Origin of the sequence: Rhizorhabdus wittichii (assembly GCF_017607425.1) — a bacterium.
In the GTDB taxonomy this organism is placed as follows: domain Bacteria; phylum Pseudomonadota; class Alphaproteobacteria; order Sphingomonadales; family Sphingomonadaceae; genus Rhizorhabdus; species Rhizorhabdus wittichii.
The window spans coordinates 837,000-892,852 of sequence record NZ_CP059319.1 but is presented as its reverse complement, the minus strand read 5'-3'; the positions used below and the strand labels follow the sequence as shown (position 1 = coordinate 892,852).

Here is a 55,853-nt window from a genome sequence, read left to right as displayed (position 1 = left end):
ATCGGCACCGGCAGCACCTGCGCCGAGACGCCGCCGACATAGCGGTAGAGCGGCAGCGCGCGGGCCTCGGCCGCCGCGCGGGCGACCGACAGGCTGGCGCCGAGGATGGCGTTGGCGCCGAGCCGGCCCTTGTTCGGGGTGCCGTCGAGCTCGATCAGGCGGGCGTCGATCTCGCTCTGGTCCTCGGCCTCCATGCCGATGATCGCGTCGGCGATCTCGTCGTTGACGGCGTCGACCGCGTCCTGGACGCCCTTGCCGAGCCAGCGGCTCTTGTCGCCGTCGCGCTTCTCGACCGCCTCATAGGCGCCGGTCGACGCGCCCGAGGGCACCGCCGCGCGGCCGAAGCTGCCGTCCTCCAGCGTGATGTCGACCTCGACCGTGGGATTGCCGCGGCTGTCGATGATCTGGCGGGCATGGACGTCGACGATGGCGGTCATGGGCGCGTACCTTTGCTGATGGACGTTGGGATGCGCGCGCTCTATCCGCGAGATTGGCGTTAGGCAAATATTGAAGTCGTTTCGGGTCTGGTAAAGGAACGCTATCCGCCCCATTTGGTTGATGAGCTGGCCTCTTTTGATGGAGACGATCGACATGGCGACCGAAAATCAGGACAGCGGTCCGCGCGCCGGCAAGGCGTTCGACAGCGCCCGCAAGGCGTTCAACGACACCGCCGCCGGCTTCACCGGACAGGCGGAAGCGCGCGCCCGCGACTATGCCTCGCAAGGCAAGGATCGCGCCGTGGAGGCGCTCGACAACGTCGCCGGGCTGGTCGGCGACGCCGCATCGCAGGTGAGCGAGAAGCTCGGCGACCAATATGGCGGCTATGTCCAGCAGGCCGCCAACGCGGTCAGCGGGTTCGCCGCGACGCTGCGCGACAAGGACGCCGACGAGCTGATCGACGACGCCCGCAACGTCGTCCGCTCCTCGCCGGCCGTGGCGATCGCGGCCGCCGCCGCCGTGGGCTTCCTGCTCGCGCGGGTCGTCAAGTCGGGGCTGACGCCCAAGGGCGAGACGGCGGACGATGGCGTGGCATCCCCCGCGCCCAAGCCCGCCGCCCGCAAGAGCGCCCCTCGCACGGCACCGAAGGCGGCCGCCAAGCCCAAGCCCAAGGCAGCGCCGAAACCGAAGGCCGCCAAGGCTCCGTCCGCCGCGACCCCGGCGACGTCCGACGACACGCCGCCCGCAGCCTGATCCTTGACGGCGGGGCGCCCAGAGGAACAGGAGCCGCTCGGCGCGCTGATGGCGCGGCTGATCGAGGACGGCCGCGCGCTCGCCAAGGCCGAGCTCGCCCTGTTCCGGACCGACTTCTACCGCCGCATCGGCCGGGCGCGGACCGGCGCCCTGCTCTGCCTGATCGGCGCGATCATGGGCCAGGCGGCGGCGGTGACCTTCCTCGTCACCCTGTCCTTCGTCCTGACGCCGTGGATCGGCCGGCTCGGCGGGGCGGCGGTCTCGGTGCTGCTCGGCGTCGGCGCGGCGGTGCTGCTGATCCGGATCGGCGTCCGCAAGCTGATGCTGGTGGTCGAGGATGCCGACGACGACGATGAGGCGGACGGCATCGCCCCCGTGCATCCCAGCCCGATCGACGAGCTGTTCGAACGGGTCCGGCGGCGGTCGCAGGACGCCCGCAACCAGCTCGTCGAGACGGTGGGCGAGGCGCAGGCGCGGCTCCATCCCCAGGCGCTGGTCGCCGACCTGGCCGAGATCGTCGTCGATCAGGCGCAGGAAATGAGCCATAAGGCGATCGACGCGATCCGGCGTCGCCCCGGCCGCGCCGCGCTGGCGGTCGCCGCGCTGGTGATGCTGGTGCTGCGTCCGCCGCTCTATCGGATCGCCCGCGGCATCGCCCGTGCAACCCGAAGCGGGCCGACGAGTTTCAGCAGCGACCGGCGGCAGCCGCCGTCGGCCCGCGACGATGAGGAGACGAGCGCATGACCATCAAGAGCAAGGCCGAAGCGGCCGGAGCCGGCATCAAGCAGCGCGCGGCCCGCGCGGGCGACTATGCCGGCGAGAAGATCCGGACCGGCGGCGAGGCCGCGCGCACCGCGGGGCGCAAGGCGGCCGAGGGCGTCGAGAGCTTCCCGGTGGCGGCGCTGCTCGGCGGCCTCGCGGTCGGCGCGGCGATCGGCGCGCTCCTGCCCCGCACCCGACAGGAGGAGGAACTGCTCGGCTCGATCGGCGGCGCGATCAACGACCGCGCCAAGGACGCGGTCAGCGCCGCGCGCGACGCCGGACAGGCGAAGCTGGGCGAGCTCGGCATCAGCAGCGACGCGGCGGGCAAGCAGGTCGGCAAATTGATCGACTCGCTCGCCAAGGCCGCCGAGAGCGCCGGCACCGCGGCGGTGGGCGCGGTCCGCTCCTGAGCGTTTCCGGGGCGTCACGGTTCAATCGGGGTTCATCGCCCGGCCGCTAATCGACTGGCAAGGGCGCGTTGTCGTGCGCGCCGATGGAGAAGAACAGGATAATGAACGGATTCACCAAGATCACCGCCGCGCTGATGCTGGCCGGCACGGCCCTCGCCGCCCCGGTCGCCTCCGCGCAGGCCGCGGTCGTCGCCAACCAGGATGCCGCGGCCTTCATCTCGTCGCTGGGCACAGAGGCCTTCGCCGTGCTCAAGACCGGCAACAAGACCACCGTCCGCGCCAAGTTCCGCGAGCTGCTGTCACAGCATTTCGCGATCGACGCGATCGGCGAGCGGCTGATCCGCCGCTGGAACAACCAGATCACCCCGCAGCAGAAGGCCGCCTACAAGGCCGCCATCCCGAACTTCATCATCGGCACCTATTCGGACAATCTCTACGATTATGCCAATGCGTCGATGAAGGTGATCCGCACCGCGCCCGCAGGCAGCGGCTTCAACGTCGTGACCCAGGTGCAGAAGCCCGGCGCGCAGCCGATCAGCGCGGTCTGGTCGGTCGCCAAGGTCGGCGGCGCGTTCAAGGTGACCAACCTGACCGTCGCCAACATCAACCTGGCGGTGACCCAGGGGCAGGACTTCGACGCCATCATCCAGCGAAAAGGCATTGACGGCCTGATCGCAATGATGAAAGCGCGCGGCTGATCTTTCCGGCGGCCCGGCGGCCGTCACGAAAAATAGTGAAGGAACGGAAGGCGGTTCGGGATTATCCTGAACCGCCCTTCTTCGTCAGGAGATGGTGCCAGGTTTCGTCCCGCGGGACGATCAACGGAGTATTCGCATGAGCAAGATCCACCTGGTGTTCGGCGGTCGCGTCAAGGACCCCCAGGGCCTCGATTTCGAGGACCTCTCCCAGATCGACGTCGTCGGTTTCTATCAGGACTATAAGAGCGCCGAGAAGGCGTGGCGCGGCGCGGCGCAGCGGACGGTCGACGATGCCGAGATGAGATATGTCGTCGTCCATCTCCACAAGCTGCTCGAACCCGAACTGGGCTGATCGTCCAACCCGTCATCCCGGCGGAGGCCGGGATCTCGGGCGTCTCCTGCCTCAGCCTCGCCTCCTCACCGCCTGAGATGCCGGCCTCCGCCGGCATGACGGGGTTGCCTAAGGGAGCGATCGCCGCCGCCACGCCAGCAGCGGGCGGATCAGCAGCAACCCGGCGAGGAAGCCGCCGACATGCGCGCCGGTGGCGATCGCCATGCCATAGTCGGCGAAGGCGAAGCCCATCAGGAACTGGACGCCGATCCAGGCCGCCGCCAGCCACAGGGTGTTGATCGCGACGCCCAGCGTCGGATGGCTGGCGAAGCCGCGCGGCCGACCGAACAGCAGCGCATAGCCAGCGAACAGCGCGGAGATCGCGCCGCTCGCGCCGATCATCGGGGCCCCATCGGCCGGATTGACGAGGAACTGCATGCCCGCCGCTGCGTAGGCGCCGACGACGTAGAGGATCGCCAGCCCCAGCGGCCCGATCACCGCCTCGACCATGCGTCCGCAGAAGACCAGCATCAGCATATTGAAGCCGAGGTGCAGCATGCCGCCATGGAGCAGCGTCGCGGTCAGCGGCGTGATCCAGGCGGGCAGCGCCCCCGGTATCTCCATGCCGGTCAGCCGCGCGGGAACGAAGCCGCCGGCGATGTCGGCCGCGTCGCTCCACCCGAGCAGGACGAGCAGCAGGTAGATCGCCGTCGTGCCGATGGCGATCGCGTTGGTGCAGCGGCTGGGCGGCAACCGCACCGGCGCACCGGAAGCGCTCAGATGAACTCGATCTTGGAGACGAGGTAGAAGCGGTCGCCCGACGGCACCGTGACCTCGACCTCGTCGTCGACCTTCTTGCCGATCAGCGCGCGGCCGAGCGGCGAGTTGTAGGAGATCTTGCCGGTCTTGGCGTCCGCCTCGGTCTGGCCGACGATCTGGTACCTGACCGGCTTCTCGTCGTCGTCGAGCAGCGTGACGGTCGCGCCGAACACGATCTTGTCGCCCGACAACATGCTCGGATCGATCACCTGGGCGCGGCTCAGCCGGTCCTCGATGTCGGCGATCGACGCCTCGATCTGGCCCTGACGCTCCTTGGCGGCGTGATATTCGGCATTTTCCGAAAGATCGCCATGCGCACGAGCTTCCTCGATCGCATCGATGATCAGCGGCCGTTCGGCTTTGAGACGGGCAAGCTCCTCGGTGAGCATCTTCTGCCCTTCCGCCAGCATCGGCAGCTTCTCAATGCTCGCCATCGTCCAACAACCCCTTCGTCAAAACCAACGTCCCCGGACGACCCCGGCCGGGTCGCCCGCCCTGAACTCCTGCCATGTGGGGATCAGGCGTGCGAATGAGAATAATAGGATTGAAGCGCGCGCACTTCAAGCTTCCGCTCCCGCAACGCCCCGATCGCCTGCGCCGCGGCGACGCTGGCCGCCGCCGTGGTGAAGTAGGGAACGCGGCCGTAGAGCGCCGACGTCCGGATCGCCTTCGAATCCAGCAGCGACTGCCAGCCTTCGGTCGTGTTGAAGATCAGGTCGACGTCGCCGTCGACGATCCGGTCGACGATGTTCGGCCGCCCCTCGCGCTTCTTGAGCACGGTCTCCACCTCCAGCCCCTGCTCGCGCAGGAAGGTCGCGGTGCCGCTGGTCGCGAGAATGGTGAAGTCCATCGCGATGAGCTGCCGCACGGCCGGCAGGATATGCCCCTTGTCGCTGTCCTTGACCGAGACGAAGGCGGTGCCGCCGAGCGGCAGCCTGGTTCCCGCGCCGAGCTGCGCCTTGGCGAAAGCCGTGGCAAAATCACTATCGATTCCCATGACTTCGCCGGTGGATTTCATTTCCGGACTCAGCACCGGATCGACTCCGGGGAAGCGCGCGAACGGGAAGACGGCTTCCTTGACGGCGATATAGTCGACGTCGAGCCGGATGCGCGGCAGCGCCTTGAGGCGCTCGCCCGCCATCACCCGCGCCGCGATCTTGGCGATCGGCTGGCCGATCGCCTTGGCGACGAACGGCACGGTGCGGCTGGCGCGCGGGTTGACCTCGATCAGGTAGACCTCGCCGTCCTTGACCGCATATTGGACGTTCATCAGGCCGCGCACCTTGAGCGCGCGGGCCAGCGCGTCGGTCTGCCGCTCGATCTCGGCGATGATCTCCTTCGGCAGGCTGTAGGGCGGCAGGGTGCAGGCGCTGTCGCCCGAATGGACCCCCGCTTCCTCGATATGCTGGAGCACGCCCGCGACCACGACATCGTCGCCGTCGCAGATCGCGTCGACGTCGACCTCGATCGCGTCGCGCAGATACTGATCGATCAAAACTGGTGAATCGCCAGATACTTGTACTGCAGTGCTGATATACTGATCGAGCTGCGACGGGTCCTCGACGATCTCCATCGCGCGGCCGCCGAGCACATAGGACGGCCGCATCAGCACCGGATAGCCGACCCGCTCGGCGACGGCCAGCGCCTCCTCGCGGCTGCGGGCGATGCCGTTGCGCGGCTGGCTGAGGCCGAGTTCGCCGACCAGCGCGGCGAAGCGCTCGCGGTCCTCGGCCAGGTCGATCGCATCGGGGCTGGTGCCGAGGATCGGGATGCCGGCATCCTCCAGCTCCTGCGCCAGCTTGAGCGGGGTCTGCCCGCCGAACTGGACGATCACGCCCTTGAGCGTGCCCTTCGACTGCTCGACATGCAGGATCTCCAGCACGTCCTCGGCGGTCAACGGCTCGAAATAGAGGCGATCCGACGTGTCATAGTCGGTCGACACCGTCTCCGGGTTGCAGTTGACCATGATCGTCTCATAGCCGGCATCGGCCAGCGCGAAGCAGGCGTGGCAGCAGCAATAATCGAACTCGATCCCCTGCCCGATCCGGTTCGGGCCGCCGCCGAGGATGACGATCTTCTCGCGATCGCTCGGGTTGCTCTCGCACTCGGGCTCGCCGAAGCTCGGCGCCTCGTAGGTCGAGTACATGTAGGGCGTCTTCGCCTCGAACTCGGCCGCGCAGGTGTCGATCCGCTTGAACACCGGGCGGACGCCCAGCTTGTGGCGGTGCGCACGCACCTCCTTCTCGGTGATGCCACCGGTCATCGCCTTGGCCGCGTCATGGACGATGCCCGAGCCGCGCGCCTGTTCGCGCGCCATGCCCGCCAGGTTGGCCGATTGCAGCGCCAGCCAGGCGAGCCGCTTGTCGGAGAAACCCATCGCCTTGAGCCGGCGCATGCCCGCCGCGTCCTGCGGCAGCCCTTCGCGGCACACTTCCTCCTCGGCCGCGACGATCTCGGCGAGGCGATCGAGGAACCAGGGTTCGTACTTGGCGATGCGGTGGATGTCGTCGACCGAGAAGCCTTCGCGCAGCGCCTGCGCCGCGACGAGCAGCCGGTCCGGCGTCGGTCGCGCCAGTTCCTCCTCGATCACCGAGCGGGCCGCGCCCTTCAGGTTCTCGACGACGTTGAAGCCGGCGAGGCCGGTCTCCAGGCCGCGCAGCGCCTTCTGCATCGATTCATGGATGTTGCGGCCGATCGCCATCGTCTCGCCGACCGACTTCATAGCGGTCGACAGCAGCGGCTCGGCCCCCTTGAACTTCTCGAAGGCGAAGCGCGGTATCTTGGTGACGACATAGTCGATCGTCGGCTCGAACGAGGCCGGCGTCGCGCCGGTGATGTCGTTCATGATCTCGTCGAGCGTGTAGCCGACCGCCAGCTTGGCGGCGACCTTGGCGATCGGGAAGCCGGTCGCCTTCGACGCCAGCGCCGAGGAGCGCGACACACGGGGGTTCATCTCGATCACGACCAGGCGGCCGTCGGCCGGGTTGACCGCGAATTGGACGTTCGACCCGCCGGTCTCGACGCCGATCTCGCGCAGCACCGCGATCGAGGCGTTGCGCATGATCTGATATTCCTTGTCGGTCAGCGTCAGCGCCGGCGCGACGGTGATGGAATCGCCCGTGTGGACGCCCATCGGATCGACATTCTCGATCGAGCAGATGATGATGCAGTTGTCGGCGCGATCGCGCACGACCTCCATCTCATATTCCTTCCAGCCGAGCACCGATTCCTCGATCAGCACCTCGGTGGTCGGCGACGCGTCGAGACCGCCGGTGACGATCTTGACGAACTCGTCCTTGTTGTAGGCGATGCCGCCGCCGGTGCCGCCCATGGTGAAGCTGGGGCGGATGATCGCCGGCAGGCCGACATAGTCGAGCACGCGCAGCGCCTCGTCGAGCGTGTGGGCGACGTCCGAGCGCGGGCTTTCCAGGCCGATCTTGTCCATCGCCTGGCGGAACTTCAGCCGGTCCTCGGCCTTGTCGATCGCCTCGGCGTCGGCGCCGATCATCTGGCAGCCATATTTCTCCAGCGTGCCGTCGTTGAACAGCGCCAGCGCGGTGTTGAGCGCGGTCTGCCCGCCCATCGTCGGCAGGACGGCGTCGGGCCGCTCCTTCTCGATGATCCTGGCGACGATCTCGGGCGTGATCGGCTCGACATAGGTCGCGTCCGCCATCTCCGGATCGGTCATGATCGTGGCGGGGTTCGAGTTGACGAGGACGATGCGATAGCCTTCCTCGCGCAGCGCCTTGCAGGCCTGCGTTCCCGAATAGTCGAACTCGCAGGCCTGACCGATGACGATCGGACCCGCGCCGATAATGAGGATGGAGGAGATATCAGTGCGCTTGGGCATTATTCGGTTTTTCCATCCTGCAACTCGCAACCCCACCCGTCATATTCGACCCCGAAGATCTGCTCGATCTGCAGGCAGGTGATGGTTAGCTCTTTTATCGAAGCGGCATCGGCCGCCTGGTCCTTGGCGAGGAACAGGCAGGGTTCGCCATCCTCGCCTTCCTCGATCTCGATATACTCGAAGCCGAACTCCTCGGCCCGGTCGGTCAGCCGCACCAGTGCCTCGGGGCTGCCGCGGAAGCTCACGTCGACGGGGCGGACCAGTTCGGGCTGGTCGCCATTTTCGCGGAGATTGGCGAGCACCTCGGCGTCGGCCTCACACTCCTCCTCCAGGCGCTGCGGATCAATCGCGGGAAGGGTCATGCGCGGGCCTCCGGTTGACCGAGACGGCCGGGGCCGCCGACGATGAGCATCGAAATGTCGGTTCGACTGGTCATCAGCGCTCCGGAATTCTAGCGAACTCCGCGTCGGTCATGCGACCGCCGACGAAAGACATCACGCCGTTGAAGCGGCCGCCGCCCGATAGTCCAACAGAGCAAATCGATTCGGCGAATGCCGCACTCTGGCTTGTACCCCAGTTCTGCGGACGAAATTGTATGGTCAGCACGAAGCTGTCCGCGCCGATCGGAAACAAGGTCGGCTCGATCGGTCGACCGGCTTCCGCCTGCGAACTGCTTGCCTCATCCAGCGGCAGCAGAGAACGCTGCGTTCCCGTGAACGTCGCCACGATCCGCGTAGCTGGCGCTGCGGCTGTAGCCAATTTCGCTATGGATCGCTCGCATTCCGACGGCGTCGCTACCGTCGAAGTCAAGGCCATGGCGTGCAGCAGGATGATCGAAACGGCCGTCACGCCTTCGCCTTCAGCTGGGCGACGAACTGCTCGAACAGATAATGGCTGTCCTGCGGGCCGGGGCTGGCTTCGGGGTGGTACTGGACGCTGAACGCGGGCTTGTCGGTCAGGCGCAAGCCCGCCAGCGATCCGTCGAACAGCGAGACATGGGTGGCCTCGGCATTGGCCGGCAGGCTGTCGGTGTCGACCGCGAAGCCGTGGTTCATGCTGGTGATCTCGACCTGGCCGTCGTCGGTGCGCTTGACCGGATGGTTGGCGCCGCGATGGCCCTGGTGCATCTTGTAGGTCTTCGCACCGACCGCGAGGCCGAGCATCTGGTGGCCGAGGCAGATGCCGAACAGCGGCGTGCCGACGTCGAGCAGCTTGCGGATCACCGGCACCGCATAGGCGCCGGTCGCGGCCGGGTCGCCCGGGCCGTTCGACAGGAAGACGCCGTCGGGCCTGTGCGCCATCACCTCGTCGAAGCTGGCGGTGGCGGGGACGACCGTCACCCGCGCCCCGGCGGCGACCAGATTGCGCAGGATGTTGCGCTTCAGGCCATAGTCGATCGCGACGACGTGCGGCGCGTCGGCGGGCGCGGCGTCGAGATCATAGCCCTCGCCGAGCGCCCAGAGGCCGTCGCTCCACTTGTAGGTCTGGGTGGCGCTGACCTCCTTGGCGAGGTCCATGCCCTCCAGCCCCGGCCATTCGTGGGCCTTGCGGCGCAGCGCCTCGATGTCGAAGCGGCCCTGCGCGTTGTGGGCGATGACGCCGTTCGGCGCGCCGTCGATGCGGATCGCGCGGGTGAGCGCGCGGGTGTCGACGCCCGAGACGCCGATCCGGCCGTTCGCCTTCAGCCAGGCGTCGAGATGCTGGCTGCTGCGGAAATTGGCGGGATCGGTGACGTCCTCGCGCACCACCATGCCGAGCGCGTGGGGGTTGGTCGCCTCGACATCCTCGGCATTGGTGCCGACATTGCCGATGTGCGGGAAGGTGAAGGTGATGATCTGCCCGGCATAGGAGGGATCGGTCATCACCTCCTGATAGCCGGTCATCGCGGTGTTGAAGCAGACCTCGCCGACGGCGTCGCCCTCTGCCCCGAATCCCCTGCCCCAGATCAATGTCCCGTCGCCGAGAACCAAAACGCCCGTTGCGCCCTCGGGGGGTGTCAGACGCGCGTGATCGGTTTCGGCCACTAGGGCTCTCCTCGGCTATGGGTCGGTGGGCAAACGGCGGCGTACCTAGGGGGCCCTCCTCGGCGGGTCAATTCTATTAAATCAGGAATCTCTGTGCTACGCATCCTCCTTTCCCGAACAGACCGGTGGTTCCCATGATTCGAGACGAGATCAAGACGGCGCTCGTCGCCGCGATGAAGGCGCGCGACGCCACCACCACGGCGGCGATCCGCCTGATCCAGTCGGCGATCAAGAACCGCGACATCGAGCTGCGTACCGCGACCCAGCAGCCCGACGACGACCTGCTCGTCACAGAGGTGCTGCAGAAGATGATCAAGCAGCGCCGCGAATCGATCGAGATGTACGAGAAGGGCAACCGCCCCGAGCTCGCCGCCGCCGAGGCCGCCGAGGTCACGGTGATCGAACGCTTCCTGCCGCAGCAGATGAGCGAGGACGAGGCCCGCGCCGCGATCGACGCCCTCGCGACCGAACTGGGCGCGGCCTCGATCAAGGACATGGGCCGGGTGATGGCGGCACTCAAGGAACGCTTCGCCGGCCAGATGGACATGGCCAAGGCCAGCGGCCTGGTGAAGGCGCGGCTGGGCTGAGTGAACGAAGGGGCGGAGAACGACAATCCTCCCCTCCCGCCTGCGGGAGGGGATCGAGGGGTGGGCTCCCCGGCCTTCAAACCACGGCCGACCCGTCTCGCGAGGCGGCTCCGCAACAATGCCACCAATACCGAACGCAAGCTCTGGCATCATCTGCGCGGCAGTCGCCTGAACGGCTTCAAGTTCAGCCGGCAGATGCCGGTCGCCGGCTTCATCTGCGATTTCCTTTGCCGATCGGCGCATCTTGTCATCGAGCTCGATGGGGGCCAGCATGGCTGGCAGGCCGCGGAGGACGAGGCGCGAACCCGGCGGATCGAGGCGGAAGGCTATCGGGTGCTCCGTTTCTGGAACAATGACGTGAACGAGCGGCTGGAAGGCGTATTGGCCCGCATCGCGGAAGCGCTGGCGGAGGGCGCGGAGGCCCAACCCCTCCCGCACGCGGGAGGGGAGTAGAGGCCTAGGCATGTCCCTCTCCCCCCAATTCCTCGACGAGCTCCGCGCCCGGGTCACGCTGTCCACGCTGATCGGGCGGTCGGTGAAGCTCGTGAAGGCGGGACGCGAGTTCAAGGCGTGCTGCCCGTTCCACAACGAGAAGTCGCCGAGCTTCTACGTCAACGACGACAAGGGCTTCTACCATTGCTTCGGCTGCGGCGCGCATGGCGACGCGATCCGCTTCCTGACCGAGGCGAAGGGCCTGACCTTCATCGATGCGGTCAAGGAACTGGCGCAGGGCGCCGGGATGGAGGTCCCCGCCCCCGATCCGCGCGCGGCGCAGCGCAACGAGATGCAGGCCGGGCTCCATGACGTCATGGCGGCGGCGGCGAGCTGGTTCCAGGAACAGCTGGGCGGGATAGCCGGTGCCGAGGCCCGCGCCTATCTCCAGCGGCGCGGGATCGACGAACGGCTGGTGAAGAAATTCGGCATCGGCTTCGCCCCCGATTCGCGCGGCAAGCTCCGAACCGCGCTGAAGAGCTTCGGCGACGCCAAGCTGATCGAGACCGGGTTGCTGATCCTGGTCGAGGACAAGGAACCCTATGACCGGTTCCGGGGACGCGTGATGATCCCGATCCAGGACCAACGCGGGCGCGTCATCGCCTTTGGCGGGCGCATCCTCGACAAGGGCGAGCCCAAATATCTGAACTCGCCCGACACGCCGCTGTTCGACAAGGGCCGGACACTGTTCAACATCGAGCGCGCCAGCGCCGCGTCGCGCAAGGCCAACCGCGTGATCGCGGTCGAAGGCTATATGGACGTGATCGCGCTGGCCAAGGCGGGGATCGACGAAGCCGTCGCCGCCAACGGCACCGCGCTGACCGAAGCGCAGCTCGAACGGATGTGGCGGATGACCGAGATACCGCTGCTCTGCTTCGACGGCGACAAGGCCGGACAGAAGGCCGCCGTCCGCGCCGCGCAGCGCGCGCTGCCGATGATCGCGCCGGGGCGGACGCTGCGCTTCGCCCTGCTGCCCGGCGGGCAGGACCCCGACGACCTCGTCAAGTCCGGCGGCGTCCGCGCGGTCGAGCAGGTGCTGGACGAGGCGATCAGCCTCGACGAACTGCTGTGGCGCGCCGAATATGAGGCGCAGCCGCTGTCGACGCCCGAGGCGCGGGCCGGCCTGCGCAAGCGGCTCGGCGACCTCGCGGGATCGATCCAGGACCGCGACGTGCGCGAACTCTACCAGGCGGAGTTCCGCCGCCGCTTCGACGAGCTGTTCGGCAGCGCCCAGCGCCGTCCGTTCGAACGGAACTTCCAGCCTTTCCAGCCCCGCCAGCAGCGCCGCCCCGGCCAGCCCTGGAAACCCGAGCCGCTGCCGCCCTCGCGCGCCGCCCATGCGGTGAACAAGAGCGGGGTCAATCCGATGGTGACCCGCGCGGTGATGGCGGGTCTGCTCCGCTTCCCGGCGCTTTTCTCGTCGCACATGGAGGCGATCGGACAGCTCCAGCTCGGCGACGAGCGGCTCGATCGGCTGCGCGCGGAGGCCTTCGAAGCCGGATTTTCCGGGGGACCGCTTGAAAAGGAAGGCCTCGAAACCATATTGGCCGAGGCGGGTCTTGGGGCTGTGGTCGAGGAGCTCAAGGCTACGAACGCTCTTGCCTTTTCCTTCTTGCGCGGCAATGCCGATCCTGACCGTGCTATGCGCGATCTCTCGGCGGCGATCGAGGCCATGGCGGCGCGTCCCCTATTGGATGCGGCGCTGCGGGAGGCCACCGAGCGGTTGGGCATGGCGGCCGACGATGCCGGGCTAGAGGAGCAGCGCAGGCTGCTCGCGGCCCGCGAGGCGGCGGATCGCGCGCTCACCGACCTCGCCCTGGGCGAGGACGGCGGGGGCGCTTAAACTGTTTGAGGCCGGCGGTTTCCGGCCGAATATATTGAGGGCTGGTCTTAGATGGCGAAGACGAACGGGAGCGAGGGTGGCGATCGAATCGACGGCGACGCCCCGCTCATCGATCTCAACGAAGGATCGCTCAAGAAGCTGATCGCCCGCGCGAAGCGCAAGGGCTACATCACCTACGAGCAGCTCAACGAGGCGCTGCCGCAGGACCAGATGACCTCCGACCAGCTCGAAGACGTGATGTCCGCGCTCAACGAGATGGGCGTGAACATCGTCGAGAACGAGGATGCCGGCGAGGACGAGCAGCCCGAGGAGGACGGCATCGACGAGGTCGCCGGCTCCGAGGAAGGCGATACCGGCCCTGCCCTCACCACCACGGCGAAGAAGGAAACGGTCGACCGCACCGACGATCCGGTGCGCATGTACCTGCGCGAGATGGGCGCCGTCGAGCTGCTCAGCCGCGAGGGCGAGATCGCGATCGCCAAGCGCATCGAGGCCGGCCGCGACACGATGATCCTGGGCCTCTGCGAGAGCCCGATCACCTTCAACGCGATCATCGAATGGTCGAACGCGCTCAACGAGGGCACGATGCAGCTGCGCGAGATCCTCGATCTCGACGCGATGCTGTCGAAGGGGCCGACCGCCGAGCAGGTCGAGAACGAGGACGCCGACGCCGAGATATCGGCCGAGACGGCCGGCCCGACCTTCAAGGAGGAGGAGGAGCCCGAGGAGGAGGCCTCCGCCGACGAGGACGAGGATTCGATGACCGAGCGGCGCGCCCCACGCCCGCAGGAAGACGACGACGAGGACAACACCCTCAGCCTCGCCCAGATGGAAGAGCAGCTCAAGCCGATGGCGCTCGAGCGGTTCGCGGCGATCACCGACCTCTACAAGACCTTCTCGCAGGTCCAGTCCGCGCGCGTCGCCGCGCTCGGCGTCGGCGACGACTTCCCGGCCGCCGAGGAGGAGCGCTACCAGGGCCTGCGCGAGCAGCTCACCGCCGAGGTCGAGAGCGTCCAGTTCCACGGCGCGAAGATCGAATATCTCGTCGACCAGCTCTATTCGTTCAACCGCCGGCTGACCACGCTGGGCGGGCAGATGCTGCGCCTGGCCGAGCGCCACAAGGTGCCGCGCCGCGACTTCCTCGAAGCCTATGTCAACCACGAGATGGAGGACGGCTGGCTCGACCGGGTCGGCCGGATCGACAAGAAGTGGGCGAATTTCGCGGCCAACGAGGCCGACGCGGTCGACCGCATCCGCAACGAGATCGGCGAGATCGCCCAGGCGACCGGCATGGCGCTCAGCGAGTTCCGCCGCATCGTCAACATGGTGCAGAAGGGCGAGCGCGAGGCGCGTATCGCGAAGAAGGAGATGGTCGAGGCCAATCTCCGCCTCGTCATCTCGATCGCCAAGAAATACACCAATCGCGGCCTGCAGTTCCTGGACCTGATCCAGGAGGGCAATATCGGGCTGATGAAGGCCGTCGACAAATTCGAATATCGCCGCGGCTACAAGTTCAGCACCTATGCGACCTGGTGGATCCGGCAGGCGATCACCCGCTCGATCGCCGACCAGGCGCGGACGATCCGCATCCCGGTCCACATGATCGAGACGATCAACAAGCTGGTCCGCACGAGCCGCCAGATCCTGCACGAGATCGGCCGCGAGCCGACCCCGGAGGAACTGGCCGAGCGGCTGTCGATGCCGCTCGAGAAGGTCCGCAAGGTGATGAAGATCGCCAAGGAGCCGATCAGCCTCGAGACGCCGATCGGCGATGAGGAGGACAGCCATCTCGGCGACTTCATCGAGGACAAGAACGCGATCATCCCGGTCGATGCCGCGATCCAGTCCAACCTGAAGGAAACCGTCACCCGCGTCCTCGCCAGCCTCACCCCGCGCGAGGAGCGCGTGCTGCGCATGCGCTTCGGCATCGGCATGAACACCGATCACACGCTGGAGGAGGTCGGCCAGCAATTCTCGGTGACGCGCGAACGCATCCGCCAGATCGAGGCGAAGGCGCTTCGCAAGCTCAAGCATCCGAGCCGCAGCCGCAAGATGCGGAGCTTCCTCGACCAATAGTGTCCGGTTCCCGGTCCCTATCGTCATCCCGGCGAAAGCCGGGATCTCCCTGCCTTTCCACGGTTCGGCGAAGAGAAGTGAGATCCCGGCTTTCGCCGGGATGACCATGAAGGGACCCAGTCGTCGTCCGCTCACAAATATTTCACCGCTGAATTATTGCGAACAGTTCGCATTAGCTATTGCGAGGGTGAATCGTTCGCGCTACGCGGCAGGACGTGAACCCGACGCCTGTCCCCCCTTCTTCCGCCGTGAAGCGCAAGCCGCAGCACAAGCCCTGGTACCGCTCGCGCGGCTGGTGGCTGAAGCAGCTCCACAATTGGCACTGGATGAGCGCCGCCATCTCGCTGATCGGCATGATGCTGTTCGCGGCGACCGGCATCACGCTCAACCATGCCGCGACGATCGCCGCCTCGCCCCATGTCCAGAATCTGTCGGCGAAGCTGCCGGCGCCGCTGCTCGCGCAGCTCGCCAAGCCTGCGTCGGACAACGCGCCGCTGCCGCCCGCCATCGTCGCCGAGCTCGATACCAGGCTCGAGCTCAACGCCGGCGGCAAGCCCGGCGAATGGTCCGACGACGAGGTCTATGTCGCCCTGCCCCGCCCCGGCGGCGATGCCTGGATCAGCATCGACCGCGCCAGCGGAGCGGTGACCGCCGAGATCACCGACCGCGGCTGGATCAGCTACCTCAACGATCTCCACAAGGGGCGCAACGCCGGCGGCGCCTGGGGCTGGTTCATCGACGTCTTCGCCGGGGCCTGCATCCTGTTCACGCTGACCGGCCTGTTCCTGCTCTACATGCATTCTAAGCCGCGCCCCCTGACCTGGCCGCTCGTGGGCCTGGGCCTGGTGGTGCCGATGCTGATCGTCGTCCTCTTCGTCCATTGAGAGAGATTGCCATGCGCACTACGCCCTTCCTGCTCATCGGTGGAATGATCGCCGCCCCCGCCTCGGCGGCCGGCACGATCAACGTCACCATCCCGCAGCTCAAGGTCGCCGAATATCACCGCCCCTATGTCGCGGTGTGGCTGGAGCCGGCCGGCGGCGGCGCTGCGCGCACCCTGGCGGTGTGGTACGACGTCAAGAAGGGCGGCAACGAGCCCGGCACCAAATGGCTGTCCGACCTGCGCGCCTGGTGGCGCAAGGGCGGCAAGAGCGCGAAGATGCCCGCCGACGGCATCAGCGGCGCGACCCGCGCGCCCGGCACCCACGCCATCCCGCTGCCCGCCGACCTGAAGCCCGGCAATTATGTGCTGGCCGTCGAGGCCGCGCGCGAAACCGGCGGCCGCGAACATGTCACCCTGCCGATCAGCGTCCCGGCCAAGCCCGCCAAGGCGGCCGGCAAGACCGAACTCGGCGCCGTCACCCTCTCCGCCCGTTGAAAGGACCGCCGATGAAGCGCTTTTCCACCCGCCTGCTCGCCGCAGCCGCGATCCTCGCCCTTCCCGCCGCCGCCTCGGCGCACCGCCAGTGGATGGTGCCGAACGCAACGGTGTTCTCGGGCACCAACAGCTGGGTGACGGTCGACGCCGCCGCCTCGAACGACCTGTTCTTCGCCGATCATCAGCCGATGCGGCTCGACGGCGTGAAGGTCTGGGCGCCCGACGGCAGCGAGGGCGCGATCGCCAATGGATCGACCGGCCGCTACCGCTCGACCTTCGACGTCAAGCTCGACAAGCCGGGCACCTGGAAGATCGGCACCTTCACCTCGGCGGTGATGGGCAGCTTCAAGGCCAATGGCGAGGAGCGCCGGATCGGTGGGCGTCCGGGCGGCGGAACGCCGCCGCTGTCGGTCGCCGACATCCCGGCCGACGCCACCGACGTCAAGCTGACCGAGGTGATCGGCCGCAACGAGCTCTACATCACCGCCGACGCGCCGAGCAGCACCGTGTTCACGCCGACCGGCAAGGGCATCGAATTCCAGCCGGTGACGCACCCCGACGAGCTGGTCGTAGGCGAGTCCGCCAGCTTCCGCTTCCTCGTCGACGGCAAGCCCGCCGGCGGGCTGAAGGTGACGGTGGTCCCCGGCGGCAAGCGCTACCGCAACGACGATGGCGCGCGCGATTTCACGACCGGGGCCGACGGTGTCGCGAAGATCGATTGGCCGACGCCGGGCATGTACTGGATCAACGCCTCGCTGACCGACGACAAGCCGTCGGCGCCGCGCGCGACCCAGCGCCGGATGAACTATGTGACGACCGTCGAGGTGCTGCTCCCCTGAGCGAAACCCGCATCGCCCTGCCCAAGGACATCGCGATCGCGGCCTTCGCCGATCGCGATCCGGCGCGGCCGCTGGCCGACCTGGGCGGCGAGACGATGGGAACCAGTTGGTCGGTGCGCTTCGCCGCGCCGGCCGGCTGCGATCCCGCAGCGGTCGAGGCGGCGATCCTCGCCCGGCTCGACACGATCATCGCCGAAATGAGCCACTGGCGAGCGGATTCGCTGATCTCCGCCTATAACCGCGCCGAAGCCGGAAGCTGGCACAGTCTTCCCGATGATTTCGCGGCGGTGATCGCCACCGCGCTCGATGTCGCGGCGCGCAGCGGCGGCGCCTTCGACCCGGCGATCGGCCGTCTCGTCGACCTTGCCGGCTTCGGCCCCGATCCCGCCCTGCGCAGCGACGCCGCCACGGCCCTCGCGCTCGCCCGCCAGAACGCCGGATGGCGGCGGCTGCGCTTCCGCGACGGCCGGCTCCTCCAGCCCGGTGGGCTTACCCTCGACCTGTCGGGCATCGCCAAGGGCCATGCCGTCGACGCGGTCGCCGACGCGCTCGGCGCGCTCGGCATCGCCCATGCGCTGGTCGAGATCGGCGGCGAGCTGGTCGGTCGCGGCGTCCGTCCCGACGGCGATCCCTGGTGGGTCGACCTCGAGAACCCGCCCGACCATCCGCTGCCGCCGCTGCGCATCGCGCTGCACGGCATCGCCGTCGCGACCTCGGGCGATTATCGGCGCGGCGCGCACAGCATCGATCCACGCACCGGCCGCTCGACCGACAACGGCGTCCGCTCGGTCAGCGTGATCCACAAGAGCGCGATGCTCGCCGACGCCTGGGCGACCGCGCTGACGGTGGCGGGCCCCGAAGCCGGCCTCGATCTGGCCCGGCGCGAGGGGATCGCCGCGCGGATCGTCGGCGATCGCGAATGCCTCAGCCCCGCGCTCGTCGAAATGCTGGAATATTGATCCCGGCCCCTTGCCCGTCGCGCCCTTCGGGGCCATAGGGCGCTTGAATCTCCCAACGAAGAGGCCGCGATGAAGACCCGCGTCTATGTCACCCTGAAGGGCGGCGTGCTCGATCCCCAGGGCAAGGCGATCCACCATGCGCTCGGCTCGCTCGGTTTCTCGGGTGTCAACGACGTCCGTGCCGGCAAGCTGATCGAGCTCGACCATGACGACGGCGTCAGCGATGCCGAAATCGAGGCGATGTGCAAGAAGCTGCTCGCCAACACCGTCATCGAGAATTTCCGGATCGAACGGGCCTGATCGGAGGCATATCATGAAGAGCGCGGTCATCGTCTTCCCCGGCTCCAATTGCGATCGCGACCTTGCCGTCGCGATCCGCGACGTCACGGGCAAGGCGCCGGACATGCTCTGGCACCAGGAAACGGCGCTGCCCGACGGCATCGGCCTGATCGCGGTGCCCGGCGGCTTCTCCTATGGCGACTATCTGCGTTCGGGCGCGATGGCGGCGCGGTCGCCGATCATGCGCGCGATCGTCGAGGCGGCCGGCCGCGGCGTGCCGGTGCTCGGCATCTGCAACGGCTTCCAGATCCTGACCGAGGCCGGGCTGCTGCCCGGCGCGCTGATGCGCAACGAGGGGCTGGACTTCGTCTGCCGCGAGGTCGCGCTGACCGTCGAGAACAGCCAGTCGACCTTCACCGCGCGCTACGACAAGGGCGAGAAGGTCCATTTCCCGGTCGCGCATCACGACGGCAACTTCACCGCCGACCGCGAGACGCTCGACCGGATCGAGGGCGAGGGCCGGGTCGCCTTCCGCTATGCCGAGGCGGTCAACGGGTCGGCGCGCGGCATCGCGGGCATCCTCAACGACGCCGGCAACGTGCTGGGCATGATGCCGCACCCCGAGCGGGTGATCGAGGCCGCGCACGGCAATGACGACGGCCGCCGCCTGTTCGAGGGCCTGCTGGAGACGGTGGCGTGACGGCGCCGCACGGCGCCGGCTGTCTGTGCGGCGCCGTGCGCTTCACCATCGATGCCGAGCCGATGGCGGCGCGCACCTGCTGGTGCCGGCTGTGCCAGTATCTCGGCGGCGGCACCGCGACGGCGAACATCTGCTTCCCGGCCGACAAGGTGCGCTGGACCGGCGAGATCCGCTATCATGACAGCGTCGCCGAGAGCGGCAATGCGATGCGGCGCGGCTTCTGCCCGACCTGCGGCACGCCGCTGACCAGCGAGGCGCTGAGCCGCCCGCACCTGATCTTCCTGCGCATCGGCGCGCTCGACGATCCCAACCTGATGGGGCCGCAGGCGACGATCTGGACCTCGCAGGCGCCCGACTGGGCCTGCATCTCGACCGAGATACCGAGCCTCGAGAGCCAGCCTCCGCCCGTCGCCTGATGCCGGGCGCCGGCCTTTTCATCTTCGTCGCGGCGGCGCTGTGCGAGATCGGCGGCTGCTTCGCCTTCTGGGCCTGGCTGCGGCTCGGCAAGTCGCCGCTCTGGGCGGTCGGCGGCGTCGGGCTGCTGATCCTGTTCGCCTGGCTCCTCACCCGCGTCGACAGCGCCGCCGCCGGACGCGCCTTCGCGGCCTATGGCGGCATCTACATCTGCGCGTCGCTCGGCTGGATGTGGGCGGTCGAGGGCGGCCGGCCCGATCGCTGGGACCTGATCGGCGCGCTGCTCTGCGCCGTGGGGAGCGCCGTCATCCTGCTCGGGCCGCGAACGGCCTGACCGCCTATACCCGTGTCCGGAACGGGGTGAAGTCGGTGCCCTCGTCGAACACGTCGATGCCCTCGCGCTTCTTGAGGAAGTTGACCACGACATAGGTGGCCGGGGTCAGGATCACCTCCCAGCTCACCTTCAGCACCCATTGGGTGACGAGCACCTTGAAGACCAGATTGCTCGTCCACCCTTCCGCGCCGAGGAAGGCGAGCGGATAGAAGATCAGGCTGTCGACCCCCTGCCCCGCGACGGTCGAACCGATCGTGCGGGTCCAGAGATGCTTGCCGCCGGTCCACAGCTTCATCTTGGCGAGGACATAGCTGTTGACGAACTCGCCCGCCCAGAAGGCGGTGATCGAGGCGACGACGATGCGCGGCACCTGTCCGAACACCTGCTCATAGGCCGCCTGCCCGGTCCAGTTCTTGTCGGGCGGCAGCGCCACGACGACCAGGCTCATCACCACCATGAACAGCAGCGCCGCCGTTCCCGCCCAGATGCAGCGGCGCGCGCGGCCATAGCCATAGACCTCGGTCATGATGTCGCCGATCACATAGCCGACCGGGAAGAACAGGATGCCCGCGCCGAACGGCCAGGGCCCGATGCCGGGAATGTGGACCACCGCGACCTTGCCCGCGCCCAGCACGTTGGACAGCAGCAAGATGGTGACGAACGCCGCCATCACGAAATCGAAATAGCGGAAGTGCCGGCCCTTTATGGCTTCGGCGTCGGAGGCGACGGGCGCGGCGCTGCTATCGTTCATAAGGCCACACTAACGGCGTTCCATCCGAGCGCAATCCACGCTATCTGCCGCCCCGACGCGCGCCCGTAGCTCAGTTGGATAGAGCACGAGCCTTCTAAGCTTGGGGTCGCAGGTTCGAATCCTGCCGGGCGCGCCACTTCGGTTCGAAATCCCGAACGCCTGACTGGCACCGCCATGCAATCATTCGTGAAGTTGCGGCCCCAGTTCCGCCAAAAAAAGCACTTGCCCCGAACAAGGCCGCCACACATTCTGGTTGGACAGTCGTAACGAATTGCGAGGGGACGCCCGTGACGATCCGCCATCTGAGCATCATCGCCGCCTGCGGGCCGCTCCTGCTGCCCTCCATCGCGTCAGCGCAGGCGCCGCGCGACCTGGGGGACCTGATCGGTGCCCGCGCGGCCGGCGGCGAGACGCAGCTCGAAGAACGGGGCTATGTCCATATCAAGACCCAGAAGGGTGACGATCGGGCGTGGAGCTACTGGTGGCAGCCGAAGCACCGTGCCTGCGTGTCGGTGGCCGTTTTCGACGGGCGGTTCGATGCCATCACGACGACGCCGGCGGCCGATTGCAACCAGGGCAACGCCAAGACGGACGGGAAAGGCGGCTCCGGCGCGGCGGCGGCAGCGGCCATCGGCGTTGCCCTCGTCGGGGTGGCGGCGCTCGCGCACAACTCGCACAACCACGACAATGGGAAGCATCTCGACGACGAGGCCGCGGATTCGCAGTTCGAGCGCGGCTATCGCGACGGCCTCTATGCGCAATCCTACCATAATTACGATCGGGCCGATGCCTATTCGGACGGCTATTCCAAGGGCGTCGCCCAGCGCGACAACGAAACCCGGCATCGCGACGGCCATGCCGACGATGCCGGCGGCTATCGCGCCTCGGTCAACGTCAACGACCTCGTCACCCAGCGGGCGGCGAGCGCAGACGTCGAGCTCCAGAAGCGCGGCTTCCGGACCGTGAACGCCTATCAGGCCGGCGATTCCGCCTATACGATCCGGTCGAACGAGCGAACCGGCCAGTGCGTGCAGGTCGCCGTCAAGGACGGGCGCATCCGCTACATCGCCGCGATCAAGCCATCGGCCTGCCGCTGACGCCTGGCGCGAGGCGGAAGACGTGGATTTCCTGCGCCTTTTCCAATCGATCGAGGAACTGCTCTATGAAGTGATGAGCTGGCTGATCTTCTATCCGCGCACGCTGTGGCGGTCGGTCCGGCATCCGATGGAGATGCTGCTCTATTCCGAAAGGGAATTGAGGGACCCCGCCGAGGACCAGTTCACGGACATGCTCAGCCCGCCGCTGTTCCTGCTGCTCACCATATTGCTGTCGCACCTGATCGAGATCGGTTCGCATAGCAGCCTGCCCAAGGCCACCAGTCCGATCGGCCAGCAGATCATGACGTCGGACCAGAACCTCCTGCTGTTGCGCTTCGTCCTCTTCTCCATCTATCCGCTGATGTTCGCGGCGCGCCGGCTGAAGGCACAGGGCCTGCCGCTCGACCGCGAGACCCTCCGCCAGCCCTTTTTCGCGCAATGCTACATCGCCGGCCCCGCGGCCCTCATCCTGGGCATCGCCGCGATCCTCGTGCGCGCGCAGCATCCGGCGGTCGTCCTGAGCGGCTTCGCGATCGCCCTGCTCGGCATCGCCTGGTATCTGCGCATCGAAACCATCTGGCTGCACCGCCACAGCCATATGACGCGATCCGCCGCCATTCGTTCGGTGCTGGGCACCTGGCTGGCTGCCGCGATCTTCAACGGCATCGCCAGCATCCTGATCGTGGGGGCACCATGACGCGCGACATTCCCTTCTCCCGCCGCTGGGGCATCCGGCTGGGCACGATCCTCTGGTTCGTGGCCGGGCTCGGCTTCCTCCTCGCGCTGCCGATCCTCGTCCAGGCGACGGGCTGGGCGCTGCCGGTGGTCGCGCTGCTGGCCGCGCTGATCGCGTTGCCGCTGGCCTGGCTCTTCCGGAAGCTGCTCGGATCGCGCCGGACCTTGCTGCAAAGCTGGATCGGGTGGGCGGTGGCCCTGTTCTTCCTCCTGTCGATCCTGCTCGCCGCGCCGATCTACTATCTCGCCGCCGTCACGCAGATGCGTCCCGCCCTGGTGCCACAGGTCACGCTCACCAACGGCCGCAAGACGATCGTCTTCCAGGGCATGCAGCATGTCGGGATCGAGCGCTTCTACAAGTCGGTGGTCTACGATCTCGAAGACGCCCTCTCGCAGGGCTATGTCCTCTATTATGAGGGCGTCCGGCCCGCGACGCCCGAAGCCGACGCCTGGCTCGACCGGACGGTGACCGGCGGCCGCGATCTCAGCGAGACCTATCGCGCGCTGGGCGACCTGTGCGGCCTCCAGTTCCAGAACGATTATTTCCAGCTTCTCGGCCGCGATGCGCAGGTCCATCCCGCCTCGCACGTCGTCGCGGACGTCAGCACGCTCGACCTGAAGCGGGAATATGACCGGCTGATGGCGACCGACCCGGGCTTCGCCAAGGCGATGGCCGCGAAGCCGAAGAGCGACGCGGCCTCGCCCGACCGGATGGAAGCCGCGATCCGTTTCCTCCGGCAGGGAACGGAGGGGCAGCGCGCCATTGCCGGCATCCTGTGCCGCGGCTTCATGACGCTGTCGCTGACGCGGGCGAGCGGTCCCCCCTCGGGCGATCCGCTCGACCGGGTGCTGATCGACTTCCGCAACCGCCAACTCGCGGCCCGGCTGATCGCCGAGCCCAGGCCGCGCATCTACCTCACCTATGGCGCGATGCACCTGCCCGGCCTGTTCGCGCTGCTGCGCAAGAACGACCCGCAATGGCATGTGGCGTCGGTCAAATGGATGCGGACGATCGACGCGCCCGAGGATCATGACGGGCAGATGCCCGCCCTCCCCGCCGCCGGCCGATAGGGCCGGCGTCCGAAGGGACCGCGCCGCGCCGCGCAGCCCCTTCGGCGACGCTCAGATCACGCCGAGCGAGCGCATCGCCTCGGCGACGCGGACGAAGCCGGCGATGTTGGCGCCGAGCACATAGTTGCCGGGCGCGGCATATTCCTCGGCCGTCTCGGCGCAATTGTCGTGGATGTTGCGCATGATCTGGGCGAGCCGCTCCTCGGTCTGCTCGAACGACCAGCTATCGCGCGAGGCGTTCTGCTGCATTTCGAGCGCGGAGGTGGCGACGCCGCCCGCATTGGCCGCCTTGCCCGGCGCGAACAGCACGCCGGCGCGCTGGAACAGGTCCACGGCCTCGGGGGTCGACGGCATGTTGGCGCCCTCGCCCACCGCGATCACGCCATTCTTGATGAGGGTGTTCGCATCCTTGGCGGTCAGCTCGTTCTGCGTCGCGCAGGGGAGCGCGATGTCGCACGGCACGTCCCAGATCGAGCCATTCTCGATATAATGCGCCCTGGCGCCGGCGGCGCGGGCATATTCGGACAGCCGCTCGCGGCGCACTTCCTTGATCTCCTTGAGCAGATCGAGGTCGATGCCCTCCTCGTCGAGGATATAGCCGTTCGAATCGGAGCAGGCGATCACCTTGCCGCCGAACTGACGCACCTTCTCGATCGCGTAGATCGCGACGTTGCCCGAGCCCGACACGACGACGCGCTTGCCGTCGAACGCCTGGTCCTTCGTGCCCAGCATCCGCTGGACGAAATAGACGAGGCCATAGCCGGTCGCCTCGGTCCGCGCGCGCGATCCGCCGTAGACCAGGCCCTTGCCGGTGAGGACGCCCGCCTCATAGCGGTTGTTGAGCCGCTTATACTGGCCGAACATATAGCCGATCTCGCGGCCGCCGACGCCGATGTCGCCCGCCGGCACGTCGGTATATTCGCCGAGATGGCGCTGAAGCTCGGTCATGAAGGCCTGGCAGAAGCGCATCACCTCCCCGTCGGAGCGGCCGCGCGGGTTGAAGTCCGAACCGCCCTTGCCGCCGCCGATCGGCATGCCGGTCAGCGCATTCTTGAAGATCTGCTCGAACCCCAGGAACTTGACGATGCCGAGGTTGACCGAGGGGTGGAAGCGGATGCCGCCTTTATAGGGGCCGAGCGCCGAGTTGAACTGGACGCGGAAGCCGCGGTTGATCTGGACCTGACCCGAATCGTCGACCCAGGGCACGCGGAAGATGATCTGGCGCTCGGGTTCGCAGATTCGTTCGATCAGCGCATGATCGGCATAGTCGGGATGCTTGGCGACGACGCGGCCCAGGCTTTCCAGCACCTCCCGCACGGCCTGGTGGAATTCGGCCTCCCCGGCGTTACGGCGCAATACTTCTTCAAGAACCGGCTGCAACTTTTCGTCAATATTGCTCAACGACCCCTCCAATCTGCACGTTTCGAGCGTGCCTTTGGCGCAATCGTTGCATGTTTCGCAACCCGTCTGTCGACATCTCGTCGATTTCCGGGGTGATATCGGCCGGTCCGGCCACCGGATCAGCCGTTGATCATCCGCCGGATCACCCAGGCGACGAGCCCCAGCAGCGCGACGCTCGCCGCCCAGATGCCGACGAACCAGGCGAGCCGCCGCCAGAGCGGGCCGGGCTCAGTGATATCCGGCTTCATCGACCTTGCCGCGGAACACCCAATAGGCCCAGATGGTGTAGCCGAGGATGATCGGCACCAGCACCACCGCCCCGACCAGCATGAAGGCCTGGCTCCGCTCTGGCGCGGCCGCCTCCCAGATCGTCACACGCCCTGGAACGACGTCGGGGTAGATCGAGATGGCGAGGCCGAGCATCGACAGGCCGAACAGGCCCAGGGTCAGCAGGAAAGGCATGCCGTCGCGCCGCCCGCCGATCGACCGCCACAACAGCAGCGCGACGACGGCGACGAGCAGCGGCACCGGGATCGTCACGAACAGGCCGGGATAGCCGAACCAGCGCTCATGATATTTGCCTTCGAGGAACGGCGTGTAGAGGCTGACCGCCGCGATCGCGACGAGCAGCGCCAGGCACAACGGCCGGGCGAAGCGCCGCGCGTCGGCCTGGAGAGCGCCCTCCGTCTTCCAGATCAGCCAGCCCGCGCCGAGCAACGCATAGCCGATCGCCAGGCTGACCCCGGTCAGCAGCGAGAAGGGCGTCAGCCAGTCCCACCAACCGCCGGCATAGGCCCGGCCGCCGACCTCGATCCCCTGCAGCAGCGCGCCGAGGGTGATGCCCTGCGCCAGCGTCGCGACCAGCGATCCGCCGCAGAAGGCCGCGTCCCAGAAGGCGCGGTGCCCCGGATCGCGCCAGCGGAACTCGAAGGCGACGCCGCGAAAGACGAGGCCGAGCAGCATCGCCGTCAGCGGCGCGTAGAGTGCCGGCAGGATGATCGCATAGGCGAGCGGAAAGGCCGCCATCAGCCCGCCCCCGCCGAGCACCAGCCAGGTCTCGTTGCCGTCCCAGACCGGCGCGATGCTGTTCATCGCCATGTCGCGCTCGCCACCGACCCGGAACCCCGGGAAGAGGATGCCGATCCCCAGGTCGAAGCCGTCCATCACGACATAGGCGGCCACCGCGAAGGCGATGATCGCCGCCCAGGCGAGGGTGAGGTCGAAGCCGATCATGGCCTTTCTCCTTCGACGGCCGGCGCGGGGGTGATGCCGGCGCTGCGGATCGGTCCCTCGACCGGCTCGGCGCTCTCGCCGCGCTGGGGCGGCTTCGCCATCAGCTTGAGGATGTACCAGACGCCCACCCCGAACACCGCGAAATAGACGATGATGAAGGCGAGCAGCGACGCGCCGACCGCGGGCGCCGCCAGCGGCGAGGCGGCGTCGGCGGTGCGCAGCAGCCCGTAGACGACATAGGGCTGGCGGCCGACCTCGGTCGTCACCCAGCCCGCGATCACCGCGACGAAGCCCGCCGGGCCGAGCAGGATGGCGAGGCGATGGAGCAGCGGCCAGTCGTAGAGCCGCCCCCGCGCCCGCGCGATCAGGCTGAACAGGCCGAGCGCGAAGATCGCGAAGCCTATCCCGACCATGATCCGGAACGACCAGAAGACGATGCCGACCGGCGGATGATCGCGCTCGGGCACCGTATCGAGCCCGGCGAGCGGCGCGTCGGGGTCGTGCTTGAGGATCAGCGAGGACATCTTGGGGATCTCGACCGCCAGGTCGACCCGCTGCTCCGCGCTGTTCGGGATGCCGAACAGGATCAGCGGCGCGCCGTGCGGATGGCTCTGATAATGGCCTTCCATCGCCATCACCTTGGCCGGCTGATGCTCGAGCGTGTTGAGCCCGTGCATGTCGCCGGCGAGGATCTGGATCGGCGCCACCAGCGCCGCCATCCACATCGCCATCGAGAACATCGTCCGCGCGCCGCGATTGGCGCCGTCGCGCAGCAGATGCCAGGCGCCGACCCCGCCGACCACCAGCGCCGTCGTCAGATAGGCGGCGATCACGGTGTGGACGAGGCGATAGGGGAAGCTGGGGTTGAAGATGATCGCCGCCCAGCTCGGCCCCGGCACGAACTGCCCGTTCGCCGCGATCTCGTAGCCGACCGGGGTCTGCATCCAGCTGTTCGCCGACAATATCCAGAAGGCCGAGATGAAGGTGCCGATCGCGACCGCGCAGGTCGCGGCGAAATGCAGCCCCTTCCCAACCTTGTTGATCCCGAACAGCATGACGCCGAGGAAGCCTGCCTCCAGGAAGAAGGCGGTCAGCACCTCATAGGCCATCAGCGGGCCGATCACCGCCCCCGCCTTGTCGCTGAACACCGACCAGTTGGTGCCGAACTGGTAGGACATGACGATCCCCGACACGACCCCCATGGCGAAGGCGATCGCGAAGATCTTCAGCCAGTAGCGGTAGAGATTGGCGTAGATCGCGTTGCCCGTCTTCAGCCACAGCGCCTCCAGCACCATCAGGTAGCTGGCCAGCCCGATCGAGAAGGACGGGAAGATGAAATGGAAACTGACGGTGAAGGCGAACTGGATGCGCGCCAGCACCACGGGATCGAAGGCGTCCAGCATCGGTGCGATGCTCCCCTCTAGACGGGGCGGACCGGCAAGGGAGCGGCCCCGAGTCGAAGCGGTCCGGCGGTTTCCGGCCGCGGCGCGCCTATATCAGCATTTCGCCGCAGTGCGGGAAAAATCGTGTCGATTCGTATATTTCCCGATGCGTCGCGCCATCGCGATTGCACCCGTCGCCGCCCCGACCTAAGCCCCGCCCATGGTCACCGAAGCCTCCCTGTCGCTCTTCCCGCTGGCCGGCGTGCCGCTGATCGAAGCCGGCGCCGATCTCGCCGCCGTGGTGCTCGCGGCGCTGGAGACGAGCGGCCGGTCGCTCGTCGACGGCGACATCGTCGTCCTCGCCCAGAAGATCGTCTCCAAGGCGGAGGGGCGGCTGGTCGAGCTGGCCGGCGTCACCGCCTCGGCCCAGGCGATCGACATCGCCCGGCAGGTCGACAAGGACCCGCGCCTCGTCGAGCTGATCCTGTCCGAGGCGCAGGAGGTGATGCGCGTCCGCAAGGGCGTGCTGATCGTCCGCCACCGGCTCGGCCTGGTCCTCGCCAATGCCGGCATCGACCAGTCGAACATCGACCATGACGGCCAGTCCCGCGCCCTCCTCCTCCCCGTCGATCCCGACGCCAGCGCCCGCGCGCTGCGCGCCGCCCTCGCCGAGCGCAGCGGCGTCGACGTGGCGGTGCTGATCATCGACAGCCTCGGCCGCGCCTGGCGCACCGGCACCACCGGCACCGCGATCGGCGTCGCCGGCATGCCCGCGCTGCTCGACCTGCGCGGGCGCGAGGACCTGCACGGCCGGCGGCTGGAAACCAGCGAACTCGGCCTCGCCGACGAGGTCGCCGCCGCCGCCTCGCTGGTCATGGGCCAGGCCGACGAGGGCCGCCCGATCGTGATCGTGCGCGGGGTCGATCATGACCGCCGCGACGGCAGCGCCGCCGATCTGATCCGCCCGCGCCACATGGACCTGTTCGCATGATCCTGGCGCTCGCCGGCGGCGTCGGAGGGGCGCGGCTCGCGCGCGGCCTCGCCGCGATCCTGCCGCCCGAAAAACTGACGATCGCCGTCAACACCGGCGACGATTTCGAGCATCTCGGCCTGCTCGTCTGCCCTGACATCGACACAGTCTGCTACACGCTGGCGGGCATCAACAACGCCGCCCAGGGCTGGGGGCTGGAGGGCGAGAGCTGGGCGTTCATGGACGCGCTCGGCAAGCTCGGCGGCGAAAGCTGGTTCAACCTCGGCGACCGCGACCTCGCGACCCACGTGCTGCGCACCGGCATGATCGGGCGGCAGAGCCTGTCGGAGATCACCGCGCTGCTCGCCGGACGGATGGGCATCGCCCACCGCATCGTCCCGATGAGCGACGACCGGGTCCGGACGATGGTCGACACCGACGAGGGCGAATTGCCCTTCCAGCAGTATTTCGTCCGCCGTCGCGCCGAGCCCCGTTTCCGGGCGATCCGCTTCGACGGGATCGAGACGGCCCGCCCCTCGGCCGGCCTGCTCGATGCGGTCGCCGATCCGGCGCTGGAGGCGGTGATCCTCTGCCCGTCCAACCCGGTGCTCAGCATCACGCCCATCCTCGCCCTGTCCGGCGTCCGGGCGGCGCTGGCGGCGCGCGGCGTCCCGATCGTCGCGGTGTCGCCCTTCATCGGCGGCCAGGCCGTGAAGGGGCCCGCCGCCAAGATCATGGGCGAGATCGGCCTCGCCACCACCCCGGCGGGGCTCGCGGCCTATTATGACGGGCTGCTCGACGGCATCGTCATCGACGGCGCCGATGCGGGCGCCGACGCCGGGAACGCCGCGCTGCACATCACCGCTACGCTGATGCGCGACCTCGACGACCAGCGCCGCCTCGCCGACGAGACGATCGCCTTCGCGCGCCGCCTGCGCTGAGATGGATACCCATCTCGTCCTGGCCGTCCGTCCGCCCGAGGAAGGCAAGAGCCGGCTCGCGGCCACGATCGACAGTAATCAGAGATCAGCGCTCAATTACAATATGTTCCGGCACGTCCTGAAGATCGGGAGCGAGCTTTTTCCGCCCGAACGCATCATCCTCGTCAGCCGATCGGGCGCGCTCCGCGATGAGGTGGCGGCGCTGGGCGGGCATGCGCTGGAGGAAAGCGGCGACGATCTCAACGCGGCGCTCGAACAGGGTGCCGCCTTCGCGATGGGGCACGGCGCCGGATCGCTGCTGTCGCTGAGCAGCGACCTGCCCGGCCTGACCGTGGACGACGTGCGGGCAATGCTCGACGCCCCCGCGCCGGTCGCGATCGCAACCGATCGGCTGCGGACCGGCACCAACGCGCTGCGGATGCGCCCGGCCGGGGCGATCCCGTTCCGCTATGGGGTGGACAGCCTCGCCGCCCATCTCGCCGCCGCGACGGCAGCGAAGCTGGAGGCCGTGGTCATCGAACGGCCAGGCCTGGCGGGCGACATCGATACGCCCGCCGACCTGGCCGAATGGCGGCGTCGCTGACCTATTTCTCGAAATTGTCGGCGACGAAGCGGTCGAGCAGGCGCACGCCGTAGCCGGTCGCCCCCTTATCCCACGTCGCGCCTGGCTTCGAGGCCCAGACCATGCCGGCGATATCGAGATGCGCCCAGCGGACCCCGTCCTCGATATAGCGCTTGAGGAATTGCGCGGCGGTGATCGAGCCGCCCTCGCGCGGGCCGACATTCTTCATGTCGGCGATCGGCGAATCGATCAGCTTGTCGAAGGCATCGCCGAGCGGCATCCGCCACAGCTTGTCGCCCACCGCGCCGCCGGCGGCGGAAAGCTGGTCGGCCAGCGCGTCGTCATTGGCGAACATCCCGCCATATTCATGGCCGAGCGAGATGATCATGGCGCCGGTCAGGGTGGCGAGGTCGATGATCGTCTTCGGGTTGCGGGTCTTCTGCACCCAGGTCAACGCGTCGCACAGGACGAGGCGGCCCTCGGCGTCGGTGTTGATCACCTCGATCGTCTGGCCCGACATGGAGGTGACCACGTCGCCCGGGCGCTGGGCATTGCCGTCGGGCATGTTCTCGACCAGGCCGCAGACGCCGATGACGTGCGCCTTCGCCTTGCGCAGCGCCAGCGCCTTCATCGTCCCCGCGACGGCGCCCGCGCCGCCCATGTCCCACTTCATGTCCTCCATGCCGGCCGGCGGCTTGAGCGAGATGCCGCCGGTGTCGAAGGTCACGCCCTTGCCGACCAGGGCGATCGGCGGCTCCGCGCCGCCGGTGCCGTCCCAGGTCATGACCAGCAGCCGGGGCTCGCGCACCGATCCCTGCGCGACGCCGAGCAGCGCGCCCATGCCGAGCTTGGCCATCGCATCGCGATCGAGCACCTCGATCTTCACGCCGAGATCGGCGAGCGGGCGGCAGCGTTCGACGAAGCTTTCCGGATAGAGGATGTTGGCGGGCTCGGCGACCAACTCGCGGGTGAACATCACGCCCTCGGCGACCGCCTCACGGTCCTTCCAGGCCTCCGCCGCGCCGGCGCCGCCGCCGACGATGACGATCTCCTCCAGCGACGGGCGCTGCTTGGCGTCCAGCCTGGTGCGATAGGCGTCGTGCCGCCATGCGCGCAGCACCGCGCCGAAGGCGAGCGCGGCCGCCGCATCGGCCGGCTTGTCGCCCGCGACCGCCGAGATGTCGACGACCAGCGCGGTCTCGCCCGAGGTCAGCAGCTTGGCCACCAGCGCGGCGCCGGCCCGCTCGAAATCATTCTTCGATCCGACGCCGGCGAGCAGCAGGCGCCGGTTGGCCGCATCGGTCTCGCCGAAGAATTCGACCACGGCACCGCTCTCGCCATCGAACCGGTTGGCCTGGGCGGCGATGCGCGCCAGCGCCTGGGCCGCGTCGGGCAGCGCGGCAAGGCCGGCGCCGCCGATCGTGGCGGGCGCGACCGCGATCGCAAGGGCGTGGGGCCGGGCCGGCCGGCTGTCGACAAAGCTGATGCGCATCGGGGAAATCTTCCTTTTTGGTGTTGGCTCCCATCTAGGGCGAGCACCCGTGCGTCGCAACCGGGGTTAGCCAGAGGATTGCAGCCGGGCGTCGGGTGCGATAGGCGGCGCGAACGCATGTTTCGGGCGATCCGTCCGCGCGTCACAAGGGGTAGCGTGAAGAAGCCGATCCTGTTCCTGCTGGCGACGACCCTCCCCCTGCCGTTCGCGGCGGCCCCGCTTCGCGCGCAGAGCATCGCGACGCCCCCCGCCGGTCCCCCGCTCCAGGGCGACGCGCCGACCCCGGCGAACGAGGAGGAAGTGACCTTCGCGGCCGACACGCTGACCTATGACGACAATGCCGAGATCGTCACGGCGACCGGCAATGTCCGGATGATGCGGCAGGGCGACCGGCTGCGCGCCGACAAGGTCCAGTGGAACCAGAAGACCGGCGTGGTCCGCGCCGAAGGCAATGTCGCCGTGGTCAATTCGGGCAACGACACGCTGTACGGCGACTCGGTCGAGCTGACCGATTCGCTGCGCGACGGCGTGATCCAGAATCTGCTGCTCGTGCTCAACGACGGCGGCCGCCTCGCCGCCGTTCACGGCGTCCGCCGCAACGAGGTCACGACACTCGACAAGGCGGTCTACACGCCTTGCGCGGTGCTCGACAGCAAGGGCTGCCCCAAGGAGCCGATCTGGAAGATCAGCGCGGTCCGCGTCGTCCACGATCCGGCCAAGCACCGGATCAGCTATGACGGCGCGCGGATCAGCTTCCTCGGCACCCCGATCCTGTGGCTGCCCGGCCTGTCGCATCCCGACGGCAGCGGCGGCGGCGGATCGGGCCTGCTGCTGCCCGACGTCAAATATAGCCGGACGAACGGCGCCGAGCTCGGCCTGCCCTATTATTTCCAGCTCGCGCCCAATCGCGACCTGACGATCACCCCGCATGTCTACAGCAAGGTGCTGCCGGCGATCGAGGCGCAGTATCGCGCGCTGACCGGCAACGGCGCCTGGCAGGCCGCGGGCATGCTGACCTACAGCTCGCGCTTCGCGGCGACGACCGGGACGACGCCGGCGCCGGACGGCAATCGCGACATCCGCGGGTATATCGACGCCAATGGCCGGTTCCAGCTCGATCCCTATTGGACGCTGTCGGGATCGATCCGCGGCACCAGCGACCGCACCTTCCTGCGCCGCTACGACATCTCGCGCGACGACCGCCTGCGCAACCAGATCCAGGCCGAGCGGATCACCCCGAACAGCTATCTGTCGATCAAGGGCTGGGCGGTGCAGACGCTCCGCACCAACGACAAGCAGGGCCAGCAGCCGATCGCCCTGCCCGCGATCGACTATCGCCTGCGCCTCACCGATCCCTGGGTCGGCGGGACGTTCACCGTCCAGGCCAACAGCCTTGCGCTGATCCGCACCGCCGGCCAGGACACCCAGCGCGCCTTCGCCGCCGTGCAGTGGGACATGCGCCGCTACACCCCGCTCGGCCAGGAATTCACCCTGACCGGCTATGCCCGCGGCGACATCTACCATACCGACCAGGTCGGCCAGACCTCGACGATCGTCTATCGCGGCGATCCGGGCTGGACGCCGCGCGGCATCGCGGCGGTGGCGGCCGACATGCGCTGGCCCTTCGTCGGCGAATTCCTGGGCGGATCGCAGCGGATCACCCCGCGCGTCCAGATCGTCGCCAGCCCGAAGACCCGCAACCTCAGCATCCCGAACGAGGATGCCCGCGCGATCGACCTCGAGGATTCGAACCTGTTCGCGCTCAACCGCTTCTCGGGCTACGACCGCTGGGAAGACGGCAGCCGCATCACCTATGGCGCCGAATGGGCGGTCGACCTGCCGGGCATCTCGTTCAACACGGTGATCGGCCAGAGCTATCGCCTGTCGAACAAGTCGACCCTGCTGCCGGTCGGCACCGGCCTGTCGGACCGGCTGTCGGACATCGTCGGCCGCACCACGATCAAATATGGGCGCTTCCTGGAGCTCACCCACCGCTTCCGGCTCGACAAGGACAATTTCGCGGTCCGCCGCAACGAGATCGACGCGACGATCGGCACCCAGCGGACCTATGCGACGATCGGCTATCTCAAGCTCAACCGTGACATCGCCGCGACGATCGAGGACCTGCGCGACCGCGAGGAGGTTCGCCTCGGCGCGCGCATCCAGATCGCGCGCTACTGGTCGGTGTTCGGCTCGACCGTGATCGACCTGACCGGCCGGCGCGAGGATCCGCTGACGCTGTCCGACGGTTATCAGCCGATTCGGCACCGTCTCGGCATCCTGTACGACGACGATTGCATCGAGCTTGGCGTCACCTGGCGCCGCGAATATGACGCGATCGGCGATGCCCGGCGCGGAAATACCTTCCTGTTGCGACTGGCGCTCAAGAATTTGGGCCGCTAAGCCTGCATTCAGCGGGCGCATGCCAGGGGACAGCCCGTCTGGCCAGATTGAGGATGTGACTAGGTGCGTGGACTGATGCTGAGGCGGGGCGGCTTTTGGATGACGGCGGCGGCGGTCGGGGCGATCGCCCTGGCGACGCCGATCATCGCCCAGACGATGATGGACGACGAGGATGTCGGCGGCCTCAATATCCCGAAGGACATCACCGTCTTCGGCAACAGGGACCCGAACATCCGCACCGCGACGGCGATCGTCAACGGCACGATCATCACCCAGACCGACGTCGAGCAGAGGCTGGCGCTGGTGATCGCGGCCAATGGCGGCAACATCCCCGACGAGGAGCGCGAGCGCCTGCGCCTGCAGGTGCTGCGCAACCTGATCGACGAGACGCTGCAGATCCAGGAGGCGACCGCCCAGAAGGTCGAGGTGTCGCGCGAGGAAGTGCAGCAGACCTATGACCGGGTCGCCGCCAACTTCCGCAAGTCGCCCAAGGAGTTCGCCGAGTTCCTGCACGAGAAGGGATCGTCCCAGGCGTCGATCAAGCGGCAGATCGAGGGCGAGGCCGCCTGGCGCCGCGTGCTCAGCCGCAAGGTCGAGCCGTTCGTCGCGGTCAGCGACGAGGAGGTCAACGCGATCATCGCCCGCCTCAAGGCGTCGAAGGGCGCCAACGAATATCATGTCGGCGAGATATTCCTGTCGGCGACGCCCGAGACGATGAACGAAGCCAACGCCAATGCGGAGCGGATCATCGATCAGGTCCGCCGTGGCGCTTCCTTCGCGGCCTATGCGCGGCAATTCTCCGAAGCGTCGACCGCGGCGGTCGGCGGCGATCTCGGCTGGGTCCGGGCCGAGCAGCTTCCCGACCAGCTTTCCGCGGTCGTCAACCAGCTCCAGCCCGGCCAGATCAGCCAGCCCATCGCCATCCCCGGCGGCTATTCGATCCTGCTGCTGAGCGACAAGCGCCAGGTGCTCGGCGCCGATCCGCGCGACGCGCAGCTCCTCCTCAAGCAGCTCACCGTCAACTTCCCGCCGGGCATCACCCAGGCGCAGGCGACCCCGAAGGTCGAGGCGTTCGCCAAGGCGCTCGAACAGATCAAGGGCTGCGGCAACGCCAATGAGGTCGCCGCCAATATCGGCGCCGAGGTCGTCAACAACGACCAGATGAAGATCCGCGACCTGCCGCCGCAGCTCCAGGAAGTGATGCTCAACCTGCAGATCGGTCAGTCGACCCCGCCCTTCGGGTCGATGCGCGACGGCATCCGCGCGCTGATCCTGTGCGGCCGCGACGATCCGGCGCCCTCGTCGGGCCCGTCGTTCGAGCAGATCCAGTCGCAGATCGAGCAGGAACGCGTCAATCGCCGCGCCCAGCGCTATCTGCGCGACCTGCGGCGCGACGCCGTCATCGAATATCGATGAGGCGATGGAGATAGGGCCCCTTGCCGTCGCGCTGGGCGATCCCGCCGGGATCGGCCCAGAGATCGTCGCCAAGGCCTGGGACGCCCGCGAGGCGCAGCGTCTGGCCCCGTTCTTCGCGGTCGGCGACCGGCGTTCGATCGAAGCCGTCTGGCAGGGACCGATCCGGCAGATCGCCAGTCCCGACGAAGCCGCCGCCCATTTTGCCGACGCGCTGCCGCTGATCCAGATTTCCGACACCGGGCCGATCATCCCGGGCCGGCCTGACCTGGCCGGCGCCCGCTGCGCGCTCGACTCGCTCGAACTGGCGGCCGGGCTCGCCCGTTCGGCGATGGTCGGCGGGCTCGTCACCGCGCCGGTGGCGAAGGCGCAGCTCTACGCGATCGGCTTCGCCCATCCCGGCCAGACCGAATTCGTCGCCGAACGCTGCGGCGTGGCGTCGGCGAACACGGTGATGATGCTGGCGGGACCGACCCTGCGGGCCGTTCCGATCACCACCCATATGCCGCTGCGCGACGTCGCCGACCATGTGACGGTCGACCTGATCGTCGCCAAGGCGCGCGCCACCGATCGCGGCCTGAGCCGCAATTTCGGGATCGAGCGCCCGCGCCTCGCCATAGCGGGCTTCAATCCGCATGCCGGGGAACAGGGCGCGATCGGCCGGGAGGAGATCGACCTGATCATCCCCGCCGTCGAGCAGCTTCGCGCCGAAGGGATCGACATCGTCGGGCCGCTCGCCGCCGACACGATGTTCCACGCCCGCGCCCGCGCCCAATATGATTGCGCACTGTGCCTCTATCATGATCAGGCGCTGATCCCGCTCAAGACGCTGCATTTCGACGAGGGCGTCAACATGACGCTCGGCCTGCCGATCGTGCGGACCGCGCCCGACCATGGCACCGCCTTCGGCATCGCCGGCCAGAACAAGGCGCATCCGGGCGCGATGATCGCGGCGATCGCGCTGGCCGCGGAAGCCGCCCGGAACCGCCTCGTCCACGCATGAGCCGCGCACTGCCGGACCTGCCGCCGCTGCGCGAGGTGATCGCGCGCCACGGGCTCAGCGCGAACAAGGCGCTCGGCCAGAATTTCCTGCTCGACGGCCAGTTGCTCGACCGGATCGCGCGCGTCCCCGGCGATCTCGACGGCGCGACGGTCTATGAGGTCGGCCCCGGCCCCGGCGGCCTGACCCGCGCACTGCTCGGCGCCGGCGCCTCGGTGGTCGCGGTCGAGCGCGACGACCGCTGCCTCGCCGCGCTGGAGGAGCTCAACCAGGCCTCGGGCGGGCGGCTGCGCGTGATCTCCGCCGACGCGATGAAGATCGACGAGCGGGCGGAGGCCGGCGACGGCGCGCATATCGCCTCCAACCTGCCCTATAATGTCGGCACCGCGCTGTTCGTCCGCTGGATGACGCTCGACGCCTGGCCGCCCTGGTGGCGCTCGCTGACGCTGATGTTCCAGAAGGAGGTCGCCGAGCGGATCGTGGCGAAGCCGGGCAGCGCCGCCTATGGCCGGCTCGCCGTGCTGGCGCAGTGGCGCGCGACCCCCGTCATCGCGATGAACGTCCACCGCTCGGCCTTCGTTCCTCCGCCCAAGGTGATGTCGGCGATCGTCCACGTCGTTCCCGCCGCCCAGCCCGAAGGGGCGAGCATGGCGACGATCGAGACGCTGACCGCCGCCGCCTTCGGCCAGCGCCGCAAGATGCTGCGCCAGAGCCTCAAGGGCGTGAAGGGCGCGGTCGAGGCGCTGGCGACGGTCGGCATCGATCCCGAACGGCGCGCCGAGACGGTCACGGTCGACGAGTTCGTGGCGCTGGCGCGGATTCTGTCCTGACCCCGCCGGGGGTTGGATCGGAGCATACCCCCCAATCGTCATTCCCGCGAAAGCGGGAATCCACGGTCACGGCACATTCCGTCTCTTGCGAACCGCCGTCCATGGATTCCCGCTTTCGCGGGAATGACGCGGGTCACTTGTCGCTGACGACGCTCTTTTCCTCGCCCTTGGGCGGGACCTTGTCGTTGGGCTGCGCGGCGGCGACGGCGGCCGGTGGCGGGCCCTTGGCGATCGCGGCGGCCAGCTCGGTCGCGGGGACGCACTCGCTCTTGCACAGCGCCTTGACCCGCGCGAGGTTGGCGCGGGCGCGCTCGACGGCGCCCTTCTGCACCATCGCCTCGCCCTGCGCCGACAGCGCGGCGACGTCATTGGGTTCGAGCGCGAGCGCCTCGAAATACATGCGGATCGCCTTGCCCGGAAGCTGCTGCGCCTGCGCGACCCGGCCGAGCGCGACGAAGGCCGCGCGGTTGCGCGGGTCGATCGCGAGCGCGGTCTCCAGCGCGTCGTTGGCTCCCTGGAGGTTGCCCGCCTTCAGCGCCGCCTGGCCCTCGGTCAGCAGCGCGAGCGACTTCGGATTGATCTGATCGTCGGCCTTCTGGCCGTTCACCCCGCTCGAAACCGCCGCGAGGGTCAGGGACAGGGCAATCGCAACCGGCGAAAAACGCATCAAAATCTCCACTAGCGACGCTGGCCGGCTTTCTATCATGCACGTACCAGCCTGGCGACGAAAAAGCCGTCGGTGCCGTCATGCCCGGGGCTGAGCAGCGTTCCGCCATCCTGATAGCGCCCGGCGCTGAACGGAAGCTGAGCGGCCGCGAACGAGGATCGCCGGCCGAGGAAGGCGCGGAGCTGCCCGGCTCCCTCCTCGTCGAGCAGCGAGCAGACCGCATAGACCAGCGCGCCGCCCGGCCGGACCAGATCGGCCGCCAGGTCGAGCAGCCGCGCCTGCGTCTCGACCAGCCTGGCGAGGCGATCGGGGGTCAGCCGCCAGCGCGCCTCGGGGTTGCGCCGCCAGGTGCCGGTGCCCGAGCAGGGCGCGTCGACCAGCACCACGTCGCAAGCGTCGCGCAGGTCGCCGAGCGTCGCCATCTCCCGGCCGGGATCGAGCAGGCGCGTCTCGATGCCGCCGAAGCCCGAGCGCTGGGCGCGCGGCGCGAGCCGGTCGAGCCGGGCCCGGTTGGTGTCGCTCGCGATCAGCCGTCCGCCGCCGCCCATGTCGTCGGCCAGCGCCAGCGTCTTGCCCCCTGCCCCCGCGCAGAGATCGAGCACGGTCATGCCGCCGGCCGCCTGCCCCGCGAGCGCGATGAGTTGGCTGCCCTCGTCCTGGATCTCGACCAGACCGTCGACCCAGGGCGCGCTCGCCTCGATCGGGGTGCCCTCGGGCAGGCGCAGGCCGTGCGGCGCGAACGGGGTGGGCTGCGCGTCGGGCAGCAGGGCGGCGATCGCATCGCGATCGGCCCGGCTGTGATTGACCCGGAGGTCGAGCGGCGCGCGTTCGAGCAGCGCGGCATGTTCGGACGGATCGATCCGGTCCGCCAGCCAGCGCGGCAGCGCGCCCGCCGGACTGCCCTCCTCGTCCGCGGCGATCGGCGCGGGCGTGTGCGGCGCCCCGTCGAACGCCGCCGCCAGCGCCGCATCCTCGCGGGCGAGGCCGACCAGCGCGGCGCGTCCGCTCGCCGGCACCTCGCCGGTGCGGCGGATGGCGCGGTAGATCAGCTCGCGGATCGCCCGGCGATCCTTCGATCCGGCATAGCGCCGCGTCTTGAAATAGCGCGCGATCAGCGTGTCGGCGGCCGCGCCGCCTTCTCGAGCCGCGCGGACGATCTCGTCGAGCAGCTCGATCGCCGCCTGCGCGCGGGCGCCCGGCGTCATCCCGACCTAGCGCGTCGGATAATTGGGCGCCTCGCGGGTGATCGACACGTCATGGACATGGCTTTCCTTGAGGCCCGCATTGGTGATGCGGACGAAGCGGGCGCGCTTCTGCAGCTCGGGGATCGTCCGGGCGCCGGTATAGCCCATCGCCGCCTTCACGCCGCCGACGAGCTGGTGGATCACGTCGCGCGCGGTGCCCTTGTAGGGGACCTGGCCCTCGATGCCCTCGGGCACCAGCTTCATCTGGTCCTTGATGTCCTGCTGGAAATAGCGGTCGGCCGAACCGCGCGCCATCGCGCCGACCGAGCCCATGCCGCGATAGGACTTATAGGCGCGGCCCTGGTAGATGAAGGTCTCGCCCGGCGCTTCCTCGGTGCCCGCCAGCAGCGATCCGACCATCACCGTGCTCGCGCCCGCGGCGAGCGCCTTGGCGATGTCGCCCGAGGTGCGCAGGCCGCCGTCGGCGATCACCGGCACGCCCGACTTGGCGGCCTCGGCGGCGGCTTCCATCACCGCGGTGAGCTGCGGCACGCCGACGCCCGCGACGATGCGGGTGGTGCAGATCGAGCCCGGGCCGATGCCGACCTTGACCCCGTCCGCGCCCGCGTCGATCAGCGCGCGGGCCGCTTCGGCGGTGGCAACGTTGCCGGCGACGACCTGGACCGAATTGGACAGCCGCTTCACCCGCTCGACGGCGCGGGCGACGTCGCGATTATGGCCGTGCGCGGTGTCGATGACGATCAGGTCGCACTCGGCGTCGACCAGCGCCTCGGTCCGCTCAAAGCCCTTGTCGCCGACCGTCGTCGCGGCGGCGACGCGCAGCCGGCCGCTCGGGTCCTTGGTGGCGGACGGATAGTTGACCGCCTTCTCCATGTCCTTGACCGTGATCAGCCCGACGCAGCGATAGGCGTCGTCGACCACCAGCAGCTTCTCGATCCGGCGCTGGTGGAGCGTGCGGCGCGCCTCCTCCTGGCTGACGCCGCTGCGGACGACGGCCAGGTTCTGGCTCGTCATCAGCTCGGACACCGGCTGGTTGGGGTTCTCGGCGAAGCGGACGTCGCGGTTGGTGAGGATGCCGACGAGCTTGCCGTCGGCCTCGACCACCGGGATGCCCGAGATCTTGTTGCGCGCCATCAGCTCGTGCGCGTCGGCCAGCGTCTGGTGCGGCTGCATCGTGATCGGGTTGACGACCATGCCCGATTCGAACCGCTTGACCGCGCGGACGGCGGCGGCCTGCTCCTCGACGGTCAGGTTGCGGTGGAGCACGCCGAGGCCGCCGAGCTGCGCCATGACGATCGCCATGTCGGCTTCGGTCACGGTGTCCATCGCCGACGACAGGATCGGAATGTTCAGCGTGATCGCCTTGGTCACCTGGGTGGCGGTGTTCGCCTGGCTCGGCAATACGTCCGACTCTCCGGGCCTGAGAAGCACGTCGTCGAAAGTAAGGCCGAGGCTGATGTCCATGAGGTCGAATCCCAGCGAGGTGGTGAAGGATTCGAGGCCATATATGTCGATGGGCCGCAGATCGCTAGTCCGCTTGTCGGATTTCCTCAGCGATCGCCGCCCCGGCCCTATTCCTCGCCGTGGATGATCACCCGGTTGCGGCCGCCATTCTTCGCCGCGTAGAGCGCCTCGTCGGCGCGGCGGAGCATCGCGCCGTCGTCCTCGCCCACCAACAGCTGGGCGACGCCGGCCGAGAAGGTGACGGTGCCGAGCGGCTCGCCGGTGGTCTTGGAGACGAGGTGGCGGCCCGACAGTTCGTCGCGAACCTCGTCGACACGCATCGCCGCGCGGCGCGCCATGATGCCATCGAACAGGATAAGGAATTCCTCGCCGCCGAAGCGGCCGACGAACGCGTCCTCGCCGACGCCCTCGACCAGCGCCTCGGCCACCATCTTCAGTATCCGGTCGCCGGTGTCATGGCCGTGATTGTCGTTGATCGACTTGAAATGATCGATGTCGCAGAAGGCAACCGACAGCGGCGTGCCTTCCGCCGCCGCCTGCGCCATCGCCCGCGCGAGGCGAGCCTGGAAGGCCCGGCGGTTGGCGAGACCGGTCAGCGGATCGCTCTCGGCCACCGCCTGGGCCTCGGCCAGTTCGCCCTGCAGGCTGCTCATCTGGCTGCCCATCTCGACCAGGCGGCGCTCGGCGTCGTTGGTCTTGTCGATCATCGTGCGGGTCAGCTCGGCCATCAGTTCGAGCGCGCGGCCCGCCGGTTCGCCGCCGGCCTCGATCGCCGCCGAACCGCGGTCGAGCGCGCTGCCATAGGCCCTGGCATCGGTGCGCGACTGCCCGACCAGCGTGGCGGCCAGGGTGACGCTGCGGTGCGCCTGGTCGATCAGCTTGCCGAGCAGGTCGGACGACACCCGGCTCGACGCCGCCTCGGCGATCTCCTGGGCGACGTCGTGGCGCAGCAGGCCGTCGCGCGCGATCGCGGCATCGACCGAGGCGACCAGCGCCGGATCATGGCCGCCGATATACTGATAGGCCAGGTCATAGTTGATCGGGCTCGGATCGAGCCGGTGGGTGCGCAGGAAGCCGCCGATCCGGCCGAACAGGTCGGTCGGCGGGGCATCGTCCGGGCTGGCCAGGACGGGCACCTGCGCGGCCGGGACGGCGGCGGGGTCGTCTACGGCCGAGCGGCCGAACAGCGCATCGAAGCTCCAGCCCTTGCGGCCGGCGGAGGATGGCGGCTTTCCTTCGTACATCGGACACCCACTTTGCGGATCGTCCGACGGGCTTATCGGCAGCCCCTTAATTTTCGGTATCGCTCTCCACCCGAATCAAGAAGGGCGCCCCGACCGAAGCCGGAGCGCCCTCCTGAAAAGCTGCTTATCCCGTGGAGCCCGTCAGGCCGCTTTCGGAGCCGCCTGGCGAACGCCCTCGTCCACATGATCCGCGAATTGGGCGAAGTTCTCGATGAACTGGTCGACCAGCTTCCTGGCGGTGGCATCATAGCCGGCGCCGTCGGGCCAGGTCTCGCGCGGGTTGAGGATCTTGCTCTCGACGCCCGGCACCGCGACCGGGACCTTGAAGCCGAAATTGGGATCGACGCGGAACTCGGCATTGTTCAGGCTGCCGTCGAGCGCGGCGTTGAGCAGCGCGCGGGTGACCTTGATCGGCATGCGGTGGCCGACGCCGTACTGGCCGCCGGTCCAGCCCGTGTTGACCAGCCAGCAATCGACGCCGCCCTTGGCGATCCGCTCCTTGAGCAGGTTGCCGTAGACCGACGGATGGCGCGGCATGAACGGCGCGCCGAAGCAGGTCGAGAAGGTCGCCGACGGCTCGGTGACGCCGATCTCGGTGCCGGCGACGCGCGCGGTGTAGCCCGACAGGAAGTGGTACATCGCCTGTTCCGGGGTCAGCTTCGCGATCGGCGGGAGGACGCCATAGGCATCGGCGGTCAGGAAGATCAGGTTCTTCGGGACCGGGCCGAGATTATGCTCCGACGCGTTCGGGATGAAGTCGATCGGATAGGAGCCGCGGCTGTTCTCGGCGAGGCTGTCGTCGTCAAGGTCGATCTCGCGCGTGTCGGGATCGATCACGACATTCTCGAGCACCGTGCCGAAGCGCTTGGTGGTCGCGTAGATCTCCGGCTCGGCCTCGGCCGACAGGCGGATCATCTTGGCGTAGCAGCCGCCCTCGAAGTTGAACACGGCCTCGTCCGACCAGCCATGCTCGTCGTCGCCGATCAGCGTGCGGCTGGCATCGGCCGACAGCGTCGTCTTGCCGGTGCCCGACAGGCCGAAGAAGATCGCGGTGTCGCCCTTCGGGCCGATATTGGCCGAGCAGTGCATCGGCATGACGCCGGCGACGGGCAGCTTGTAGTTGAGGATGCCGAACACCGATTTCTTCATCTCGCCGGCATAGGCGGTGCCGCCGATCAGGATCAGCTTCTCGGTCAGGTTGACGGCGATCACGGTCTGGCTGCGGCAGCCGTGCCGCTCGGGATCGGCGGCGAAGCTCGGCAGGTCGATGATCGTGAATTCGGGCACGAAGGCGGCGAGTTCGGCCGCTTCCGGGCGCACCAGCAGGGTGCGGATGAACAGGTTGTGCCAGGCCAGCTCGTTGATCACGCGGACGTTGACGCGGTGGGTGGCCTGCGAACCGCCGTAGAGGTCCTGGACGAACAGCGTCTCGCGGGTCTCGAGATGGGCCATGAAGTCGGCCTTCAGCGCGGCGAACTGCTCGGGCGTCATGCCCTTGTTGGTCTTGCCCCACCAGACGCTGTCCTCGGTCTCGGCGTCGCGGACGATGAACTTGTCGTTGGCGGAACGGCCGGTGTGGGCGCCGGTCTTGACGACGAAGGGCCCGTCCTTGGCGAGCAGTCCTTCGCCCCGCTGGACCGCATGCTCGACGAGGGGCGCGGTTCCCAGGTTCCAGTGGAGCTGGGCGGCGACATCGATTCCCTGTTTGTCGAGGCCAAAGGCGGGGATGAGCTGGGGCACTTTTGTCTCCTATACGGGTGAGGCTACCGTTGTGGGGTCGCCCTCCTAACGTCTAGGCGCGTGACGATGCCGCGAATCCATCGTCCGGCATCCTCCGCACCTTTGTATCTTTCCCATCGCGCATAGTTTCAAAGCCCCGGATCGTAAAGGGTGCGCAGCATGGTTGAACGTCCATGAGGGCTGCGCTAGGCAGAGCGGGCATTTTACGGGCCATGGCGTGTCGGCCAGCATCATCTCGGGGAGGCCACCGGTCCCAATGACACCCACGATCGCCCTGGTCGACGACGATCGCAACATCCTGACATCCGTGTCGATCGCGCTGCAATCCGAAGGGTTCACGGTCCGGGTCTATTCGGACGGCGAATCGGCGCTGAAGGCGCTGCTCGACAATCCGCCGGACCTCGCCGTGCTCGACATCAAGATGCCGCGCATGGACGGCATGGAGCTGCTGCGGCGGCTGCGCGAGAAGAGCAGCATCCCGACGATCTTCCTGACCTCGAAGGACGACGAGCTGGACGAGGCGCTGGGCCTCGCCATGGGCGCCGACGACTATATCACCAAGCCCTTCTCCCAGCGGCTGCTGATCGCCCGCATCCGCGCGATCCTGCGGCGGACCGAGGTCCGCGCGACGCCCGAGGACGAGGCCGACGCCACCCCGGTCGAGAAGATCGTGCGCGGCCGGCTGGAGATGGACCCCGCGCGCCACCGGGTGCAATGGGACGGCAAGGACGTGACCCTGACCGTCACCGAATTCCTGATCCTGGAAGCGCTGGCCCAGCGCCCCGGATTCGTGAAGTCGCGCGACCAGCTCATGGACACCGCCTATCAGGACGACGTCTATGTCGACGATCGCACGATCGACAGCCACATCAAGCGGCTGCGGCGCAAATTCCGGCAGGTCGATCCCGAGTTCAAGGCGATCGAGACCCTCTACGGCGTGGGCTATCGCTTTGGCGAAGAGTAGCAGCGCGCTGGGGACGCCCGAGGCGGCGGCCCGCACGTCCCTCACCACCCGCATCCTCGCGGTCAACATCTTCGCGCTGGCGATGCTGGCGGGCGGCTTCTTCTACCTGGACAGCTACCGCGCCCAGCTCATCGACGCCCGGCTGGAGGAGACCGCCACCCAGGTCCGCCTGGTCGCCGAGGCCTATGCGGTGACGCCGCCGGCGGGACGGCCGCAGCTCCTCTCGAAGTTCGGCCTGCTCACCGACACGCGGCTGCGCGTCTACGCCTATCCCTCGCCCGCCGCGCGCGCGTCCGAGGTCGTCCGCAGCTTCGACAGCTGGTCGATCTCCGGCCCGACCTACCAGCTTCGCGATCCGTCGCAGGAGGAATGGCAGAAGCGGGTCGCCCGCTTCCTCGACCGGTCGATCGACATCATCGTCGACGCCGACCATCCCGAACATTTCCAGGAACCGGCCCGCGACACCCTCGCCGCCTGGCCGATCGCCCTGCGCGCGGCGCGCGACCCCAACATCGAGACCTCGGTCGAGCGGGCGCCCGACCGGACGCCGATGATCCTGGCCGCGATCGACGTCCGCCGCCCCGACGGCAGCGGCGCGGTGATCCTGTCGACCGAGAACCAGCGCGACATCACCCGGATCGTCCGCGCCGAGCGGCTCCGCCTCGGCGTCGTGCTGCTGATCGTCGTGCTCGTCTCGGTCAGCCTGTCGCTGTTCCTGGCGCGCACGATCGTCCGTCCGCTCCGCCGCCTCGCGCTCGCCGCGCACCGCGTCCGCCTCGGCCGCGCGCGCGAGGTGCAGGTGCCGCGCCTGCCCGAGCGGCGCGACGAGATCGGCACCCTCGCCCGCGCCTTGTCCGACATGAGCATGGCGATCCGGCAGCGGATCGACGCCACCGAGGCCTTCGCCGCCGACGTGACGCACGAGCTCAAGAACCCCCTCGCCTCGCTGCGCTCGGCGGTCGACAGCCTCGGCATCGTCAAGGACCCGGCGCTCCAGAAGCAGCTGATCGACGTGATCCGCGACGATGTCGGCCGGCTCGACCGGCTGATCACCGACATCGCCGAGGCGTCGCGGGTCGATGCCGAACTGGCCCGCGCCCGCTTCGAATCGGTCGATCTCGGCACGATGATCGAGGGCCTGCTGACCACCCGCGAGGAACGCGGGCGCAACGGCGACGTCCGCGTCGCCTTCGCCCGTCCGCATCGCGGCACCGCCGTGGTGTTCGGCGACGGATCGCGGCTGACCCGGGTGATCGAGAACCTGGTCGAGAATGCGGTGTCCTTCTCGCCCGCAGCGGGCCTCGTTCAGGTTGCAGCCACCCGCGATGGCGATGATGTCGTGATCAGGGTGGAAGATGAAGGACCCGGCGTGCCGCCCGACGCGCGCGAGGCGATCTTCAACCGGTTCCACAGCGACCGCCCCGAGGGCGAGGAATTCGGCCGGCACAGCGGCCTCGGCCTCGCCATAGCGAAGGCCATCGTCGAGGGTCATAATGGTTCGATCGTCGCGACCGACCGGGACAATGCGCCGAACGGCGCCAGGTTCGTCATCCGCCTGCCGGCCTGGAGCCGCTAGGTCATGAGCGATTCCGTTCCCCTCGCGGACCCGATTCATGCCAGCAGCGTCATGGTCGACGGCCGGGTCGTGCTGATCGCCGGCCGCTCGGGCAGCGGCAAGTCGGACCTCGCGCTGCGGCTGATCGATCGCGGCGCGCTGCTCGTCGCCGACGATTATACCCGCGTCGAGGGCCGCGACGGACGGCTGATCGCCAGCGCGCCGCCGCAGATCGCCGGCCGGATCGAGGTGCGCGGCGTCGGCATCGTCGAGCTGGCAAGCGCCGTCGAGGGCAATGTCGCCCTGCTCGTCGACCTCGACCGCGCGGTCGAGCGCATGCCCGCCGAGCCCCTGCCCACGACCGCGCTCGACGGCATCGCCATCCCCACGCTCGGCCTGTCCGCCTTCGAAGCCTCGGCCCCGATCAAGGTGGAGCAGGCGTTGCGCCGTCATGGGCTGGGAGGCCCGCAATGACCAAGGCTGGAATGACCAAGGCCGGAGAGCCACGCCGCATATTGTTCGTCACCGGCATGTCCGGTTCCGGCAAGAAGACCGCGCTGACCGCGCTCGAGGACATGGGCTGGGAGACGGTCGACAACCTGCCGGTGTCGCTGCTCGAACGGCTGCTGGCCGCCAGCCCGGCCGAGGGGAGCATCGACGAGGGCCGTCCCCTCGCGCTCGGCATCGACAGCCGTACCCGCGATTTCGACAGCCGGGGGGTGGTCCGCCGGGTGCGGTCGCTGCGCGACGGCGGGCGCGATGCGTCGATCCTCTTCTTCGACTGTTCCAACACCGAGCTGAGCCGCCGCTATTCGGAGACGCGCGCGCGCCATCCGCTGGCGCGGGACCGCCAGGTCGAGGACGGGATCAGCTATGAGCGCGAACTGCTGGCGCCGCTGCGCGAGGCGGCCGACGAGCTGATCGACACCACCGACAGCTCGACCAACGAGCTGCAGGCGCTGCTGCGCCGCCGGTTCGGCGATTCGACGGGCACGGGGACGACGCTGACCGTCATGTCCTTCGCCTTCTCGCGCGGGGTGCCGCGCGACGCCGACCTGATGTTCGACATGCGCTTCCTGCGCAATCCGCACTGGGTGCCCGAACTCAAGCCCCATAGCGGCCTCGATCCCGACGTCGGCGCCTATATCGCCGGCGACCCGATCTATCCCGAGGCGCGCGCGCGGATCGAGGAACTCATTCTCCTCCTGCTGCCGCGCTACGAGACGGAGGGCAAAAGCTATGTGACGATCGCGATAGGCTGCACGGGGGGCAAGCACCGATCCGTGCATTTCGCCGAAACCCTCGCAAGCCGGTTGCGCCAGGAGGGATTTTCGCCCACGGTCCGCCACCGCGATTTGACTCGACAGAAGTCGAACGCTGAGGAGAGCACCGTGCCAGGCGTGGGGTCATGACCATTGGGTTTTTAGTCAAATGATCGGATTGGTGCTCGTTACCCATGGCCGTCTTGCGGCCGAGTTCGTGACCGCGATGGAACATGTCGTCGGTCCACAGACCGCGATCGAGGCGATCTGCATCGGTCCGGACGACGACATGGAAAGCCGCCGGGCGGACATCGCCCGCGCGGTGAAGGCCGTCGACGACGGATCGGGGGTGATCCTGCTGACCGACCTGTTCGGCGGCACCCCGTCGAACCTGGCTATCTCGCTGATGGAGCCGGGCCGGGTCGAGGTGATCGCCGGCATCAACCTGCCGATGCTGATCCGTCTCGAAGGCGCGCGCAAGATGATGAAGATCAAGGCCGCCGTCGCCGCCGCGCGCGACGCCGGCCGCAAATATATCTCGGTCGCGTCCGAGGTTCTGGGGGAAGCTGCCGCATGACGCAATTCCGGCGCGAAGTGCAGATCACGAACATCAGGGGGCTTCACGCCCGGGCCAGCGCCAAATTCGTCACCCTCGCCAGCGCGCACAGCGCCGAGGTGGAGGTCGAGAAGGACGGGTCGAAGGTCGCCGGCACCTCGATCATGGGGCTGATGATGCTCGGCGCCGCCAAGGGCGACAGCGTCGTCATCTCCGCCACCGGCGACGGCGCCGAAAAGGCGCTCGCCGCGCTGATCGAACTGGTCGAAGGCAAGTTCGGCGAGGAGTGATCCACCGCCCGTCATCCCGGCGAAGGCCGGGTTCTCACTTCCTTCTTCCGCGCGCCTCCGAAAAATGAGATTCCAGCCTTCGCTGGAATGACGAAGTTACGGGATTATCGCCCTGCCCCGCCAGATCACCGCCTTTTCCAACCCGCTGATCAAGCGCGTCCGCTCGCTCCGCGAGAAGCGGCACCGGCGCGAGGAGGGGCTGTTCCTCGCCGAGGGGCTGCGGATCCTGACCGAGGCGTCCGAGGCCGGGATACTGCCCGAATATGTCTTCTTCGCGAAGGACGGCGCCCGGCATCCGCTCGCCCAGGCGCTGATCGACGCCGTCGAGGCCAAGGGCGGCGAGGCGATCGAGACCGACCGCGACATCCTCTCCAAGCTGTCGGGCAAGGACAATCCCCAGACCGTCATCGGCGTCTATCGCGAGTTCGACACCGGGCTCGACCGGATCGACCGTGCTTCGGCCGGCATCTGGATCGTCGCCCAGTCGCTGCGCGACCCCGGCAATCTCGGGACCATCCTGCGCACCGGCGACGCGGTCGGCGCGGGCGGGCTGATCCTCGTCGACGATTGCGTCGACCCCTTCTCGGTCGAGGCGGTGCGGGCGACGATGGGGGCGTTGTTCACCCAGAGGATCGCGGCCGCGCGCTGGCCCGACTTCCTCGCCTGGCTGCGCGCCGGCCCCGGCCAGCTCGTCGGCACCAGCCTGAAGGCGACCCAGGACTATCAGGCGCCGCGCTATGCCGCGCCGACCTTCATCCTCGTCGGCAACGAGGCGCAGGGCCTGCCGCCCGACTATGAGGAGCAGTGCGACCTGCTGGTGAAGATGCCGATGCTGGGCAAGGCCGACAGCCTCAACGCCGCGGTCGCGACGGCGGTGATGGCCTATGAGGTGCTCAACCAGCGGCGCGCGCGGTGAGCAGCCAGCCCCCGCCCAACTACATCACCCCGGCCGGCTTCGCCGCGATGCGGGCGCGCTACGACCATCTGTTCGGCACCGAGCGGCCCGCGCTGGTCGAGGTGATCAGCTGGGCCGCCGGCAATGGCGACCGGTCCGAGAATGGCGACTATATCTACGGCCGCAAGAAGCTGCGCGAGATCGACCGCGAGCTCGCCCATCTGTCGCGGCGGATGAAGGCGGCCAAGGTCGTCGATCCCGCCCGGCAGGCCGAGCGCGGCAAGGTCTTCTTCGGCGCCACCGTGACGGTGGTCGACGAGGACGATGTCGAACGGACGGTGACGCTGGTCGGCGCCGACGAGGCCGACGCCGGCAGCGGCCGGATCAGCTGGCTGTCGCCCCTCGCCCGCGCGTTGCGCGGCGCGGCGGTCGGCGACGTCCGCCGCGTCGCCCTGCCGGGCGGCGACCGCGAGCAGGAGATTCTCTCGATTCGCTATCCGGATGCCTGAACGGCGCCCGGCCGCCGCTCCGAACCTCCTTTCCCGCTGTTTGTCTCGTTCCGGATCAAGCACTTGCGACGCTTCGGGCAAGTTTCGCATCGACTTGAAGCGCCGATGCGGTATTTTTCCCCCATGAGCATCGAGGCCATCAGCAAACTGACCGCCAGGCAGCGCGACTGCCTGCGCCTCGTGCTTCATCACAAGCAGTCGAAGGAGATCGGCCGCGAGCTCGGCATTTCGCCGATGACCGTGGACAATCATTTCCGCAGCGCGATCCAGACGCTGGGCGTCTCCAACCGCCTCGAAGCCGCGCTGATGCTGGCCTCCCATGAGGGCGACGAGCCTAGTCAGCGATTGACTAGTCAACCGCACCCCGTTGTTTCCCCGGCCGAAAGTTCCATCATGGCCTCGTCGTCGGACATCGGTGACGGGCAGAGGGAAATGACGAGCGCCCTTCGAGAAGACCAGGTTCCCTACAGGACCTATCGCGAAGCGAGCTTCATCGATTTCCCCTTGCCGGTGCCAACCAGGGGGAAGCCACGCAATGACCTGTCGATCGCCCAGCGTCTGTTCTGGATCGCCATACTGATCTTTGGAATGGGACTGGGGGCCGGCGCGTTGCTGTCTGGCTTCGCCGCTCTGACGAACATCGCCCTGGCGCTCAAGCACTAGGGACTTCCTGCAACCGTTCCGAGGCGCCCGTTCCGGCGCAAGGGGAGAGCTATGTCCAAGAACCGTGATGACGCAACGCTGCGCGTCTATGCCGCCCTCGAGCAATATGAGCGCGCTCTCGACATCGCCGCGAAACAGGGCGCCCTGCTGGCGGCCGAGCTTCCGCAGGCGCGGCTCGACGGCAATTTCGCGCTGGAGGTCGCGCAGGGCGCGTTCACGCACTTTTTCAACTCGCTCTCCACGATCATCGAAGCCCGCGGACAGGTCGTAGAAGGCCATCGCGAACTCGCGGTCGTCCAGCGCAAGTTCAACCTGCCCGTCGTCTCGACCGGCGACAAGGGCACGATCCCCAAACTGCCGATCGACAACGGCGAATCGTTTCCGCGCCGCGTAGCGTAAATCGTCCGGATCACCCTTGACGCGAGATCGTCGGAGATCGATGGGTCAGGGGTGATCCGGCAACTTCTCTATGGCGCGTTGATGTGGGCCGTGTGCCTCTACGCCTTCTTTCGAGGCGGATGGGCGGAACGTGTCACCGCCGGGAGCATCCTGATCGCAACCTACGTGACGGTGCTGGTGCTCAGCCCATTGGCCGTTCGCTATCAGTTCGTTGAACTGCCGGTGATGGCCGTTGACACCATCGTGCTCTTGGTACTGGTCGGCATCTCCCTGAAATCGGAAAAATTCTGGCCGCTATGGCTTACCGCAATGCAGGGATTGACCATCTTGTCGCACCTGGCACCCTATGTCCCGCATGTGCTGCCATGGGCTTATGGCAATGCGGTTGCGGTGTGGATCTATCCCATGCTGATCGTGCTGGCCTTCGCGGTCCACTTCCATCATCGCAACAGGAAGGTTGGCGGCTCGTTCACCGACTGATCCAGGCGATCAGGCCGATCGGGGCCTCCGCGATCGTCGACCGGCTGATCACCGAGTTCGCCGACGCCTCCACCCTGCTCTTCGCCGGCCCCGCCCGGCTGGAGCGCGCCCTGCCCAACGACCGGGCGGTCATCGATATCGTGATGGCGGCGCGCGAACTGTTCCTCCACTCGCTCGAACAGCGGATCAGCTGGCGGCCGATCCTGGCCGACGACCGGGCGGTGCTCGACTATCTGGTCGCCCGCATGGCGCATCAGACGGCGGAACAGGCCCGCGTCCTCTACCTCAACACCAAGAACGAGCTGCTGCGCGACGAGATCGTCGCCTGGGGATCGGTCAACCGGGTCGACATATCGCCGCGCGAGATCATCCGGCGCGCGCTCGACATATCGGCGACGGGCCTGCTGATCGCGCACAACCATCCGTCGGGCGACCCCACGCCTAGCGCCAGCGACGTCGCGCTCACCCGCGACCTGTTCCAGGCCGCCCGGCTGTTCGAGATCGCGCTGCTCGACCACATCATCGTCGCGCGGCAGGGCTATTACAGCTTCCGCGCCGAGGGCCGGCTTTAGGGAAATGCTCCCGTCGTCCCGGTCGCAGCCGGGACGACGGGAGCTATCAATGCCGGACGGCCACCTCGCCGCCGTCGGGGCTGGTCGCGCCCTTCAGCGTCGACGCCAGCTCGTCCGCCTCGGTCCAGTCGATCGCGGTAAGGTGGCCGGCCAGCGCCAGGCCCAGCACCTCGTCGACATGGCTGACGGGGATGATCTTCAGCCCCTCGCGGATATTGGTCGGGATCTCGACGAGGTCCTTCTCGTTCTCCTTGGGGATCAGCACCGTGGTGATGCCGCCGCGCAGGGCCGCGAGCAGCTTCTCCTTGAGGCCGCCGATCGGCAGGACGCGGCCGCGCAGCGTCACCTCGCCGGTCATCGCCACTTCCTTGCGGACCGGGATGCCGGTCAGGGTCGAGACGATCGCGGTGGTGATGCCGATGCCCGCCGACGGGCCGTCCTTGGGAACGGCGCCCTCGGGCAGGTGGATGTGGATGTCCTTTCGGGCGATCAGGCTCGGCTTGATGCCATAGGCCGGCGCGCGCGCCTTGACGAAGCTGAACGCCGCCTGGACGCTCTCCTTCATCACGTCGCCGAGCTTGCCGGTCGTGCTGATCCCGCCCTTGCCGGGCACGGTGACCGCCTCGATCGTCAGCAGCTCGCCGCCGACCTCGGTCCAGGCGAGCCCGGTGACGGCGCCGACCTGGTCCTCCTCCTCGCCGATGCCGAAGCGGTATTTCCGCACGCCGGCGAAGTCGGACAGGTTGTCGGGGGTGATGACGACCTTCTCGTCCTTGCCCTCGAGGATGCGGCGCAGGCTCTTGCGCGCGAGCTTGGCGATCTCGCGCTCCAGCGTGCGGACACCTGCCTCGCGGGTATAATAGCGGATCAGGTCGCGCAGCCCGGCGTCGGTCAGCTCGAACTCGCCGGCCTTCAGGCCATGCGCCTCGACCTGCTTGTCGCGCAGATGCTCCTTGGCGATCTCGACCTTCTCGTCCTCGGTATAGCCTTCGAGGCGGATGATCTCCATGCGGTCGAGCAGCGGCTGCGGCAGGTTCAGGCTGTTCGCGGTGCACACGAACATCACGTCGGACAGGTCGACGTCGATCTCCAGATAATGGTCCTGGAACTTGCTGTTCTGCTCGGGATCGAGCACCTCGAGCAGCGCCGAGGCGGGATCGCCGCGGAAATCCTGGCCGAGCTTGTCGATCTCGTCGAGCAGGAACAACGGGTTCGACGTGCCCGCCTTCTTCAGGTTGGTGACGATCTTGCCGGGCAGCGAGCCGATATAGGTGCGCCGGTGGCCGCGGATCTCGGCCTCGTCACGGACGCCGCCGAGCGACTGGCGCACGAACTCGCGCCCGGTCGCCTTGGCGATCGAGCGGCCGAGCGAGGTCTTGCCGACGCCGGGCGGACCGACGAGGCACAGGATCGGCCCCTTGAGCTTGTTGGTGCGCGCCTGGACGGCGAGATATTCGACGATCCGGTCCTTGACCTTCTCCAGCCCGTGATGATCGGCGTCGAGCACCGCCTGCGCGGCGGCGATGTCCTTCTTGAGCTTCGACTTCTTGCCCCAGGGCAGGCCCAGCAGCACGTCGAGATAGTTGCGGACGACGGTCGCCTCGGCCGACATCGGCGCCATGGTGCGCAGCTTCTTGAGCTCGGCATTGGCCTTGCCGCGCGCTTCCTTGGACAGCTTGAGCTTGGCGATCTTCGCGGTGAGCTCGCTCAGCTCGTCGCCGCCGTCCTCGCCCTCGCCATTGCCCAGCTCGCGCTGGATCGCCTTGAGCTGCTCGTTCAGATAATATTCGCGCTGCGTCTTCTCCATCTGGCGCTTGACGCGGCTGCGGATCTTCTTCTCGACCTGGAGGACGCCGAGCTCGCCTTCCATTAGCGCGAACGCCATTTCGAGCCGCTTGGCGGGATCGAGTTCGACCAGCAGCGCCTGCTTGTCGGAAACCTTGATCGAGATGTTGGCGGCGACCGCGTCGGCCAGCTTCGCGGCCTCCTCGATCTGGCCGAGCTGGACCGAGGTCTCGGCCGGCAGCTTCTTGTTGAGCCGCGCATAATTCTCGAACTGGTCGACCACCGAACGCATCAACGCGGCGACCTCGGTCCCTTCGGCCTCGGCCTCCTCGATCAGCTCGACCTCGGCGGTCAGGTGGGCGTCCTCGCCGGTCAGCGCCTCGAGCCGGGCGCGCTGCTTGCCTTCGACGAGCACGCGGACGGTGCCGTCGGGCAGCTTGAGAAGCTGGAGCACCGTCGCGACGACGCCGAGATCATAGAGCGCATCGCGATCGGGATCGTCCTCGGCCGGATCGAGCTGGGCGACGAGGAAGATCGACTTGTCCGCCGCCATCGCGCTTTCCAGCGCGGCGACCGACTTCTCGCGTCCGACGAACAGGGGCACGATCATGTGCGGGAAAACGACGATATCGCGCAACGGCAATACGGGAAGGGTCTCAGTCATCTATTCTCCGATCGGAGCACCGCGGGGGCGCGTCCTGGCCCCTATATGGGCCCACCCCTCTTCATGATCAATGAACCGCGCGCTTGGCGCGGGCCAAATTTGTCTTGCCCGGCGTTGTAATTTTTCCTCCCTGCGGTAAGGGCCCGCGAGTGACCTCCTCCGATACCAGCCCTGGCGGCGGACCGCGCCCGACCCGGCGTGATGCCAGCATCGACATATTGCGCGGCCTGGCCCTGATCACGATCACGATCAACCACATCACCGGCTTCACCGACCGGATGCACATGGTCGGCATGCAGTTCCCGACGCTCACCCTGTGGGGCTTTTCGAGCGCGGCCGAAGTGTTCTTCCTGCTGTCGGGCTATCTGGTCGGCGCGGTCTATTTCCGGGTCGATCGCGATCCCGCCATCGCCACCTTCACCGACAAGCTGTGGCGGCGGACCGGCAAGCTCTACGTCTACAATCTCGGGCTGTTCCTGGTCCTGATCCCGCTCGCGCTCAACTCGCCCGACCTCGCCCGGCTCAGCTTCTACAGCTATTTCATCAAGGGCGGCCCATCGACCATCGTCGATTTCCTGATCCTCTACATCCAGCCCTACTGCCTGGAGATCCTCGTCACCTACATGGTGCTGCTCGGCACCGCGCCGCTGTTCGCGCTGTTGCTGCGCTGGCAGCCGATCGTCGCGCTGCTGGTTTCGGCCGGGCTCTACTGGTTCGCCCATGAGCATGCCTGGTTCAACGTCATCGGCGGATCGCCGGTCGGCGACTGGCGCTGGAACTTCAACCCGGCGTCGTGGCAGCTCGTCTTCTTCGGCGCGATGGCGGCGGGGCGCTACCGGCTGCTCGCGCGGCTCGAACGGCGCGCCGAGGGCAACTGGCACTGGCTGGTGCCGCCGGTGCTGCTGTTCGCCGGCCTCACCATCCTGTTCCTCGCGCAGAGCTGGTTCTCGTTCGAGGTGCTCTACCAGAGCAAGATCCGCATCGGCCCGGTCCGCGTCGCCCATGCGCTGTCGGTCTGCTGGCTGATCATGAGCATATTGTGGATGTGGCCGCGCCTCCAGCAGCTATGGCCGATGCGGCAATGCGCGGTGATCGGCTCCAATTCGCTCCAGACCTTCGTCGTCTCGGTCGCGCTCAGCTATGCCGCCGGCTTCCTGTGGATCGAGGTCTGGCCGAACCACGATGCCTATATCGCGCTGTGCATCGCCAGCGTCGTCCTGCTCGGGCTGTTCGCCAATGGCTACAAGTACTGGAAGGCGACCCGGCCGGCGGGTTGACGTCCTCCGGGAAACCGCAGCTTGCCCTCTTCAAAGCCACCCTCCCCTTGCCTTTCCTGCCCCTCGCGCGCATGGGAAGCCCCCGAATAAACAATGGGACTGGACATGGCGACGAACTGGACGCCCGCGAGCTGGCGTCAACAACAAGCGGTGCAGATGCCGGACTATCCGGATGCGGCGGCCCTCGCGGCAGCCGAGCAGGAACTGTCGAGCTTCCCGCCGCTGGTCTTTGCCGGCGAAGCGCGCGAGCTGACCGCGTCGCTCGCCCAGGTCGCCGCGGGCAAGGCTTTCCTGCTCCAGGGCGGCGACTGCGCCGAGAGCTTCGCCGAGTTCCATCCGAACAACATCCGCGACACCTTCCGCGTGCTGCTGCAGATGGCGGTGGTGCTGACCTT

Annotated in this window: 60 protein-coding genes and 1 tRNA gene (2 of these 61 cut by a window edge); 42 read left to right on the top strand and 19 right to left on the bottom strand. The window is 68.1% G+C overall.

Features of this window, described 5'->3' with window-relative positions; all coding sequences use genetic code 11:
- On the bottom strand, positions 1–437 hold the start of the coding sequence (gene eno / locus HRJ34_RS04355; RefSeq protein WP_016744074.1) for a phosphopyruvate hydratase. Its footprint begins 847 nt before the window's first position; 437 of the gene's 1,284 nt are visible here — the first part of the coding sequence; its start codon is at positions 435–437; its stop codon lies beyond the left edge, outside the window.
- A gap of 154 nt (positions 438–591) precedes the next feature.
- On the opposite strand from eno, the gene HRJ34_RS04350 reads away from it, so the two are divergent.
- The 5 genes from HRJ34_RS04350 to HRJ34_RS04330 all read left to right on the top strand — a co-directional run bounded on the left by HRJ34_RS04350 (position 592) and on the right by HRJ34_RS04330 (position 3,413).
- The gene (locus HRJ34_RS04350) at positions 592–1,191 is read left to right on the top strand and encodes a hypothetical protein (RefSeq protein WP_226949039.1); all 600 of its coding nucleotides are present in this window, start codon (positions 592–594) and stop codon (positions 1,189–1,191) included.
- A gap of 3 nt (positions 1,192–1,194) precedes the next feature.
- The gene (locus HRJ34_RS04345) at positions 1,195–1,935 is read left to right on the top strand and encodes a phage holin family protein (RefSeq protein ID WP_208633448.1); all 741 of its coding nucleotides are present in this window, start codon (positions 1,195–1,197) and stop codon (positions 1,933–1,935) included.
- Positions 1,932–2,363, top strand: a complete 432-nt coding sequence (locus tag HRJ34_RS04340) for a hypothetical protein (RefSeq protein ID WP_029992250.1) — start codon at positions 1,932–1,934, stop codon at positions 2,361–2,363. The genes HRJ34_RS04345 and HRJ34_RS04340 overlap by 4 nt, the downstream gene beginning before the upstream one ends.
- A 101-nt stretch (positions 2,364–2,464) precedes the next feature.
- Complete coding sequence (locus tag HRJ34_RS04335) at positions 2,465–3,061, top strand: MlaC/ttg2D family ABC transporter substrate-binding protein (RefSeq protein WP_011951290.1); 597 nt, start codon at positions 2,465–2,467, stop codon at positions 3,059–3,061.
- 136 nt (positions 3,062–3,197) lie between these two features.
- On the top strand, positions 3,198–3,413 hold the full coding sequence (locus HRJ34_RS04330) for a DUF4170 domain-containing protein (protein ID WP_011951289.1): 216 nt from the start codon (positions 3,198–3,200) through the stop codon (positions 3,411–3,413).
- A gap of 108 nt (positions 3,414–3,521) precedes the next feature.
- Here the strand turns inward: HRJ34_RS04330 and HRJ34_RS04325 are convergent, their stop codons facing one another.
- The 6 genes from HRJ34_RS04325 to carA all read right to left on the bottom strand — a co-directional run bounded on the left by HRJ34_RS04325 (position 3,522) and on the right by carA (position 10,085).
- Positions 3,522–4,151 (bottom strand): rhomboid family intramembrane serine protease, encoded by a 630-nt coding sequence (locus HRJ34_RS04325; protein ID WP_011951288.1) that lies wholly within the window; start codon positions 4,149–4,151, stop codon positions 3,522–3,524.
- A gap of 17 nt (positions 4,152–4,168) precedes the next feature.
- Positions 4,169–4,645 (bottom strand): transcription elongation factor GreA, encoded by a 477-nt coding sequence (gene greA / locus HRJ34_RS04320; protein ID WP_011951287.1) that lies wholly within the window; start codon positions 4,643–4,645, stop codon positions 4,169–4,171.
- Between the two features lie 83 nt (positions 4,646–4,728).
- Positions 4,729–8,061 (bottom strand): carbamoyl-phosphate synthase large subunit, encoded by a 3,333-nt coding sequence (carB, locus tag HRJ34_RS04315; protein ID WP_011951286.1) that lies wholly within the window; start codon positions 8,059–8,061, stop codon positions 4,729–4,731.
- The gene (locus tag HRJ34_RS04310; RefSeq protein ID WP_011951285.1) at positions 8,061–8,423 is read right to left on the bottom strand and encodes a ribonuclease E inhibitor RraB; all 363 of its coding nucleotides are present in this window, start codon (positions 8,421–8,423) and stop codon (positions 8,061–8,063) included. The genes carB and HRJ34_RS04310 overlap by 1 nt, the downstream gene beginning before the upstream one ends.
- Before the next feature lie 73 nt (positions 8,424–8,496).
- Positions 8,497–8,910, bottom strand: a complete 414-nt coding sequence (locus HRJ34_RS04305; RefSeq protein ID WP_208633447.1) for a hypothetical protein — start codon at positions 8,908–8,910, stop codon at positions 8,497–8,499.
- The gene (gene carA, locus HRJ34_RS04300) at positions 8,907–10,085 is read right to left on the bottom strand and encodes a glutamine-hydrolyzing carbamoyl-phosphate synthase small subunit (RefSeq protein ID WP_208633446.1); all 1,179 of its coding nucleotides are present in this window, start codon (positions 10,083–10,085) and stop codon (positions 8,907–8,909) included. Before carA ends, HRJ34_RS04305 begins: the two co-directional genes overlap by 4 nt.
- A 134-nt stretch (positions 10,086–10,219) precedes the next feature.
- Between carA and HRJ34_RS04295 the strand changes: the two genes are divergently transcribed.
- The 12 genes from HRJ34_RS04295 (at position 10,220) to HRJ34_RS04240 (ending at position 19,986) form a co-directional block, all read left to right on the top strand.
- Entirely contained in the window at positions 10,220–10,672 is a 453-nt protein-coding gene (locus tag HRJ34_RS04295) for a GatB/YqeY domain-containing protein (RefSeq protein WP_011951282.1), read from the top strand.
- A 60-nt stretch (positions 10,673–10,732) separates the two neighbouring features.
- Positions 10,733–11,125 (top strand): endonuclease domain-containing protein, encoded by a 393-nt coding sequence (locus tag HRJ34_RS04290; protein ID WP_208633445.1) that lies wholly within the window; start codon positions 10,733–10,735, stop codon positions 11,123–11,125.
- 10 nt (positions 11,126–11,135) lie between these two features.
- The gene (gene dnaG, locus HRJ34_RS04285; protein WP_011951280.1) at positions 11,136–13,007 is read left to right on the top strand and encodes a DNA primase; all 1,872 of its coding nucleotides are present in this window, start codon (positions 11,136–11,138) and stop codon (positions 13,005–13,007) included.
- A gap of 51 nt (positions 13,008–13,058) precedes the next feature.
- Complete coding sequence (gene rpoD, locus HRJ34_RS04280) at positions 13,059–15,083, top strand: RNA polymerase sigma factor RpoD (RefSeq protein WP_011951279.1); 2,025 nt, start codon at positions 13,059–13,061, stop codon at positions 15,081–15,083.
- 248 nt (positions 15,084–15,331) lie between these two features.
- Entirely contained in the window at positions 15,332–15,967 is a 636-nt protein-coding gene (locus HRJ34_RS04275) for a PepSY-associated TM helix domain-containing protein (RefSeq protein WP_208633444.1), read from the top strand.
- 11 nt (positions 15,968–15,978) lie between these two features.
- Positions 15,979–16,461, top strand: a complete 483-nt coding sequence (locus HRJ34_RS04270; RefSeq protein WP_029548440.1) for a DUF2271 domain-containing protein — start codon at positions 15,979–15,981, stop codon at positions 16,459–16,461.
- Between the two features lie 11 nt (positions 16,462–16,472).
- Positions 16,473–17,300: a DUF4198 domain-containing protein gene (locus HRJ34_RS04265; protein ID WP_208633443.1), complete on the top strand. Its 828-nt coding sequence runs from the start codon at positions 16,473–16,475 to the stop codon at positions 17,298–17,300.
- 95 nt (positions 17,301–17,395) lie between these two features.
- Positions 17,396–18,259 (top strand): FAD:protein FMN transferase, encoded by an 864-nt coding sequence (locus HRJ34_RS04260; RefSeq protein ID WP_208633442.1) that lies wholly within the window; start codon positions 17,396–17,398, stop codon positions 18,257–18,259.
- A 69-nt stretch (positions 18,260–18,328) separates the two neighbouring features.
- A complete protein-coding gene (purS, locus tag HRJ34_RS04255) occupies positions 18,329–18,559 on the top strand; it encodes a phosphoribosylformylglycinamidine synthase subunit PurS (RefSeq protein ID WP_011951274.1) in 231 nt (76 codons plus the stop codon).
- 13 nt (positions 18,560–18,572) lie between these two features.
- Positions 18,573–19,238: a phosphoribosylformylglycinamidine synthase subunit PurQ gene (purQ, locus tag HRJ34_RS04250; protein ID WP_011951273.1), complete on the top strand. Its 666-nt coding sequence runs from the start codon at positions 18,573–18,575 to the stop codon at positions 19,236–19,238.
- Positions 19,235–19,654: a GFA family protein gene (locus tag HRJ34_RS04245; protein ID WP_011951272.1), complete on the top strand. Its 420-nt coding sequence runs from the start codon at positions 19,235–19,237 to the stop codon at positions 19,652–19,654. Before purQ ends, HRJ34_RS04245 begins: the two co-directional genes overlap by 4 nt.
- Positions 19,654–19,986, top strand: a complete 333-nt coding sequence (locus tag HRJ34_RS04240) for a YnfA family protein (RefSeq protein ID WP_016744089.1) — start codon at positions 19,654–19,656, stop codon at positions 19,984–19,986. Before HRJ34_RS04245 ends, HRJ34_RS04240 begins: the two co-directional genes overlap by 1 nt.
- A gap of 4 nt (positions 19,987–19,990) precedes the next feature.
- Here HRJ34_RS04240 and HRJ34_RS04235 read toward each other — a convergent pair whose 3' ends face one another.
- On the bottom strand, positions 19,991–20,737 hold the full coding sequence (locus HRJ34_RS04235; protein ID WP_208633441.1) for a queuosine precursor transporter: 747 nt from the start codon (positions 20,735–20,737) through the stop codon (positions 19,991–19,993).
- 59 nt (positions 20,738–20,796) lie between these two features.
- Here HRJ34_RS04235 and HRJ34_RS04230 point away from each other — a divergent pair.
- From HRJ34_RS04230 to HRJ34_RS04215, 4 genes are all read left to right on the top strand, one after another.
- A tRNA-Arg gene (locus tag HRJ34_RS04230) sits at positions 20,797–20,873 on the top strand.
- Positions 20,874–21,024: 151 nt separating this feature from the next.
- Positions 21,025–21,834, top strand: coding sequence for a hypothetical protein (locus tag HRJ34_RS04225; protein WP_226949038.1), 810 nt, complete (start codon positions 21,025–21,027; stop codon positions 21,832–21,834).
- A 22-nt stretch (positions 21,835–21,856) separates the two neighbouring features.
- The gene (locus HRJ34_RS04220; RefSeq protein WP_011951268.1) at positions 21,857–22,531 is read left to right on the top strand and encodes a hypothetical protein; all 675 of its coding nucleotides are present in this window, start codon (positions 21,857–21,859) and stop codon (positions 22,529–22,531) included.
- Complete coding sequence (locus HRJ34_RS04215) at positions 22,528–23,640, top strand: hypothetical protein (protein ID WP_208633440.1); 1,113 nt, start codon at positions 22,528–22,530, stop codon at positions 23,638–23,640. The genes HRJ34_RS04220 and HRJ34_RS04215 overlap by 4 nt, the downstream gene beginning before the upstream one ends.
- 51 nt (positions 23,641–23,691) lie before the next feature.
- On the opposite strand, the gene gdhA is transcribed toward HRJ34_RS04215, so the two are convergent.
- The 4 genes from gdhA to HRJ34_RS04195 all read right to left on the bottom strand — a co-directional run bounded on the left by gdhA (position 23,692) and on the right by HRJ34_RS04195 (position 27,677).
- On the bottom strand, positions 23,692–25,041 hold the full coding sequence (gdhA, locus tag HRJ34_RS04210; protein ID WP_030090494.1) for an NADP-specific glutamate dehydrogenase: 1,350 nt from the start codon (positions 25,039–25,041) through the stop codon (positions 23,692–23,694).
- 119 nt (positions 25,042–25,160) lie between these two features.
- Positions 25,161–25,289 (bottom strand): DUF2474 domain-containing protein, encoded by a 129-nt coding sequence (locus HRJ34_RS04205; RefSeq protein ID WP_016744094.1) that lies wholly within the window; start codon positions 25,287–25,289, stop codon positions 25,161–25,163.
- Positions 25,270–26,274 (bottom strand): cytochrome d ubiquinol oxidase subunit II, encoded by a 1,005-nt coding sequence (gene cydB / locus HRJ34_RS04200; protein WP_011951265.1) that lies wholly within the window; start codon positions 26,272–26,274, stop codon positions 25,270–25,272. The genes HRJ34_RS04205 and cydB overlap by 20 nt, the downstream gene beginning before the upstream one ends.
- Positions 26,271–27,677, bottom strand: a complete 1,407-nt coding sequence (locus HRJ34_RS04195) for a cytochrome ubiquinol oxidase subunit I (RefSeq protein ID WP_011951264.1) — start codon at positions 27,675–27,677, stop codon at positions 26,271–26,273. Before HRJ34_RS04195 ends, cydB begins: the two co-directional genes overlap by 4 nt.
- A gap of 199 nt (positions 27,678–27,876) precedes the next feature.
- Between HRJ34_RS04195 and cofE the strand changes: the two genes are divergently transcribed.
- The 3 genes from cofE to cofC are packed head-to-tail and all read left to right on the top strand — an operon-like array spanning position 27,877 to position 30,150.
- On the top strand, positions 27,877–28,647 hold the full coding sequence (cofE, locus tag HRJ34_RS04190) for a coenzyme F420-0:L-glutamate ligase (protein ID WP_208633439.1): 771 nt from the start codon (positions 27,877–27,879) through the stop codon (positions 28,645–28,647).
- Positions 28,644–29,567, top strand: a complete 924-nt coding sequence (gene cofD / locus HRJ34_RS04185) for a 2-phospho-L-lactate transferase (RefSeq protein ID WP_208633438.1) — start codon at positions 28,644–28,646, stop codon at positions 29,565–29,567. The genes cofE and cofD overlap by 4 nt, the downstream gene beginning before the upstream one ends.
- A 1-nt stretch (position 29,568) precedes the next feature.
- Positions 29,569–30,150 (top strand): 2-phospho-L-lactate guanylyltransferase, encoded by a 582-nt coding sequence (gene cofC / locus HRJ34_RS04180; RefSeq protein ID WP_208633437.1) that lies wholly within the window; start codon positions 29,569–29,571, stop codon positions 30,148–30,150.
- Between the two features lies 1 nt (position 30,151).
- On the opposite strand, the gene HRJ34_RS04175 is transcribed toward cofC, so the two are convergent.
- Positions 30,152–31,621: a leucyl aminopeptidase gene (locus HRJ34_RS04175; protein WP_208633436.1), complete on the bottom strand. Its 1,470-nt coding sequence runs from the start codon at positions 31,619–31,621 to the stop codon at positions 30,152–30,154.
- Positions 31,622–31,777: 156 nt separating this feature from the next.
- Here HRJ34_RS04175 and HRJ34_RS04170 point away from each other — a divergent pair, with 156 nt between their 5' ends.
- From HRJ34_RS04170 to rsmA, 4 genes are all read left to right on the top strand, one after another.
- The gene (locus HRJ34_RS04170) at positions 31,778–34,024 is read left to right on the top strand and encodes an LPS-assembly protein LptD (RefSeq protein WP_011951259.1); all 2,247 of its coding nucleotides are present in this window, start codon (positions 31,778–31,780) and stop codon (positions 34,022–34,024) included.
- A 99-nt stretch (positions 34,025–34,123) separates the two neighbouring features.
- Entirely contained in the window at positions 34,124–35,440 is a 1,317-nt protein-coding gene (locus HRJ34_RS04165) for a peptidylprolyl isomerase (protein WP_226948539.1), read from the top strand.
- Positions 35,441–35,444: 4 nt separating this feature from the next.
- On the top strand, positions 35,445–36,440 hold the full coding sequence (gene pdxA / locus HRJ34_RS04160) for a 4-hydroxythreonine-4-phosphate dehydrogenase PdxA (RefSeq protein WP_029992230.1): 996 nt from the start codon (positions 35,445–35,447) through the stop codon (positions 36,438–36,440).
- Entirely contained in the window at positions 36,437–37,267 is an 831-nt protein-coding gene (rsmA, locus tag HRJ34_RS04155) for a 16S rRNA (adenine(1518)-N(6)/adenine(1519)-N(6))-dimethyltransferase RsmA (RefSeq protein ID WP_208633435.1), read from the top strand. Before pdxA ends, rsmA begins: the two co-directional genes overlap by 4 nt.
- Positions 37,268–37,400: 133 nt before the next feature.
- Here the strand turns inward: rsmA and HRJ34_RS04150 are convergent, their stop codons facing one another.
- From HRJ34_RS04150 to HRJ34_RS04130, 5 genes are all read right to left on the bottom strand, one after another.
- On the bottom strand, positions 37,401–37,934 hold the full coding sequence (locus HRJ34_RS04150; protein WP_208633434.1) for a hypothetical protein: 534 nt from the start codon (positions 37,932–37,934) through the stop codon (positions 37,401–37,403).
- 35 nt (positions 37,935–37,969) lie between these two features.
- Complete coding sequence (locus HRJ34_RS04145; RefSeq protein ID WP_208633433.1) at positions 37,970–39,139, bottom strand: RsmB/NOP family class I SAM-dependent RNA methyltransferase; 1,170 nt, start codon at positions 39,137–39,139, stop codon at positions 37,970–37,972.
- A gap of 6 nt (positions 39,140–39,145) precedes the next feature.
- Positions 39,146–40,603 (bottom strand): IMP dehydrogenase, encoded by a 1,458-nt coding sequence (guaB, locus tag HRJ34_RS04140; RefSeq protein WP_011951253.1) that lies wholly within the window; start codon positions 40,601–40,603, stop codon positions 39,146–39,148.
- A gap of 107 nt (positions 40,604–40,710) precedes the next feature.
- On the bottom strand, positions 40,711–41,847 hold the full coding sequence (locus HRJ34_RS04135) for a GGDEF domain-containing protein (RefSeq protein ID WP_208633432.1): 1,137 nt from the start codon (positions 41,845–41,847) through the stop codon (positions 40,711–40,713).
- Positions 41,848–41,988: 141 nt separating this feature from the next.
- Entirely contained in the window at positions 41,989–43,587 is a 1,599-nt protein-coding gene (locus tag HRJ34_RS04130) for a phosphoenolpyruvate carboxykinase (RefSeq protein WP_208633431.1), read from the bottom strand.
- Positions 43,588–43,843: 256 nt separating this feature from the next.
- On the opposite strand from HRJ34_RS04130, the gene HRJ34_RS04125 reads away from it, so the two are divergent.
- The 12 genes from HRJ34_RS04125 to HRJ34_RS04070 all read left to right on the top strand — a co-directional run bounded on the left by HRJ34_RS04125 (position 43,844) and on the right by HRJ34_RS04070 (position 51,732).
- Entirely contained in the window at positions 43,844–44,551 is a 708-nt protein-coding gene (locus HRJ34_RS04125; RefSeq protein ID WP_011951250.1) for a response regulator transcription factor, read from the top strand.
- A complete protein-coding gene (locus HRJ34_RS04120; protein WP_016744506.1) occupies positions 44,538–46,127 on the top strand; it encodes a sensor histidine kinase in 1,590 nt (529 codons plus the stop codon). The genes HRJ34_RS04125 and HRJ34_RS04120 overlap by 14 nt, the downstream gene beginning before the upstream one ends.
- A gap of 3 nt (positions 46,128–46,130) precedes the next feature.
- Entirely contained in the window at positions 46,131–46,580 is a 450-nt protein-coding gene (locus HRJ34_RS04115; RefSeq protein WP_030089999.1) for an HPr kinase/phosphorylase, read from the top strand.
- Positions 46,577–47,518, top strand: coding sequence for an RNase adapter RapZ (gene rapZ, locus HRJ34_RS04110; protein WP_030090000.1), 942 nt, complete (start codon positions 46,577–46,579; stop codon positions 47,516–47,518). Before HRJ34_RS04115 ends, rapZ begins: the two co-directional genes overlap by 4 nt.
- A gap of 19 nt (positions 47,519–47,537) precedes the next feature.
- Positions 47,538–47,945: a PTS sugar transporter subunit IIA gene (locus HRJ34_RS04105; RefSeq protein ID WP_011951246.1), complete on the top strand. Its 408-nt coding sequence runs from the start codon at positions 47,538–47,540 to the stop codon at positions 47,943–47,945.
- Positions 47,942–48,214: an HPr family phosphocarrier protein gene (locus tag HRJ34_RS04100; RefSeq protein ID WP_011951245.1), complete on the top strand. Its 273-nt coding sequence runs from the start codon at positions 47,942–47,944 to the stop codon at positions 48,212–48,214. The genes HRJ34_RS04105 and HRJ34_RS04100 overlap by 4 nt, the downstream gene beginning before the upstream one ends.
- A gap of 112 nt (positions 48,215–48,326) precedes the next feature.
- Positions 48,327–49,130, top strand: coding sequence for a TrmH family RNA methyltransferase (locus HRJ34_RS04095; RefSeq protein WP_029548524.1), 804 nt, complete (start codon positions 48,327–48,329; stop codon positions 49,128–49,130).
- The gene (greB, locus tag HRJ34_RS04090; protein ID WP_016744510.1) at positions 49,127–49,618 is read left to right on the top strand and encodes a transcription elongation factor GreB; all 492 of its coding nucleotides are present in this window, start codon (positions 49,127–49,129) and stop codon (positions 49,616–49,618) included. The genes HRJ34_RS04095 and greB overlap by 4 nt, the downstream gene beginning before the upstream one ends.
- 123 nt (positions 49,619–49,741) lie before the next feature.
- Entirely contained in the window at positions 49,742–50,281 is a 540-nt protein-coding gene (locus HRJ34_RS04085; RefSeq protein ID WP_016744511.1) for a helix-turn-helix domain-containing protein, read from the top strand.
- A 51-nt stretch (positions 50,282–50,332) separates the two neighbouring features.
- Entirely contained in the window at positions 50,333–50,680 is a 348-nt protein-coding gene (locus tag HRJ34_RS04080) for a hypothetical protein (RefSeq protein WP_011951242.1), read from the top strand.
- Between the two features lie 51 nt (positions 50,681–50,731).
- Positions 50,732–51,160: a hypothetical protein gene (locus HRJ34_RS04075; protein WP_011951241.1), complete on the top strand. Its 429-nt coding sequence runs from the start codon at positions 50,732–50,734 to the stop codon at positions 51,158–51,160.
- Positions 51,073–51,732: a JAB domain-containing protein gene (locus tag HRJ34_RS04070; RefSeq protein WP_157783489.1), complete on the top strand. Its 660-nt coding sequence runs from the start codon at positions 51,073–51,075 to the stop codon at positions 51,730–51,732. Before HRJ34_RS04075 ends, HRJ34_RS04070 begins: the two co-directional genes overlap by 88 nt.
- 46 nt (positions 51,733–51,778) lie before the next feature.
- Here HRJ34_RS04070 and lon read toward each other — a convergent pair whose 3' ends face one another.
- Complete coding sequence (gene lon / locus HRJ34_RS04065; protein ID WP_011951240.1) at positions 51,779–54,181, bottom strand: endopeptidase La; 2,403 nt, start codon at positions 54,179–54,181, stop codon at positions 51,779–51,781.
- A gap of 149 nt (positions 54,182–54,330) precedes the next feature.
- Here lon and opgC point away from each other — a divergent pair, with 149 nt between their 5' ends.
- On the top strand, positions 54,331–55,458 hold the full coding sequence (gene opgC / locus HRJ34_RS04060; protein ID WP_011951239.1) for an OpgC domain-containing protein: 1,128 nt from the start codon (positions 54,331–54,333) through the stop codon (positions 55,456–55,458).
- Between the two features lie 105 nt (positions 55,459–55,563).
- On the top strand, positions 55,564–55,853 hold the 5' portion of the coding sequence (locus HRJ34_RS04055; RefSeq protein WP_011951238.1) for a class II 3-deoxy-7-phosphoheptulonate synthase. It continues 1,087 nt past the right edge of the window; 290 of the gene's 1,377 nt are visible here — the first part of the coding sequence; it begins with the start codon at positions 55,564–55,566; its stop codon lies off the right edge, out of view.

Bases quoted from the DNA above. Each gene is read 5' to 3' on its own strand.
- HRJ34_RS04350 (WP_226949039.1), top strand. From the start codon at position 592: ATGGCGACCGAAAATCAGGACAGCGGTCCGCGCGCCGGCAAGGCGTTC.
- HRJ34_RS04340 (WP_029992250.1), top strand. From the start codon at position 1,932: ATGACCATCAAGAGCAAGGCCGAAGCGGCCGGAGCCGGCATCAAGCAG.
- HRJ34_RS04335 (WP_011951290.1), top strand. From the start codon at position 2,465: ATGAACGGATTCACCAAGATCACCGCCGCGCTGATGCTGGCCGGCACG.
- HRJ34_RS04330 (WP_011951289.1), top strand. From the start codon at position 3,198: ATGAGCAAGATCCACCTGGTGTTCGGCGGTCGCGTCAAGGACCCCCAG.
- greA (WP_011951287.1), bottom strand. From the start codon at position 4,645: ATGGCGAGCATTGAGAAGCTGCCGATGCTGGCGGAAGGGCAGAAGATG.
- carB (WP_011951286.1), bottom strand. From the start codon at position 8,061: ATGCCCAAGCGCACTGATATCTCCTCCATCCTCATTATCGGCGCGGGT.
- HRJ34_RS04310 (WP_011951285.1), bottom strand. From the start codon at position 8,423: ATGACCCTTCCCGCGATTGATCCGCAGCGCCTGGAGGAGGAGTGTGAG.
- HRJ34_RS04295 (WP_011951282.1), top strand. From the start codon at position 10,220: ATGATTCGAGACGAGATCAAGACGGCGCTCGTCGCCGCGATGAAGGCG.
- dnaG (WP_011951280.1), top strand. From the start codon at position 11,136: ATGTCCCTCTCCCCCCAATTCCTCGACGAGCTCCGCGCCCGGGTCACG.
- rpoD (WP_011951279.1), top strand. From the start codon at position 13,059: ATGGCGAAGACGAACGGGAGCGAGGGTGGCGATCGAATCGACGGCGAC.
- HRJ34_RS04270 (WP_029548440.1), top strand. From the start codon at position 15,979: ATGCGCACTACGCCCTTCCTGCTCATCGGTGGAATGATCGCCGCCCCC.
- HRJ34_RS04265 (WP_208633443.1), top strand. From the start codon at position 16,473: ATGAAGCGCTTTTCCACCCGCCTGCTCGCCGCAGCCGCGATCCTCGCC.
- HRJ34_RS04260 (WP_208633442.1), top strand. From the start codon at position 17,396: ATGGGAACCAGTTGGTCGGTGCGCTTCGCCGCGCCGGCCGGCTGCGAT.
- purS (WP_011951274.1), top strand. From the start codon at position 18,329: ATGAAGACCCGCGTCTATGTCACCCTGAAGGGCGGCGTGCTCGATCCC.
- purQ (WP_011951273.1), top strand. From the start codon at position 18,573: ATGAAGAGCGCGGTCATCGTCTTCCCCGGCTCCAATTGCGATCGCGAC.
- HRJ34_RS04240 (WP_016744089.1), top strand. From the start codon at position 19,654: ATGCCGGGCGCCGGCCTTTTCATCTTCGTCGCGGCGGCGCTGTGCGAG.
- HRJ34_RS04235 (WP_208633441.1), bottom strand. From the start codon at position 20,737: ATGAACGATAGCAGCGCCGCGCCCGTCGCCTCCGACGCCGAAGCCATA.
- HRJ34_RS04215 (WP_208633440.1), top strand. From the start codon at position 22,528: ATGACGCGCGACATTCCCTTCTCCCGCCGCTGGGGCATCCGGCTGGGC.
- HRJ34_RS04205 (WP_016744094.1), bottom strand. From the start codon at position 25,289: ATGAAGCCGGATATCACTGAGCCCGGCCCGCTCTGGCGGCGGCTCGCC.
- cydB (WP_011951265.1), bottom strand. From the start codon at position 26,274: ATGATCGGCTTCGACCTCACCCTCGCCTGGGCGGCGATCATCGCCTTC.
- HRJ34_RS04195 (WP_011951264.1), bottom strand. From the start codon at position 27,677: ATGCTGGACGCCTTCGATCCCGTGGTGCTGGCGCGCATCCAGTTCGCC.
- cofE (WP_208633439.1), top strand. From the start codon at position 27,877: ATGGTCACCGAAGCCTCCCTGTCGCTCTTCCCGCTGGCCGGCGTGCCG.
- cofD (WP_208633438.1), top strand. From the start codon at position 28,644: ATGATCCTGGCGCTCGCCGGCGGCGTCGGAGGGGCGCGGCTCGCGCGC.
- cofC (WP_208633437.1), top strand. From the start codon at position 29,569: ATGGATACCCATCTCGTCCTGGCCGTCCGTCCGCCCGAGGAAGGCAAG.
- HRJ34_RS04175 (WP_208633436.1), bottom strand. From the start codon at position 31,621: ATGCGCATCAGCTTTGTCGACAGCCGGCCGGCCCGGCCCCACGCCCTT.
- HRJ34_RS04165 (WP_226948539.1), top strand. From the start codon at position 34,124: ATGACGGCGGCGGCGGTCGGGGCGATCGCCCTGGCGACGCCGATCATC.
- pdxA (WP_029992230.1), top strand. From the start codon at position 35,445: ATGGAGATAGGGCCCCTTGCCGTCGCGCTGGGCGATCCCGCCGGGATC.
- rsmA (WP_208633435.1), top strand. From the start codon at position 36,437: ATGAGCCGCGCACTGCCGGACCTGCCGCCGCTGCGCGAGGTGATCGCG.
- HRJ34_RS04150 (WP_208633434.1), bottom strand. From the start codon at position 37,934: ATGCGTTTTTCGCCGGTTGCGATTGCCCTGTCCCTGACCCTCGCGGCG.
- HRJ34_RS04145 (WP_208633433.1), bottom strand. From the start codon at position 39,139: ATGACGCCGGGCGCCCGCGCGCAGGCGGCGATCGAGCTGCTCGACGAG.
- guaB (WP_011951253.1), bottom strand. From the start codon at position 40,603: ATGGACATCAGCCTCGGCCTTACTTTCGACGACGTGCTTCTCAGGCCC.
- HRJ34_RS04135 (WP_208633432.1), bottom strand. From the start codon at position 41,847: ATGTACGAAGGAAAGCCGCCATCCTCCGCCGGCCGCAAGGGCTGGAGC.
- HRJ34_RS04125 (WP_011951250.1), top strand. From the start codon at position 43,844: ATGACACCCACGATCGCCCTGGTCGACGACGATCGCAACATCCTGACA.
- HRJ34_RS04115 (WP_030089999.1), top strand. From the start codon at position 46,131: ATGAGCGATTCCGTTCCCCTCGCGGACCCGATTCATGCCAGCAGCGTC.
- rapZ (WP_030090000.1), top strand. From the start codon at position 46,577: ATGACCAAGGCTGGAATGACCAAGGCCGGAGAGCCACGCCGCATATTG.
- HRJ34_RS04105 (WP_011951246.1), top strand. From the start codon at position 47,538: ATGATCGGATTGGTGCTCGTTACCCATGGCCGTCTTGCGGCCGAGTTC.
- HRJ34_RS04100 (WP_011951245.1), top strand. From the start codon at position 47,942: ATGACGCAATTCCGGCGCGAAGTGCAGATCACGAACATCAGGGGGCTT.
- HRJ34_RS04085 (WP_016744511.1), top strand. From the start codon at position 49,742: ATGAGCATCGAGGCCATCAGCAAACTGACCGCCAGGCAGCGCGACTGC.
- HRJ34_RS04080 (WP_011951242.1), top strand. From the start codon at position 50,333: ATGTCCAAGAACCGTGATGACGCAACGCTGCGCGTCTATGCCGCCCTC.
- lon (WP_011951240.1), bottom strand. From the start codon at position 54,181: ATGACTGAGACCCTTCCCGTATTGCCGTTGCGCGATATCGTCGTTTTC.